Source organism: Paenibacillus agri, from assembly GCF_013359945.1.
Taxonomy (GTDB): Bacteria; Bacillota; Bacilli; order Paenibacillales; family Paenibacillaceae; genus Paenibacillus_AQ; species Paenibacillus_AQ agri.
The window spans coordinates 1-57,671 of record NZ_JABWCS010000196.1 but is presented as its reverse complement, the minus strand read 5'-3'; the positions used below and the strand labels follow the sequence as shown (position 1 = coordinate 57,671).

General features: G+C 47.5%; 57 protein-coding genes, 5 tRNA genes and 1 pseudogene (1 of these 63 running past the window's edge). 14 read left to right on the top strand and 49 right to left on the bottom strand.

All coding sequences use genetic code 11. From position 1 onward, the window contains the following. Positions 1-545, bottom strand: the beginning of a protein-coding gene (locus HPT30_RS06735) for an aminotransferase class I/II-fold pyridoxal phosphate-dependent enzyme (RefSeq protein ID WP_175370660.1). It extends 670 nt beyond the left edge of the window; the window shows 545 of its 1,215 coding nt (coding positions 1-545); its start codon is at positions 543-545; its stop codon lies off the left edge, out of view. 111 nt (positions 546-656) lie between these two features. Further along, on the bottom strand, positions 657-1,505 hold the full coding sequence (locus tag HPT30_RS06730; protein ID WP_175370659.1) for a MetQ/NlpA family ABC transporter substrate-binding protein: 849 nt from the start codon (positions 1,503-1,505) through the stop codon (positions 657-659). A gap of 248 nt (positions 1,506-1,753) precedes the next feature. On the opposite strand from HPT30_RS06730, the gene HPT30_RS06725 reads away from it, so the two are divergent. From HPT30_RS06725 to tnpB, 4 genes are all read left to right on the top strand, one after another. After that, positions 1,754-2,209: an S-ribosylhomocysteine lyase gene (locus HPT30_RS06725; protein WP_175370658.1), complete on the top strand. Its 456-nt coding sequence runs from the start codon at positions 1,754-1,756 to the stop codon at positions 2,207-2,209. Positions 2,210-2,230: 21 nt separating this feature from the next. Next, the gene (locus HPT30_RS06720) at positions 2,231-3,001 is read left to right on the top strand and encodes an SDR family NAD(P)-dependent oxidoreductase (protein WP_175370657.1); all 771 of its coding nucleotides are present in this window, start codon (positions 2,231-2,233) and stop codon (positions 2,999-3,001) included. Positions 3,002-3,727: 726 nt separating this feature from the next. After that, positions 3,728-4,030, top strand: a complete 303-nt coding sequence (tnpA, locus tag HPT30_RS31180) for an IS66 family insertion sequence element accessory protein TnpA (RefSeq protein ID WP_446685656.1) — start codon at positions 3,728-3,730, stop codon at positions 4,028-4,030. Further along, positions 3,969-4,406 carry an IS66 family insertion sequence element accessory protein TnpB gene (tnpB, locus tag HPT30_RS30910; protein WP_175370656.1) on the top strand — a complete coding sequence of 146 codons (438 nt, stop codon included), beginning with the start codon at positions 3,969-3,971 and terminating at the stop codon, positions 4,404-4,406. The genes tnpA and tnpB overlap by 62 nt, the downstream gene beginning before the upstream one ends. Before the next feature lie 91 nt (positions 4,407-4,497). Here tnpB and HPT30_RS06705 read toward each other — a convergent pair whose 3' ends face one another. Together HPT30_RS06705 and HPT30_RS06700 are read right to left on the bottom strand one after the other, a co-directional pair. Then, positions 4,498-5,133, bottom strand: coding sequence for a hypothetical protein (locus HPT30_RS06705; protein ID WP_175370655.1), 636 nt, complete (start codon positions 5,131-5,133; stop codon positions 4,498-4,500). 21 nt (positions 5,134-5,154) lie between these two features. Continuing rightward, positions 5,155-5,403, bottom strand: coding sequence for a matrixin family metalloprotease (locus tag HPT30_RS06700; RefSeq protein ID WP_217622277.1), 249 nt, complete (start codon positions 5,401-5,403; stop codon positions 5,155-5,157). Here HPT30_RS06700 and HPT30_RS30905 point away from each other — a divergent pair. Then, positions 5,366-6,453, top strand: a pseudogene (locus HPT30_RS30905) (MFS transporter); the annotation flags it as partial. The gene HPT30_RS06700 and the pseudogene HPT30_RS30905 overlap by 38 nt on opposite strands. A 948-nt stretch (positions 6,454-7,401) precedes the next feature. Here the strand turns inward: HPT30_RS30905 and HPT30_RS06690 are convergent. The 5 genes from HPT30_RS06690 to cysT all read right to left on the bottom strand — a co-directional run bounded on the left by HPT30_RS06690 (position 7,402) and on the right by cysT (position 12,859). Next, positions 7,402-8,184 (bottom strand): MBL fold metallo-hydrolase, encoded by a 783-nt coding sequence (locus HPT30_RS06690; RefSeq protein ID WP_175370653.1) that lies wholly within the window; start codon positions 8,182-8,184, stop codon positions 7,402-7,404. A gap of 359 nt (positions 8,185-8,543) precedes the next feature. Next, a complete protein-coding gene (locus HPT30_RS06685) occupies positions 8,544-9,620 on the bottom strand; it encodes a sulfate ABC transporter substrate-binding protein (RefSeq protein WP_175370652.1) in 1,077 nt (358 codons plus the stop codon). Positions 9,621-10,180: 560 nt separating this feature from the next. Beyond that, positions 10,181-11,245 carry a sulfate/molybdate ABC transporter ATP-binding protein gene (locus HPT30_RS06680; RefSeq protein ID WP_175370651.1) on the bottom strand — a complete coding sequence of 355 codons (1,065 nt, stop codon included), beginning with the start codon at positions 11,243-11,245 and terminating at the stop codon, positions 10,181-10,183. 1 nt (position 11,246) lies between these two features. Next, positions 11,247-12,044, bottom strand: coding sequence for a sulfate ABC transporter permease subunit (locus tag HPT30_RS06675; protein WP_175370650.1), 798 nt, complete (start codon positions 12,042-12,044; stop codon positions 11,247-11,249). After that, entirely contained in the window at positions 12,041-12,859 is an 819-nt protein-coding gene (cysT, locus tag HPT30_RS06670) for a sulfate ABC transporter permease subunit CysT (protein ID WP_175370649.1), read from the bottom strand. Before cysT ends, HPT30_RS06675 begins: the two co-directional genes overlap by 4 nt. Before the next feature lie 241 nt (positions 12,860-13,100). Between cysT and HPT30_RS06665 the strand changes: the two genes are divergently transcribed. After that, positions 13,101-13,502, top strand: a complete 402-nt coding sequence (locus tag HPT30_RS06665) for a secondary thiamine-phosphate synthase enzyme YjbQ (RefSeq protein ID WP_175370648.1) — start codon at positions 13,101-13,103, stop codon at positions 13,500-13,502. Positions 13,503-13,642: 140 nt separating this feature from the next. Here the strand turns inward: HPT30_RS06665 and HPT30_RS06660 are convergent, their stop codons facing one another. The 3 genes from HPT30_RS06660 to HPT30_RS06650 form a co-directional block, all read right to left on the bottom strand. Continuing rightward, positions 13,643-14,224: a TetR/AcrR family transcriptional regulator gene (locus HPT30_RS06660; RefSeq protein ID WP_066373094.1), complete on the bottom strand. Its 582-nt coding sequence runs from the start codon at positions 14,222-14,224 to the stop codon at positions 13,643-13,645. 3 nt (positions 14,225-14,227) lie between these two features. Beyond that, positions 14,228-14,860, bottom strand: coding sequence for a YigZ family protein (locus HPT30_RS06655; RefSeq protein WP_175370647.1), 633 nt, complete (start codon positions 14,858-14,860; stop codon positions 14,228-14,230). 127 nt (positions 14,861-14,987) lie between these two features. Next, the gene (locus HPT30_RS06650) at positions 14,988-16,343 is read right to left on the bottom strand and encodes a glucose-6-phosphate isomerase (RefSeq protein ID WP_066373089.1); all 1,356 of its coding nucleotides are present in this window, start codon (positions 16,341-16,343) and stop codon (positions 14,988-14,990) included. 271 nt (positions 16,344-16,614) lie between these two features. On the opposite strand from HPT30_RS06650, the gene HPT30_RS06645 reads away from it, so the two are divergent. Then, positions 16,615-17,517, top strand: coding sequence for an NAD(P)-dependent oxidoreductase (locus HPT30_RS06645; protein WP_175370646.1), 903 nt, complete (start codon positions 16,615-16,617; stop codon positions 17,515-17,517). Positions 17,518-17,659: 142 nt separating this feature from the next. On the opposite strand, the gene ppnP is transcribed toward HPT30_RS06645, so the two are convergent. Then, positions 17,660-17,977 (bottom strand): pyrimidine/purine nucleoside phosphorylase, encoded by a 318-nt coding sequence (gene ppnP / locus HPT30_RS06640; RefSeq protein WP_175370645.1) that lies wholly within the window; start codon positions 17,975-17,977, stop codon positions 17,660-17,662. A 31-nt stretch (positions 17,978-18,008) separates the two neighbouring features. Beyond that, positions 18,009-20,051 carry a transketolase gene (gene tkt / locus HPT30_RS06635; protein WP_175370644.1) on the bottom strand — a complete coding sequence of 681 codons (2,043 nt, stop codon included), beginning with the start codon at positions 20,049-20,051 and terminating at the stop codon, positions 18,009-18,011. 223 nt (positions 20,052-20,274) lie between these two features. On the opposite strand from tkt, the gene HPT30_RS06630 reads away from it, so the two are divergent. Next, complete coding sequence (locus HPT30_RS06630) at positions 20,275-20,904, top strand: hypothetical protein (RefSeq protein ID WP_175370643.1); 630 nt, start codon at positions 20,275-20,277, stop codon at positions 20,902-20,904. Between the two features lie 27 nt (positions 20,905-20,931). Here HPT30_RS06630 and HPT30_RS06625 read toward each other — a convergent pair whose 3' ends face one another. From HPT30_RS06625 to HPT30_RS06560, 14 genes are all read right to left on the bottom strand, one after another. Next, positions 20,932-24,846, bottom strand: a complete 3,915-nt coding sequence (locus HPT30_RS06625; protein WP_175370642.1) for an RHS repeat domain-containing protein — start codon at positions 24,844-24,846, stop codon at positions 20,932-20,934. Positions 24,847-24,858: 12 nt separating this feature from the next. Continuing rightward, positions 24,859-27,123: a PKD domain-containing protein gene (locus HPT30_RS06620; RefSeq protein ID WP_175370641.1), complete on the bottom strand. Its 2,265-nt coding sequence runs from the start codon at positions 27,121-27,123 to the stop codon at positions 24,859-24,861. A 12-nt stretch (positions 27,124-27,135) separates the two neighbouring features. After that, complete coding sequence (locus HPT30_RS06615) at positions 27,136-27,744, bottom strand: hypothetical protein (protein ID WP_175370640.1); 609 nt, start codon at positions 27,742-27,744, stop codon at positions 27,136-27,138. A gap of 207 nt (positions 27,745-27,951) precedes the next feature. Beyond that, entirely contained in the window at positions 27,952-28,449 is a 498-nt protein-coding gene (locus HPT30_RS06610) for a hypothetical protein (protein WP_175370639.1), read from the bottom strand. Positions 28,450-28,467: 18 nt separating this feature from the next. After that, a complete protein-coding gene (locus tag HPT30_RS06605; RefSeq protein ID WP_175370638.1) occupies positions 28,468-28,848 on the bottom strand; it encodes a hypothetical protein in 381 nt (126 codons plus the stop codon). Positions 28,849-28,862: 14 nt separating this feature from the next. Continuing rightward, entirely contained in the window at positions 28,863-29,006 is a 144-nt protein-coding gene (locus tag HPT30_RS06600) for a hypothetical protein (protein ID WP_175370637.1), read from the bottom strand. A 6-nt stretch (positions 29,007-29,012) separates the two neighbouring features. Next, positions 29,013-29,222: a hypothetical protein gene (locus HPT30_RS06595; RefSeq protein WP_175370636.1), complete on the bottom strand. Its 210-nt coding sequence runs from the start codon at positions 29,220-29,222 to the stop codon at positions 29,013-29,015. 58 nt (positions 29,223-29,280) lie between these two features. Next, a complete protein-coding gene (locus tag HPT30_RS06590; protein WP_175370635.1) occupies positions 29,281-30,150 on the bottom strand; it encodes a hypothetical protein in 870 nt (289 codons plus the stop codon). An 11-nt stretch (positions 30,151-30,161) separates the two neighbouring features. Beyond that, positions 30,162-31,211, bottom strand: coding sequence for a hypothetical protein (locus HPT30_RS06585; protein ID WP_175370634.1), 1,050 nt, complete (start codon positions 31,209-31,211; stop codon positions 30,162-30,164). A 12-nt stretch (positions 31,212-31,223) separates the two neighbouring features. Next, positions 31,224-32,660 (bottom strand): P-loop NTPase family protein, encoded by a 1,437-nt coding sequence (locus tag HPT30_RS06580; RefSeq protein ID WP_175370633.1) that lies wholly within the window; start codon positions 32,658-32,660, stop codon positions 31,224-31,226. After that, positions 32,657-33,721 carry a CpaE/TadZ family protein gene (locus HPT30_RS06575; protein WP_175370632.1) on the bottom strand — a complete coding sequence of 355 codons (1,065 nt, stop codon included), beginning with the start codon at positions 33,719-33,721 and terminating at the stop codon, positions 32,657-32,659. The genes HPT30_RS06580 and HPT30_RS06575 overlap by 4 nt, the downstream gene beginning before the upstream one ends. Before the next feature lie 13 nt (positions 33,722-33,734). Beyond that, positions 33,735-34,499, bottom strand: a complete 765-nt coding sequence (locus HPT30_RS06570; RefSeq protein ID WP_175370631.1) for a CpaB family protein — start codon at positions 34,497-34,499, stop codon at positions 33,735-33,737. A gap of 240 nt (positions 34,500-34,739) precedes the next feature. After that, entirely contained in the window at positions 34,740-35,639 is a 900-nt protein-coding gene (gene purU, locus HPT30_RS06565) for a formyltetrahydrofolate deformylase (protein ID WP_175370630.1), read from the bottom strand. A 49-nt stretch (positions 35,640-35,688) separates the two neighbouring features. Further along, positions 35,689-36,816, bottom strand: a complete 1,128-nt coding sequence (locus HPT30_RS06560; protein WP_175370629.1) for a deoxyribonuclease IV — start codon at positions 36,814-36,816, stop codon at positions 35,689-35,691. Between the two features lie 169 nt (positions 36,817-36,985). Between HPT30_RS06560 and HPT30_RS06555 the strand changes: the two genes are divergently transcribed. Beyond that, positions 36,986-37,450, top strand: a complete 465-nt coding sequence (locus tag HPT30_RS06555) for a DUF2621 domain-containing protein (protein ID WP_175370628.1) — start codon at positions 36,986-36,988, stop codon at positions 37,448-37,450. Positions 37,451-37,502: 52 nt separating this feature from the next. Continuing rightward, entirely contained in the window at positions 37,503-38,405 is a 903-nt protein-coding gene (locus tag HPT30_RS06550) for a TIGR01777 family oxidoreductase (RefSeq protein ID WP_175370627.1), read from the top strand. 35 nt (positions 38,406-38,440) lie between these two features. Here the strand turns inward: HPT30_RS06550 and HPT30_RS06545 are convergent, their stop codons facing one another. From HPT30_RS06545 to HPT30_RS06500, 10 genes are all read right to left on the bottom strand, one after another. Further along, positions 38,441-40,090: a DUF6382 domain-containing protein gene (locus HPT30_RS06545; RefSeq protein WP_175370626.1), complete on the bottom strand. Its 1,650-nt coding sequence runs from the start codon at positions 40,088-40,090 to the stop codon at positions 38,441-38,443. 19 nt (positions 40,091-40,109) lie between these two features. Then, positions 40,110-40,619: an A24 family peptidase gene (locus tag HPT30_RS06540; RefSeq protein ID WP_175370625.1), complete on the bottom strand. Its 510-nt coding sequence runs from the start codon at positions 40,617-40,619 to the stop codon at positions 40,110-40,112. Positions 40,620-40,622: 3 nt separating this feature from the next. Continuing rightward, the gene (locus tag HPT30_RS06535) at positions 40,623-41,627 is read right to left on the bottom strand and encodes a TadE/TadG family type IV pilus assembly protein (RefSeq protein WP_246316960.1); all 1,005 of its coding nucleotides are present in this window, start codon (positions 41,625-41,627) and stop codon (positions 40,623-40,625) included. A gap of 18 nt (positions 41,628-41,645) precedes the next feature. Continuing rightward, positions 41,646-43,901 (bottom strand): hypothetical protein, encoded by a 2,256-nt coding sequence (locus HPT30_RS06530; RefSeq protein ID WP_175370624.1) that lies wholly within the window; start codon positions 43,899-43,901, stop codon positions 41,646-41,648. A gap of 98 nt (positions 43,902-43,999) precedes the next feature. After that, the gene (locus tag HPT30_RS06525; RefSeq protein WP_175370623.1) at positions 44,000-44,668 is read right to left on the bottom strand and encodes a TadE/TadG family type IV pilus assembly protein; all 669 of its coding nucleotides are present in this window, start codon (positions 44,666-44,668) and stop codon (positions 44,000-44,002) included. After that, on the bottom strand, positions 44,668-44,853 hold the full coding sequence (locus HPT30_RS06520; protein WP_066373036.1) for a Flp1 family type IVb pilin: 186 nt from the start codon (positions 44,851-44,853) through the stop codon (positions 44,668-44,670). Before HPT30_RS06520 ends, HPT30_RS06525 begins: the two co-directional genes overlap by 1 nt. 13 nt (positions 44,854-44,866) lie before the next feature. Continuing rightward, the gene (locus tag HPT30_RS06515) at positions 44,867-45,739 is read right to left on the bottom strand and encodes a type II secretion system F family protein (protein WP_175370622.1); all 873 of its coding nucleotides are present in this window, start codon (positions 45,737-45,739) and stop codon (positions 44,867-44,869) included. A gap of 13 nt (positions 45,740-45,752) precedes the next feature. Further along, positions 45,753-46,583, bottom strand: coding sequence for a type II secretion system F family protein (locus HPT30_RS06510; RefSeq protein WP_175370621.1), 831 nt, complete (start codon positions 46,581-46,583; stop codon positions 45,753-45,755). Further along, the gene (locus HPT30_RS06505; protein WP_175370620.1) at positions 46,580-47,836 is read right to left on the bottom strand and encodes a TadA family conjugal transfer-associated ATPase; all 1,257 of its coding nucleotides are present in this window, start codon (positions 47,834-47,836) and stop codon (positions 46,580-46,582) included. The genes HPT30_RS06510 and HPT30_RS06505 overlap by 4 nt, the downstream gene beginning before the upstream one ends. Continuing rightward, the gene (locus HPT30_RS06500; RefSeq protein ID WP_175370619.1) at positions 47,829-49,004 is read right to left on the bottom strand and encodes a CpaE/TadZ family protein; all 1,176 of its coding nucleotides are present in this window, start codon (positions 49,002-49,004) and stop codon (positions 47,829-47,831) included. The genes HPT30_RS06505 and HPT30_RS06500 overlap by 8 nt, the downstream gene beginning before the upstream one ends. 925 nt (positions 49,005-49,929) lie before the next feature. Between HPT30_RS06500 and HPT30_RS06495 the strand changes: the two genes are divergently transcribed. Further along, positions 49,930-50,538, top strand: coding sequence for a hypothetical protein (locus HPT30_RS06495; protein ID WP_175370618.1), 609 nt, complete (start codon positions 49,930-49,932; stop codon positions 50,536-50,538). 346 nt (positions 50,539-50,884) lie between these two features. Here the strand turns inward: HPT30_RS06495 and HPT30_RS06490 are convergent, their stop codons facing one another. The 4 genes from HPT30_RS06490 to HPT30_RS06475 all read right to left on the bottom strand — a co-directional run bounded on the left by HPT30_RS06490 (position 50,885) and on the right by HPT30_RS06475 (position 53,444). After that, positions 50,885-51,808: a copper amine oxidase N-terminal domain-containing protein gene (locus HPT30_RS06490; protein WP_175370617.1), complete on the bottom strand. Its 924-nt coding sequence runs from the start codon at positions 51,806-51,808 to the stop codon at positions 50,885-50,887. A gap of 113 nt (positions 51,809-51,921) precedes the next feature. Further along, positions 51,922-52,296: a thiol-disulfide oxidoreductase DCC family protein gene (locus tag HPT30_RS06485; RefSeq protein ID WP_246316963.1), complete on the bottom strand. Its 375-nt coding sequence runs from the start codon at positions 52,294-52,296 to the stop codon at positions 51,922-51,924. A gap of 182 nt (positions 52,297-52,478) precedes the next feature. Next, positions 52,479-52,760: a hypothetical protein gene (locus HPT30_RS06480; protein WP_175370615.1), complete on the bottom strand. Its 282-nt coding sequence runs from the start codon at positions 52,758-52,760 to the stop codon at positions 52,479-52,481. 264 nt (positions 52,761-53,024) lie between these two features. Next, the gene (locus tag HPT30_RS06475) at positions 53,025-53,444 is read right to left on the bottom strand and encodes an organic hydroperoxide resistance protein (RefSeq protein ID WP_175370614.1); all 420 of its coding nucleotides are present in this window, start codon (positions 53,442-53,444) and stop codon (positions 53,025-53,027) included. A 182-nt stretch (positions 53,445-53,626) separates the two neighbouring features. Here HPT30_RS06475 and HPT30_RS06470 point away from each other — a divergent pair, with 182 nt between their 5' ends. Further along, positions 53,627-54,106: a glutathione peroxidase gene (locus HPT30_RS06470; protein ID WP_175370613.1), complete on the top strand. Its 480-nt coding sequence runs from the start codon at positions 53,627-53,629 to the stop codon at positions 54,104-54,106. Positions 54,107-54,210: 104 nt separating this feature from the next. Here the strand turns inward: HPT30_RS06470 and HPT30_RS06465 are convergent, their stop codons facing one another. From HPT30_RS06465 to HPT30_RS06455, 3 genes are all read right to left on the bottom strand, one after another. Then, positions 54,211-54,570 (bottom strand): DUF1304 domain-containing protein, encoded by a 360-nt coding sequence (locus HPT30_RS06465; protein ID WP_312876308.1) that lies wholly within the window; start codon positions 54,568-54,570, stop codon positions 54,211-54,213. Positions 54,571-54,656: 86 nt separating this feature from the next. Next, positions 54,657-54,739, bottom strand: a tRNA-Leu gene (locus tag HPT30_RS06460). Between the two features lie 83 nt (positions 54,740-54,822). Further along, positions 54,823-55,185, bottom strand: coding sequence for a helix-turn-helix domain-containing protein (locus HPT30_RS06455; protein WP_175370612.1), 363 nt, complete (start codon positions 55,183-55,185; stop codon positions 54,823-54,825). Positions 55,186-55,330: 145 nt separating this feature from the next. Here HPT30_RS06455 and HPT30_RS06450 point away from each other — a divergent pair, with 145 nt between their 5' ends. Together HPT30_RS06450 and HPT30_RS06445 are read left to right on the top strand one after the other, a co-directional pair. Continuing rightward, positions 55,331-55,528 (top strand): XRE family transcriptional regulator, encoded by a 198-nt coding sequence (locus HPT30_RS06450; RefSeq protein WP_175370611.1) that lies wholly within the window; start codon positions 55,331-55,333, stop codon positions 55,526-55,528. Positions 55,529-55,565: 37 nt separating this feature from the next. Continuing rightward, entirely contained in the window at positions 55,566-56,198 is a 633-nt protein-coding gene (locus HPT30_RS06445) for a hypothetical protein (RefSeq protein ID WP_175370610.1), read from the top strand. A gap of 58 nt (positions 56,199-56,256) precedes the next feature. On the opposite strand, the gene HPT30_RS06440 is transcribed toward HPT30_RS06445, so the two are convergent. The 4 genes from HPT30_RS06440 to HPT30_RS06425 all read right to left on the bottom strand — a co-directional run bounded on the left by HPT30_RS06440 (position 56,257) and on the right by HPT30_RS06425 (position 57,075). Continuing rightward, positions 56,257-56,339: transfer RNA gene (locus HPT30_RS06440), tRNA-Leu, on the bottom strand. Positions 56,340-56,343: 4 nt separating this feature from the next. Then, positions 56,344-56,418 (bottom strand) — tRNA-Glu (locus tag HPT30_RS06435). A gap of 482 nt (positions 56,419-56,900) precedes the next feature. Continuing rightward, positions 56,901-56,992: transfer RNA gene (locus HPT30_RS06430), tRNA-Ser, on the bottom strand. 7 nt (positions 56,993-56,999) lie between these two features. Continuing rightward, positions 57,000-57,075: transfer RNA gene (locus HPT30_RS06425), tRNA-Asn, on the bottom strand. Positions 57,076-57,671 lie beyond the last annotated feature (596 nt).

The following is a 57,671-nucleotide window of genomic DNA, read 5'->3' as shown; positions in this document are numbered from 1 at the left end:
GCACCTGTCGGATTGTTAGGATAGTTCAGCATCAACAGCTTCACCTTCCGGGCAATCTCCTCAGAAACACTCTCATAGCGGGGAAGAAAACCATCCTCTTCATAGACGGGTATCGTCTGAACTTGTGCTCTTGCCAGAATTGCCGCAGCGAAATAAGGCGGGTATGCGGGATCCGTTGTCAGCAGCAGATCGCCGGGGTTCAGGAGGCTTTGCGGAATGCCTACTACACCAATCGCCGAACCGTTGAACACAGCGACCTCCGTCTCCGGGTCAAGCTCTACATTGTATTCCCGCTTATAAAAAGCCGCTACGGCCTCCCGTGCGCTTCCTTTGCCGTAAAAAGGCGGATATCCCTGATTCAGCGGCTCTTCGACCGCTTCTTTCAGGACTTCGATAATATGCTGCGGGGTCGGCTGGTCCGGCGTTCCACTTGCCAGATCAATAACGTCAATCCCCTTGCTGCGGTATAATGCAATCTTGTCGTTGAGCGCACTGAAATAATTATTAGGTAATTCGCTGACTACATTAGAAGGTCTAAAGTCCATTGTTTTACACCTCTTTAGCAAAGTTCGGTTTAGGTAATCGTCATTCTGTCTGCCCAACAAACAGGAGGGTCTGCCACTTCTCCGTAAAGGAATGGCAGACCGGATCAGTTATTATTTAAAGTAACTAGGCAGCTTGTAACCCTCATAGACCGGGTTCGACTTGATGTATTTCTGGAACTCGTCCGAATGGTATCCTTCAACAATATCCTTAACGAACTGTGCGTCCTTGTTCTTGCTGTCAATGGCTACAATGTTGGTGAATGGATCCGTCATGTTCTCCAGTTGCAGCGCCGTTGTCAGCTTAATATTGTTGGATACAGCGAAATTCCCCTGAATGGCAGCATAATCGACGTCCTCCAGCGCCCGCGGCCCTTGTGCCGGCTCGGTAGCTATGAACTTCAGGTTGTGCGGGTTAGACGTGATGTCCGAAAGTGAAGTTTGCAGCGGATCGATATTATCCTTTAGTGTGATCCAGCCAATATCCTTCAGGACATTGAGTGCACGAAGCATATTAACCGGCTCATTCGGCAAATTGACCTGATTGCCATCGCTCACCTCGTCCAGACTTTTATGCTTCTTGGAATAGAGTCCCATAGGTGGCGTTGGCACCTGTACAGCGCCTATCAGATCAATCTTTTCTCTCACATTGATAGATTGCAGATACAGAGAATGCTGGAATACATTCGCGTCAATCTCACCATTAGCCACAGCCACGTTCGGCTGAATACCATCGGTAAATTCTTTATATGTTATTTGATACCCTTTCTTCTCCAGATAGGGTGCTACTCCATTTTTGAACTGATCACTGTAAGGCCCTGGATTGAAGCTAATTCGCAGCGTTTTCTTGTCCTGGCTAGAAGCATCCCCTGAACCGGCAGCTTCCTTGTTGTTACCGCATCCTGCAATAAAAAGTGCGGCAGCGACGATGATTAGTGCAGAATGAATCCATTTTTTCTTCATTATGATGTTTCTCCCCTTTGACATGATGCTCTTTCCCAACGCAAGACTAGCTCGAATAATACCAAGTAATTGCATCAGATTTAAGTTGTTTCATATGTTACAATGCATTAATATTCGTGTCAACACATTTACAAACATAATCCGTATAATGTACTATGAATAATCGTCTTTTGAATACCTAACTATTTACATCCCTTTCGGGTTGTGATAGTTTGGAATGAAAAGTCCCGAAAGGAAGAGATATAACTATGGCAGAAGTAGAAAGTTTCCAACTAGATCACACCAAGGTGAAAGCACCTTATGTAAGAATTGCAGGTACTGAAACTAATGAGAAGGGCAGCACCATTCAAAAGTATGATTTGCGCTTCCTTCAGCCGAACGAGGATGCCCTGCCAACGGCAGCAGTACACACACTGGAGCACTTGCTCGCAACTTACCTCCGCGATGAGCTGGAAGGCATTATCGATATTTCCCCAATGGGTTGCAGAACCGGCTTCTATCTTATTATCTGGAACGAGCACAACCCTGCCGATGTGGCAGCAGCACTTACCAAAGTCTTGAACAAGGTTCTCGAAACCGAGCATGTTCCTGCTGTCTCCGCTCTGGAATGCGGAAATTACAAGGATCACTCCTTGTTCAGCGCTAAAGAATACGCCCGTATCGTACTGGATGCCGGCATCAGCGACGATCCATTCAGAGCCTAAGACAGAAGGGAACTGTGCAGCATGCTGAGCATTGATTTTACCGGCAAAACACTGATCGTTACCGGCGGCCTAACCGGGATCGGCAAGGGCATTGTGGATCTGTTCCTGGAGGCCGGGGCCAATGTCGTCATTGGAGACATCGCCTGCAAGGCAGATTACGAGCAGATCCATGAGCGGCTGGTTCATCTCCGTATTGATGTCACAGTGGCTGAGGATGCCACCAGGCTCATTGAAGGAGCCGTTCAGGCCTTCGGCCGGATCGACTTTCTGGTGAACAACAGCGGCACGTCTACCATGGACTATGCCGTGGACATCAAGGAAGCCGACTGGGATAAGGTTATGGATATCAATGCCAAAGGCGTGTATCTGGTCTCCCAGGCGGGAGCCAGACAGATGCTGCACCAGGGCGGCGGCGGTCGAATTATCAATATCGCTTCACAGGCGGGGAAAAACGGTTATCGCTGCATGGGGAACTACGTGGCCTCCAAGCACGCGGTGCTGGGATTCACCAAGGTGATGGCGATCGAACTCGCCAGTGAGCAAATTCTGGTGAACGCCGTCTGCCCAGGAATTGTGGAGACGGATATGAAGCGCCGTGAACGAATCGAGGGCGCACAGCTCCGGGGGATGACGCCAGAAGATATTCTGGCGGAAGACCGCTCGCAGGTTCCGCTGGGCCGGACCGCGGAGCCGGAGGATGTAGCGAACGTGGTCCTGTTCCTCGCCAGTCCGTTCTCTTCGTACATGACTGGGCAAGCCATCAACGTAACCGGCGGCATGACCATGCATTAGCAGACAAGTTAGGCTAGAAGCTAACCGCGGTTAGCTTCTAGCGGTTAGCGGTTAGCGGTTAGCGGTTAGCGGTTAGCGGTTAGCGGTTAGCGGTTAGACAATAAAGGAGCACAGTAGCTGGGGGTTCAACCCCATGACTGTGCTCCTTTTTAATTCTATGAATTAGCTGTATAGAACGCATTTAAAAACAAACATAGCCAAGAAAAAGAGAGCTTGTATAAGAATAAAGAGAACTTATATAAGAAGGGTCGAAGTGTAATTAACGGCATTTTTGTACCTTAAATCCTTTGCAGCAAAGGGTTATTGGAGATTAAGTGCAATATTGTACCTTAAATCTTCCAGAATCACCCGTTCAGCTTGCTTTTTCGAAAAATAAGATACAAAAATGCCTCTAATTCCCTCATTAGCCTATATTAAAGAAAAATAAGGTGCAAAAATGCTCTTAGTTGGAGAGGTGGCCCCTCTTTACCACTATTAAGACGACTGGTGAAAGGGGAATTTACCGCTTCTAGTGATTGAAGTCTGTCGACACTCTATGTTCCGGTTCTAGCTTGCCTATGGAAAGCTTTCAGGCGTAAGCGTCAAACCGAATACACGTGTTCATAGCTAAGCCAATGGACCATAATGAATCCATCACACATATAAAAGGATGGACTTCAAATGGATAAGTATTTGCAGGAGCTATAGACGGGGTGTATTAGAGCCTATCAATCTAGCGATCAAACGATGAAAGCTTGGTGCACAGAGCATAACCTGACCTTGCATCAATTAAAATATTGGCTATACAAAGCCCAAAAGCAAGAGCAGACCGTTTCAGCCACCACCTTCCGCCCCGTTGCTGTCGCTAGTCTTTCTGGTACAAGCACAATGGAATGCCTTCAGGTCCAAGTCGGTGTTGTCCAGATCAACTTTCGGCTTGGTTTCGAACCGGGACTGCTTCGCGATGTGGTCCCCGCCCTGATACGTTATGCTGAGTTTCCCCTCTGCTTCACCCGTGTATCTTGCTTGCGGTGCAACAGATATCCGTAAATCCATAGACGGATTGGTTGCAATCGTACAGGAACAGTTCGAACTCAATCCGTTTTCCTCCGCGTTGTTTGTGTTTTGCAACCGCAGACGGGATAAGTTCAAAATCCTGCACTGGGACCATGCTGGCTTCTGCAGGATTTTGCAATTGAATAGGCATGAATACATAAACGAAATGGTCACTCTACCGCCACGAAGCACCCAGGAGAGGACCAAACTGCGATATCTTCTGCCCGCGGGCTGCGGCACGGGAAGTTTCAAGTTAGTTTACGCTCTTATTGTAGCGAAAAGGCAGATCCAAACGTATGTCAGCAAGGAAGCAGTTTGTTTGGTCAACCTTATACCTTTAGGGACAATTAAAATAGGGGCAACCCCATAAGCCTGTAACAGCTTTTAGGATAGCCCCATAACGTGTCGGGTATAAAAGAAACCGCCTTTCTGGAGGGCGGCTTCTTCATTCAATTTTTAACTCAGTTTAAATATGCTTCCCGGGCGTCCTCAAAAATAGCTTCTAATTGTTCCCGGGTATCATCGTCTCCTTTAAACTGTATATCATCAGCAGTGCTCTTAGATTGAATACCTTCACCCGCAGTAGGTACTTTACCGTAAACAACGCCACGGATAATGTATACACCAGGATCAGTGAGGCTCTCTCTCAAAAACAGCAAGTATTCTTCATTTTCATTCATCAACTGATATCCTAATGTGCTGTAAACTCTTGATGAGTCGGTCGCTGCATTTTCTTGGACGATGATGGTCTCCCCGCTAGACAACGTGTGGTCGGTATTATTTTTAAATACATCGCTCAGTACAAATTTGGATAATGTGCGATTGTCAATAACCAATCCGTCCACATCTTCTTTTTTCAGAACTACTTCCTCAACCCCGACCTTCGTTCCCTTAACAACAATATCTGTTTGTGCATCCATTTCAGAAAACGTTCCGTAGCTAATGGCGCTACCTTTTGTAATTGCGTAAGGAATTGTTTTCGTCCCTGCCGTATCTTGTACTCCTTGTTTGGCGAATGTGGGGGTCAATGCAAGTGCTGTTGCAACCAATGCAACCGAGAGGCCAGTAATTAAAAACTTAGGTTTCACCTTCATCACAATGTTTCCCCTCCGTAAAGTTTATTGATAAATCGCTTTGATGCCATCCCAATCATCTTGAATAGGATAGGTACCATAAATCCAGCCAGTCGCACGCATAATGGCATTGGTTGTATTAGAGTGCTCAAGACCTAACGAATGCCCTGCTTCATGAGTCCCTGTCTCTTTCGCACGGTTAGCATCTAAGTTTTTAGCCACCGGTTGATTCCAGCGAATAACTGAATTTGTGTAGTTACTTCCTGAAGTGGCCGATAGCTTGCAGGTGTCCATCCCCTTAGCGGGGCTACTCATTACCGGATATGCACTGGGTGTGGCTATAGGAGCTCCCATCATCACAGTCGCAACTCATCGAATGAAGCGAAAGCAGTTACTTCTCTTTCTTATGATTCTGTTCATAGCAGGTAATGCATTGGCTGCTCTTGCACCAAACTATGGAGTATTAATGGTAGCTCGTATCGTGGCTGCATTAACTCACGGGTCCTTCTTTGGTGTTGGATCTGTTATTGCAGCTGGACTTGTTCCTAAGGAAACACGGGCTGGAGCTATTGCCATCATGTTTACGGGTCTGACACTTGCAAATATTCTTGGCGTCCCTATCGGTACATTTATTGGTCAAGCCTATGGATGGAGATCCTCTTTTTGGACGATCACTATAATAGAATTGATTGCTTTGATATTGGGATTGCCATACTCGTTCCAAAAGTAGAGGCATCTTCATCAAGTCTAAAGCAGGAACTTGGTGTACTGCGTCGACCAGCAGTTTATGTTGCTCTTTTAATGACGACGTTTGGTTTTGGAGGAGTCTTTACAGCGTTCACTTATATTTCGCCGATTTTAACTGATATTACTAAGTTCCCGTTAAATTCCGTTTCTTACATCCTTGTTTTGTTCGGAGCCGGCAGCACGCTTGGAAATATTATTGGGGGCAAACTGGCTGACCGTAAATTAATGCCATCTCTTCTTGGGATACTCGTTGTGTTGGCCATAGTTTTAGCAGTATTTTCAATTACGGATCAGTATAAAGTACCCGCTTTGATTAATGTTTTTGTATTGGGAATGGCCGCTCTTGGAACTATACCGGGATTGCAGCTCCATATGCTGAATACGGCCAAAGAAGCTCCAACACTAGCGTCGACTTTAAATGTTGCGGCTTTTAACCTGGTTAATGCGCTTGGTGCGTATATCGGAGGCTTGGTTATAGATTTTCAATTTGGTGGAGGCCTAACAGCCGTTCCTTGGGTTGTTTCGATCGTAACCGTCGTGGGAATTTTATTTACTCTCTGGTGTGCTCAACAACAAAAGAAGAGTATTAGGCCTTAATTTTAGGGTAAGCTTTGCTTACCGCCCACGAGAAATCGTGGGCTTTTTGTGCGGAACTATAATTATTTTTGCCATGCCTGGTTGTTATTTGAGCTCATTACAACAACCACAGCGTCTAATATATCCCTCAATAGACGCAGCGAGATCTCTGTCTGGTTCAGCCTCGGAGATGCGTTTTTTCATCCCTGGTGATTGGCTGATGTTCTATACAGTAAATAACAGTACAGTACAATTCAAGACAAAATCGCGGATCAGATAATATCTGGAACATGGCTTGACTGATTTCCACGGACTAATCCGAGTAAAGAAGCCAGCGACCTGGATTGCTGGCTTCTTTTATTTCATAACGACTTCGGTTGCTTCAGTCAAATGATCATTGGCAAACCGCCAAGAAATTTCTGCTCGTTTTCCTTTCCGGTATCTCACGTATATCTCTTTGAGCAGCTGCCGTCTCAGCTAATCTGTATTCATCATACAGTCGCTCCCATCTGACTGCTAAGTGGGGGATATTTGACGCTCACTTCAGGCGAACGCTTTGGGCCTACAGTTCTAAACTTCCCCGTTCGCTCATTTTCGCTTTTGTTCATTTCTTTTGTTCGGCTTATATAGTAGATACGCTGGTAGCGCTGGACTGCTGGTACTGCTAAATGATAAATGATGCTATATGTGTTTCTGATCACTTGATTTTCCACACTCTGATTGCTCAACTACCCCTACTTATCATGCTTACTATACTTCTCTACTGACATACTCGCTCTCCACTTGCACTTCTTGCACTTATTGTATTTCCTGCTATATTCGCTGCACATACTATACCTGCTCTACTCCCATACCTGTCATGCTTTCTATACCTGCTCTACGCCCATACTTGCTCACTCTCATACTTGCTCTATTTCTATACCTGCTCCTCCACGCCTGCTCTACTCCCATACCTATCTCCTCTTATACTTACTCTGCCGCGTTTGCCAGCGAAACCCTCATCCCCGTCCGCGCCAGCGTGACATGCTCCGGTAGAATATAATCCTTCCGCAAGTCAACATCATGGGACATGTGGGTGTAAATCGCCCTGTGGGGCTTTACTTCCTTCAGCAGTTCCGCGGCCTCCGTCATATCATAGACAGAACGAGTGGACAACTCGGCTGCTTCATAATAGAAGCTTGTCCCCAGTACCAGCAGATCGGCGTTATGCATACGCCGGGTCTCTTCCTCCCCGAGCGAGATAGAGTCTGGACAGTAAACCCACGCATACCCCTCCTTCTCCAGTCGGTAAGCATAGGAATAGCCATTTTTGCCATGGCACACTCTCCACGTCTCTATCGCCCAGCCGTCCAATGTGATCCCTTCATCACAAGGAATCATATCCAGTTGATTCTCCAGCCATGGATACTGACGCTGAATCACCGGAATAACCTCTGCCGGCGCATAGAGCTGACCTCTATACCCCATCCAGCGGCAAGCGTCCGCCCATTCGGGAAGTCCACCGATATGGTCAAAATGAGCATGTGTCACCAGCAAGCGGCGCATATGGCGAATTCCCTGTTCTTCCATCTGCCCCCGCCAATCCGGACCGCAATCAATCACCAGCCCGTCGCTGCCGTTGTCAATCAGTACGGAGGAACGAAGCCGAGCGTTTAGTCCGCCATTTCTCGACTCTGAACAAGTCTCACAATCGCAGTAAACCCGTGGAACTCCCATTGCATCGCCCGTGCCCAAAAATACCAATGTATCCATCAGTTCTCTCTCCTTCTGTCCTATCACGAAGTCTTGTATGCCCATTATAAAACAGGTTGGAGCATCATTGCACGAAGCCAAGGACCCACTTAGTACACCCTATATAGGTCAGCCCCTATAATAAGAAAAGCAGAAAAAGGGACAATCCGCACATTCTAGCTAACCTGATAATACAAAAAGTCGCCCACAAGGCGCTTTGCCTTACGAACGACCACACTTCCCGTCTATTTTCTGTTCCTTCTATTTAACATGAGCTCAAGTTGCGAACGTACGGCTCGGTCGTCACTACGGTGAAGGCTTGGACTTAGGTTGCTCTTGTTATCTGATTTTCCTTTAATCTGCTAACCCAATAGCCTAGCTTAAATCCCAGCCAGCACCTGATACCAGACTCCACGCTTGGAGTACAGCGTGCTGCGCACCTCGTTCCAGCCGCCCAGGTACTGGATGTCGAATAGGCCGGCCGGGATGGGAAAATGGCTTTCGTTGTCAGCATATACCTGTTTATTGACCGGACGGAAGCCATGCTTCGCAAAGATTTCCTGTGCCTGCGGAGTCAGCAGGTAAGCAACAAGTGCATCCGCGGCCTCGCGGGTACCGTGCTTCTCTGCGTATTTGTCCACAACCGCCAGCGGGTTCTCAATGAGAATGGTATCCTGTGGAATAATCACCTCATATTTGACCCCTTTGGCGATTCGCGCGAGCAGCTCGTTCTCATAGGTGACGATCACATCGCCGACACCATATTCGAAGGCGGCCATCGATGCCCGGCCGCTTTTGTCCAGCGACTCCACATTGGCATGTACTCGCTCCAGAAAAGCCTTAGCAGCCACGGGGTCCTTAACCCCTTCCTGCTCCTCAGACAGCTTCAGGCCCGCCCCATAGATGGCGTTGATATCCCACTGGGCGCCGCCGGATGTCTTGGGATTGGGGTAGAGCACCTTAATCCCCGGCTTCGCCAGATCCGCAAAACTGTGAATGCCCTTCGGGTTGCCTTCCCGTGTGCCCAGGGCTACCACCGAACGGGTCACCATCCCGTCCTCGCCGCCCTTGCTTTTCCAGTTCGGCTGTACCAGTCCAGCCTTAACCAACTTGTCGATGTCCCCCTCCATCGCCAGCAGCGTCACATCTGCTTCGAATCCTCCGGCGATGGCACGGGCCTGAGTTCCGGATGCCTCATAGGATTGCTGGAATTCGAGAGTCTGCCCCGTATCCGCTTTCCATTTGGCGGCGAAGATCGGCAATATTTCTTCCATGGCATCCTTGACCACGCTGTAGGCACCGACTACCAGCGTAAGGTCGCCCTTGCGTGAGGGCGCGTCAGCCGCATTACTATCCTTCCCTCCGCTCCCGCAGCCGGTTGCCGTTAGTACAAGCACAACCAGCATTAGAGCGGCGAGCCATCCGTGCAGTTGTCTGCTCCTTTTGAGAGGCTTCATTGCGGCCCACATCCCTTTGAAATAGATAGATGATTGTGTTTCTTCGGCTCAAGTCCGCTTGCTAATCACGTGAGTGAGCAAACATAATCATGGGAATTAACGGGATTCCCTGCCGTTATTCCACTCGCATCGTTACTATTACGAGATTAACTGGAATTTCTCCCGTTATCCCACATGCATCGTTACTATGGTGCGATTAACTGGAATTTCTCCTGTTATCCCACCCGCATCGCCACTATTACGAGCTTAGCTGGAATTTCTCCCGTTATTTTCACCCGCAATGCCATTATTCCGAGATTAACGGGAATTCCTCCTGTTATTTCGACGCTTTTCCTCGAAATCGATGAAAAAGCTTAACTTAACAGGAGTTTTTCCATTTATTCCAACATTCCTCCTCTTACCGGATGATTAACGGGAGTTTTTCCAGTTATTTAAGAAATACCTCTCACTCCACACGCCTCATCTTCGTACAACCTTTTATAACAGCACCTTTATCATTCTTTAAAAGAAAATAGCCTAGCTTGAATTGAATTGGATTGAATTGAATTAGATAAAATAAATTAAATAAATACCGGCATCGGGTCATCCTTCAGGTTGTTCTCCTGAATCCAGCTATCATCCTCATTGAACAGGTAAGCGCGGTGCACCAGCACGGATATTTCCTGCCCTATCTGCAAGGTCTCCTTCTCCAGAGAACGATAAGTCACGAGCTTGTGGCCGTTCACCTCGATCTCTATCAGCCATTCGCTGCCGCGGAAATGCAGATGCTTCACGATGCCCTGCTCCGTAGCGGAGGCGACCCTAAATTCATTCAGGCTGCCCACCTCGATGTACTCCGGACGGATTAGCGCTTTGGTCGGCTTACCTCCGCCAGCATTGTTAAAACCTTTCAGCTCGGAAGCATCATCGATCAGTGTTGATTCGCCGATGAATGTCGCAACGAACGGTGTCTTCGGCTCTTTATAAATATCCCACGGGGTCCCCTTCTGCTCCAGACGCCCCTGGTTAATGATCATGATCTCGTCCGCTACTTCAATCGCTTCATCCTGATCATGAGTAACGAAGATGGAGGTGATACCTACACGTTCTATCAGCTCGCGCAGCCATGAGCGCAGCTCCTGGCGGATCTTCGCGTCAATCGCCGCAAACGGCTCATCCAATAGCAGCAGCTGTGGCTCCGGCGCAAGCGCCCGGGCGAATGCCACACGCTGACGCTGACCACCAGACAACTGGTGCGGGTAGCGTTTTTCAAAACCCTTCAGGCCCGTCAACTCGACAAGCTCGGTCACCCGGTCGCGGATAGCTGTCTTGCTTGCTTTTTTCACCTTCAGGCCAAAGGCAATATTCTCAAATACGGTCATATGCTTGAACAGGGCATAGTTCTGGAAGACGAAGCCGATGCCGCGTTCCTGAGGAGGGAGGTTGTTGACCGTCTGACCATGAAAAATAATCTCTCCGCTATCCGGTGACTCCAGCCCTGCCAGCATGCGCAGGATCGAGGTTTTACCGCCGCCGCTTGGGCCGAGCAGGCCGATCAGATGTCCCTTGGTAATCCCGAATTCCACATCCTTGACGGCATGAAAATCTCCAAAATGCTTATTTAATCCCCGGACTTCGACATGCATATCAATGCACTCCCTTTCTTCTCTTGGTCCATTCCATCAACAGCAGCAGACCTACGGAAAAAGCCGCCAGCACGAGCGCTACCCCGCCAGCAGCGGTTACATTAAAATTCTCGACATCCTGATACACGAGCGTAGTGGCCGTTTGCGTTTTATTCATGATATTGCCCGAGACGACCAGCACCGCCCCGAATTCGCCCAGCGAGCGGGCGACCGTCAAGATGACACCGTACACCACCGCCCAGCGGATCGAAGGCCAGGTCACCCGCCAGAAGGTCGTCCAGCCATAAGCACCAAGCGTCGAAGCCGCTTCCTCCTGCTGAGAGCCGATCTCCTGCAGTACAGGCATAATCTCGCGCACCATCAAGGGGAATGTCACGAAGAGTGTGGCAATCACCATCCCGGGAAAAGCATACACAATCTTCAGCCCGATCCCTTCAAACAGCGCGCCCAGCGCACTGTCCGGTCCGAGAAGCAGCACAATCATCAAGCCGCCAATCACCGGCGAGACCGCATACGGCAGATCGACAATACTGTTCAGCAAGCCTTTCAGCCGCCGTCCGATCCAGCGTGCCCGGACCAGATAAAGAGCCAGCATAATTCCGAACAGTGTGTTCAGCAGTGTTACCACGACCACGACAAAACCGGTCATCATCAGCGCATGCAGCGCTTCTGGCCGGACCAAGGCGTTCCACAAACCAACAGGACCCTGACTGAAGGCTCCCGCGGTCATTTTGCCCAGTGGCGCAGCAATGAGTAGAAAGAACACCAGATACGTTAACCCAATCCAGAGTTTTCTCATGATGATCTTCTCCCCCGCATCTGCACCATATTGATCAGCCATAGGATGAGGAAGGATAAGGTTAGAAGGATGATGGATACGGCTGAGGCGCCTACGGGATTGTCACTCTCCACTTCACCGTAGATAAAAACAGAGGAAACCAGTGTACGGCCTGGGATATTGCCAGCTACGAGCACAACCGCCCCAAACTCCGCCAGCGCCCTTGAGAAAGCCAGCATGCCGCCGCCAATTATTCCGGGAGCCATAGACGGCAGAATCACCTGACGAAAGACCCTAACGCCCTTGGCACCCATGGTATATGCAGCTTCTTCTTCGGAAGGATCCAGTTCCTCCAGTAACGGCTGCACCGCACGGATTACAAAAGGAAACGTAACGAACACCATCGCAATAACGATAGCCGGCTGGTGAAAGACAATCTCGAAGCCCAGCTTCTCTGCGATTCCGCCGATCAGACTACCGGGTCCGAGCAGCAGTAGAATCATTAATCCCCCTACCGCCGTAGGCAGGGCAAACGGTAAATCCACCAGACTGTTCAACAAGACCTTGCCAGGAAAATTGTAGCGGATCAGGACCCAGGCAATCATCGTCCCCACCAGTACATTAATAAGTGCAGCGATAACAGCCAACTTTAAAGTCAGCAGTACCGATTTCCAGGCAATCGGGTCACTGAGGCTTTCGGCGAAATTACCAAAACCCAGCGAGAAGGAGCTATAATACACCCCAAGAATCGGCAGTACAATTAACACTACAAAATACAGCAGGATCGTGGTGCGGAACCCCCAGGTCCATCCTTTGTGTCTAAGCAGCGAATTCAACGATTAGTCCCCCCACCTCCGGCTTACCGGTCGGTATACTTGCCTTTACACACAGCATTATTCCTATTAATATACTCGGTTTAATATTAACACTACTTTACCAAAAGCGACTAACTACCGTCAATTACTTTCCAGGCGTTTTAGGGTAAAATATGTAATGAAAACCATTTCCCCTTGAAAAAGGGCTGCTTCTAGCGTTTCATGCTGTTCAGGTTTGTTGATTCAGAGAGGAGAATGTAGCATGCTGAATACGATCCAGCTATCTACGAGCAAGCGTGACGAACTGCGGGATATTTCCCGTGAGGTGGTATCTTACGTTAAAAAAAGCGGTGTTCAGAATGGAATTCTTGTTGTCTATTGCCCACATACCACAGCGGGAATTGCCATTAACGAGAATGCTGATCCCGACGTAAAACATGATGTGCTAATGCGACTGGATGAGATCTATCCATGGAAGCATCCGAAATATCGCCATGCTGAGGGTAATACAGCTTCCCATCTGAAATCCATTACCGCAGGGCCTTCACAGAGCATCATCATCCATAATGGCGAGCTATTATTAGGACGTTGGCAAGGGATTTATTTTTGCGAATTTGACGGGCCCAGACACAGAGAGTATTATCTGAAAATCGTTGAGGGATAAAACAAGAGGGCCGCTAACGGCTGCTACCGTGAAGCGGCCCTCTTTAAAAAAGATAGCTCCTACAATACTTTCATCAAGCAGAGAAGTGATGTTATACCAATGCAATGCTTTAAAGCGAAAACTTAAAAAAAAAGCAAGCTCTACAGATTGCGGCATAATACCTTGATATGGGAGACTGCTTCTGCTTTGACGTCCTCAAAAGATACTTTATCTTGAATATAGTAAGAAATAAATCCGTGTGCGGATAAAAATAAGGTCAATGGCATACTCTGCCAGTCCCCATGTACAAATCCTTCTTCTTTCATATGACGGCGTACAATACTTGCGAATAAGTCATAACATCGTCCCTGTTCTGCTCTGCAATAGGCCAGCAACTCTTCATCACGGATCATGAACATGATCTCGTATTGATAAGGATGATCCAGTCCAAACCGGATAAACTCCATAATTAGCTGCTCCACCCGTGTCATACCTTCTTCCGGGGGATTATTCATGGCCTGGCTCAGCAGTGCAGCCACATAATTGAAATCCTCGACAACAATGGCGTAGAACAACTCCGCCTTTTCCTTGAAGTGATAATAGAGGGAGCCATGGCTATAACCCAAATGCTGCCCTATGCTGCGCATGGAAATCGCCCGGTATCCTTTGGTGATAAACAAATGCCTGGCTGCCTCCAATATCCTTTCCCTCGACAACTCTTGCTCTACTGCTCTTCTTGCCATCGTCTATTCCCCTTCGTTGTAGTAAAGCCGCCGCCCTTCCGTTACCAAGGCTTGGCCTTGGGTTAGATCTGTTATCCATGCCATAAATGCATCGCCCTCATCATTGCGTGGCAGACAGGTCAGTGTCACTTTGTCGGTGAATAAAGTCTCGCCGGTCTGAATACCTCTGCCCCGGAGCTCGTTCTCAACCTTACCCAGCCAGGTGTAATCCAGTTCCACGAATACCTCCCGCCTCAGTACACGAGTGATGACCTCTCCAGCTTCAAGCGCGATTGCTGCGCCATCTGCGTAAGCCCGGATCAGCCCTCCTGCTCCCAGCATGATGCCTCCGAAATAACGGGTGACAACAATTGCGACATTTTTAACCCCTTGGCTGCGGATTACCTCCAAAATCGGTTTACCTGCTGTTCCGCTAGGCTCCCCGTCGTCAGACTGCCTCTGGATCTCGTCCCTCTCACCAATCATAAAAGCAGAGCAGTTATGTGTGGCGTTCCAATGTTGCTTCTTGATGTCTTCGATAAATTGCACCGCTTCTTCTTCATTCTTCACCGGCATAACATGGCCGATAAAGCGTGACTTACGGATAACGATCTCCTGTGACCCAGGAGCGCGTACCGTCCGGTATTGTTCCAACATGATTGCCCAGTCCTTATACGCAAATAATAGCTTAATATATATGAGGAGCAGTCCCGCGGTAATGATACCTATGGACTGCTCCAGTGTGAGTTACGCTAGTATGAGGGTTGCTACGGTGTAGCCGATGTTACTCGGTAAGTCTGGCTTCCAGCTCAGCCTTTTCCTTCTCGTAACCCGGTTTGCCCAGCAGCGCGAACATGTTCTTCTTGTAAGCTTCAACGCCCGGTTGGTCAAAAGGATTGACGCCCAGCAGGTATCCGCTGATCCCGCAGGCTTTTTCAAAGAAATAAACCAGGTATCCGAAAGTATACGGCGTTTGGTCCGGAATGGTGACGATCAGGTTCGGCACTTGTCCGTCTGTGTGCGCCAGCATCGTTCCTTGGAATGCCTTCTTGTTGACAAAATCCATCGTTTTGCCAGTCAGGAAGTTCAGACCATCCAGATCATCCGGATCGTTCTCGATCGTTACGTGATGAGCCACTTGCTCCACTTGGATGACCGTTTCGAAGATGTTACGGTTACCCTCCTGAATGAATTGACCCATGGAGTGAAGATCTGTTGAGAAATCAACGGAAGAAGGATAAATCCCCTTAAAGTCCTTACCTTCGCTCTCGCCGTACAGCTGTTTCCACCATTCGGAGACAAAGTGCAGGGAAGGCTCGTAGTTGACGAGGATTTCCGTTGTTTTGCCTTTACGGTACAAAGCGTTACGTACAGCAGCGTATTGATAACTTTGGTTCGTTGCCACATCCGGGTTGTTGAACTCATCCGCGGCAGCCGCTGCGCCTTGCATCATTTCTTCGATATTAATGCCTGCAACAGCAATTGGCAATAGACCTACAGGTGTTAGAACGGAATAACGTCCGCCTACATCGTCTGGAATGATGAACGACTCATAGCCTTCTTCATTAGCCAGCTTCTTGAGTGCGCCCTTCTCCTTGTCTGTAGTAGCGTAGATGCGCTTGCGAGCTTCTTCCTTACCGTATTTCTTCTCCAGCTCTGCGCGGAAAATGCGGAAAGCGATAGCCGGTTCAGTAGTCGTACCGGATTTGGAGATTACGTTCACGGAGAAGTCTTTGCCTTCTACGAGATCAAGCAGGTGCGTAATGTATGTGGAGCTGATGTTGTTACCGGCAAAATAAACTTCCGGTGTCTTGCGTTTATCCTTGGAAAGGTTATTGTAGAAGGAATGGGAAAGCGCCTCGATTGCTGCGCGTGCGCCCAGGTAAGAACCGCCGATGCCGATTACGATAAGTACTTCGGAATCACTTTGGATCTTCTTGGCAGCTTGCTGAATACGGGCAAATTCTTCCTTATCGTATGCTGTTGGCAGATCGATCCAGCCCAGGTAGTCGGAACCTACTCCGCTCTTGTTATGTAGCTGCTCGTGAGCTAGTTTTACTGGAGCTGCGAAGTTGTCAATTTCATTCTGTCCGATAAAAGTAAGTGCTTTGCTGTAGTCAAAATTAATCTTTTTAGACATGTGTAATGGTAACCTCCTGTTTGTCTCTTTAAATTTGACACCGTTTGTTACAACTTTATAATAGGATACTTTAATTTTCCTAGGCTGGCAAGGTCTTAGGACACAACCCGGGCTTTAGAACGATGTTTTTGAATAAAACCGAAAACGCTACCTCAGGGTGAAGTGTACCGCTACCTGTGGAACCTGTACAAAGTGCGTGCTAAAATGGAGAAAAGCACTCCACAAATCCTGTCGAATTCAACAGAAATCCAATAGCGAAGGTGTGAAAGTAATGACAACTATCGGCTTTATCGGACTCGGAACGATGGGGGCGCCTATGGCCTCCAACCTGCTTCGCGGTGGATTTCAGGTCACCGTTTATAACCGTACAGCTTCCAAGTGCACTCCACTTGTAGAAGAAGGCGCTCAGGCGGCAGCAACACCGCGTGCAGCAGCAGAAGGCAAGGATGTTATTATTACCATGATCAGCAACGATGATTCCATCCGTGAAGTATATTACGGAGAAGAGGGCATTCTGGGAACGCTGAAGCCCGGAACAGTCGTGATTGATTCCAGTACAATCTCCCCTGGACTGGTGCAAGAGATTGCAGCAGCCGTGGAAGCGCGCGGTAGCCAATTCCTCGACGCACCGGTAACTGGCAGCAAGCCTGCAGCCGTAGATGGCACGCTAGTATTCATGGTCGGCGGCAGCGCCGAGGTCATTGAGGCGAACCGTGCCCTCTTCGATACTATGGGCAAAAAGCTGCTGCATATGGGCGGCAACGGCCGCGGCGCCGTCGCCAAGCTGGCCCACAACACTATGGTGGGTATCCATAACGTTGCGCTTGCCGAAGGCTTCTCCATCGCCGTGAAATCAGGCGTTCCAGCGGACAAGTTCTTGGAACTGGTGCAACTCGGTTCAGCAGGCAGCAAGCAAGCGGAGCTCAAAGGCCGCAAAATCATCGAGGATGACTTCAGCAACCAGTTCTCACTAGCCCTGATGCTCAAGGACCTGAAGCTCGCCTCTTCGCTCAGCGATGCCACAGGCGTTCCTACGCCGATGCTGGGTCTCGCCAAAAGCCTGTTCCAAGCCGGTTATACCCAGGGCTTCGGCGAGGAGGATCTTTCTGCCGTAGTAAAAACCTACGAGTCCTGGATTGGTCAAAAAATCGGCGAAGAAAAGCCGGAGCAATAATATAGTGTAGTTGCAGCCGAAGGATTCACTGCTGCATTGAACAAAAGACTGCTTTTTCTCGGACCCGCTGGTCCAGAAAAGCAGTCTTTTGTTGTAACCGATTAGAAAAGGAGCCCCGCACAAGCGGAGCTCCTTTTACAAATTACAACTCTGGGTAAGAACAGATATAATCCGTTACGCCGAATACTTCCAGCGCAAATTTGGAGTTACCAGGAACGTGGAAAGTCTCCGCTCCTTTAATCTCCTGCCATACCTCTGCACCGGGAAGCAACACCTTCAAGTCGCCGGACAGAATCTCCATAATCTCAGGACCGTCTGTACCGAACTCGTATACACCCGGAAGCATGATGCCAAGGGTTACCTTGGTTCCATTTTCCAAATGAACCGTACGGCTGGTGACTTGCCCTCCATAATACACATTGGCTGCCTTGACAATCGTCGCATTCTTAAACTCGCTCATGTCCTGTTCTCCCCCTATAAGTTGCAATAGCTTACAGCAAAGCTTTTACGCGGCTAACTACATTCTCCACGGTGAAACCATACTCTTTGATTACAGTATCGCCAGGCGCTGAAGCACCGAAGGTTGTGATACCCAGGATGTCGCCTTGATCTCCAGTGTAACGTTCCCAACCGAAGGTTTGTGCCATTTCAATCGCCAGACGGGCTTTAACGCCCGGCAGGATCACGGAATCGCGATATGCTTTGTCTTGTTTTTCGAACAGATCCCAGCTTGGCAAGCTGATGACACGAACATCAATGCCTTCTTCAGCCAAAGCAGCTTGTGCTTTCACTGCCAGTTGAACTTCGGAACCCGTCGCAATGATTTGTGCTTGCGGGGTGCCATTCTTCGCATCGGAAACTACGTATCCACCGCGTTTGATGTTCTCGCGCACGCCTTCCACAGTACCAGCCAGGATCGGCAGGTTTTGACGAGTAAGCACCAGTGCTACCGGGTTGTCCTTGTTCTCGAGCGCATACGCCCAAGCTGCCGAAGTTTCGTTGGCATCTGCCGGACGAATCACAGTAAGACCTGGAATGATACGCAGGGAAGCCAATTGTTCGATCGGCTCGTGAGTAGGACCATCTTCACCAACAGCGATACTGTCGTGAGTCAGAACATAAGTTACAGGCAGCTTCATGATGGAAGCCAGACGAACTGCCGGACGCAAGTAGTCAGTGAATACGAAGAACGTACCGCCGAATACTTTCAGACCGCTGTGCAGTGCAATCCCGTTCATCGCTGCTGCCATACCGAATTCACGAACGCCGAAATAGATATTGCGGCCTTCATAAGATTCAGATGTAAAGACCGGCAGGTCTTTCAGGTGAGTCATTGTGGAGCTCTCAAGGTCTGCAGAACCACCAACCAGTTGTGGTACGCTTGGAGCCAGACCGTTCAGTGCACTACCGGAAGCCACGCGTGTGGACACGGCTTTATCTTCTGTTGTGTAGAACGGAAGATTAGCATCCCAGCCTTCTGGAAGCTCACCATTCAGAGCGGTTTCGAACTGGGCAGCCAATTCAGGATAAGCTTTTTTATAAGCTGCGAACTGCTCGTCCCATGCTTTGTTAGCGGCAATCCCCTTATCTTTCACTTCTGCAAAACGCGCACGAACTTCATCCGGCACATAGAAATCTTCTTCGTATACCCATTTGTAGAATTCCTTGGTCAGCTTCGCTTCTTCTGCACCCAGCGGAGAACCGTGTGTACCACCATGGCCGCCTTTACCTTGCTTGTTCGGGCTACCGTAACCGATAACGGTTTTTACTTCGATCAGTGTTGGTTTGTTCAATTCAGCTTGTGCTTCAGCAATCGCTTTTTCCAGAGCAGGAAGATCGTTACCATCCTCTACACGCAGCACTTGCCAGCCATAAGCTTCAAAACGCTGAGCTACGTTCTCAGAGAACGCCAAGTTCAGCTTCCCGTCAAGGGAGATATCATTGGAATCGTACAGTACTACCAGCTTGCCCAGCTTCAAATGTCCAGCGAGGGAAGCGGATTCGGAAGAAATGCCTTCCATCAAGTCGCCGTCACCACAGATTGCATAGGTAAAGTGGTCGATGATTTTATGTTGATCTTTATTATAAGTAGCACCCAGTTGGGCTTCAGCCAGTGCCATCCCTACAGCCATCCCGATCCCTTGTCCGAGCGGGCCTGTTGTAGCGTCAACGCCAGCGGTGTGGCCGAACTCAGGGTGTCCTGGAGTCAAGCTGCCCCATTGGCGGAATTGCTTCAATTCTTCCATAGGCAGATCATAACCACTGAGGTGCAAGAGGCTGTACAGCAGCATAGAGCCATGTCCTGCGGACAATACAAAACGGTCACGGTTCACCCAAGTTGGATGTTCCGGGTTATGGTTCATTGTTTTTGCAAACAATTGATAGCCCATCGGTGCGGAACCCATCGGCATACCTGGATGTCCGGAATTTGCTTTTTCAATTGCATCAATGGACAGGGTACGGATCGTTGTGATCGCCAGATTGTCGATAGTGGAGTTCTCTTCCTTCTGGATAGCTTGTGTGGAATCACTCATTTTAAATTGTCCTCCTCTGAAATCTCAAGAATGTCATTTTGACTCTTATTGTATCACTAGTGTAGAAGCATTACCATTTCTTTTTGTGCGCACTGGTCTCAGGTCCAGTATTTGTTTAAGACTAAAGTTTGTTTTACAACGCCGGATTATACAGTAAGATGGAATTACTCAAACAGAATTTTACCGAAATATCCATTACTACCAGCAGAAAGGGATCTGGGACATGACTCAAAGCAAACATATCTATATTGTGCTGACCGGAACGGGTACCGCTTTTAGCGGCTTTATCCGCTTGTTCACAAGGGCCAATCTGAATCACGCCTCCATTGCCTTTGATCCTGAATTGAGAGAAGTCTACAGCTTCGGCAGGAAAAAAATGTACAACCCGTTTGTCGCCGGGCTTATTCGAGAGAACTTTGTGGACCCTTTTTACAACAGTGCAAACTGTGCTATTTATCAATTAAAGGTATCCCATGAGGAATACGACACCATGTATAAACACGTTCAGGGCATGATGAAACACCAGGACCGGTACAAATATCATTTACTGGGCCTGGTTGGAGTATTATTTAATATTAAATTTGATAGGGAAAACGCCTATTTCTGCTCGCATTTCGTCGCGTCTGTCTTCGAAGAGACCCAAAGGCTTCCTGTGAATAAACCGTCCTGCTTTGTTACGCCAGAGGACTTTGCCCTCTCGTTGTATCATCATAAGATTTATAGTGGCAAGCTGTGCTATTACCTGCGCAAGATCAATTATAATGCGGCTCGCTCAGACACGTTCATTATGACTTCTGGGTCCGCCAGAATGATGAAGGATATAAAGGAACAGGCAGAGGAAGCCGTTATCTAATCGACCTTCCTCCGCCGTCTATGCTTACTATTTTATACGATGAAACCGGAAATACTCTGACCAATCATCCAGGATTTGAACCGTTACCTTATCGACTTTGACCTGATATTCGTTCGTAGCCGTGAAGGTGAACGTAAGGGGGCCGTCAGGCAACTTTTCAAAAGAGGAATCATACAGTTCCCCCCTCCATACCAGCTTATCCTCATTGTCCGGACGCAGCTGCGTGCTGTACCCGCCCGGCATAGTCACCTCCACCGTATCCGGCAACCCTGTAGTGTCCGCCAGGAAAACAAATTTCTCTCCCGCCCAAAACACGCTATAACCCCGCGGCTGCTCTCTGTCACCACTCTTCTTCAGATTATAATTCTGTCGATTCAAATTCCACTCTTCCGTATGCTTCACTCCGCCCTTAACGCTCAACAAATTCACCATGAGATATTTCCGAGCGGAAACATTACTCCAGTCAAATCCGTCAAACACCTCGACCTCTACGGCATACTTTTCATTCTCGATCAGAGCCCCGGCCGGAATCTGCCACTGCTTCGCAGATGAGACTTGGTCCCCGGACTGTACTTTTATCGCTCCAGTGGCCAGATTGACAATTCTCACACGGAAACGTTGCTGCAGATCTCCATCCTCATCCTGATAGTCCCACTTAATAATTGGAGTCAATGTACTGGCAATGGTCGGCTTATTCGGGTTGTCACTCGTTGGATACGTAATGTTGACCTTCGGCAACCGGTTCACTACGGTGATGTTTTGGGACAACTCTCTAAACAGCCCCAGTGAATCGGTAACAATCTGACGATACGTAAATGTACCATTAGATGTGAACTGTTTGGTGAGGTCCTTCTGTGAGCTGGCCAATGCTTCTGCTCCGCTGGAAGTTTTAAGGTAGTATTTATAGGATAGAACGTCTCCCTTCGGCTCGTCCGGATCAGAAGCTGTACTCTTGATGCTTAGCACATCTGTACGATAAATTGGTACCTTCGTAGCATCCTTGCCGGTATCCGTAGTCAGTGTAAACCCAGGTTTCGGCGGGTTATCGATGATGAACGACTTTTCATTAGAAACCTCAGACCACGAATTTTTGGAATAGGCTCGTCCTAAAACTGTGAAATATTCAAAGCGTTCGAATGTATTATTGGGAACTTGGTACTGCCTAAGTAGCCCAGTAGTATCCGGATTTTCAACACTTTTAGCTAGCAGTCCTTGCTTGGTGAAAAACTCTAGCCGGTACTTCTCTTGCGGATCATTTTCTGGATCGGAGTATGTCCATTGAATCAATGGATCCCCTTGTTTCTCGCTATCAAGAATGGTCGGATTGGCGACTGTTCCGACTGGAGATGTTATCGTCATGGATGGCGCCAGATTTTTGTAGACCGTGACCTTGAGTGAATCCACATTGGATTTGGCTCCTATTTGATCCACTGCCCAGTGCTCCAAGGTGTAGATTCCCGGTTCTGGAAAATTCACTTGGATATTTGGGGTGCGGTATAGCTTAGTTGTTCCGTCGCTGTCCGTTACCTTCCAGAAATATTGTAAGCTGGCTACATCCGATGAATCTTCATCAGTAGCAGCTGATGTAAACTGTTTAGAATCGTATTGATAAGCTGTCGATGGACCAACGATTGCCGCAGTAGGTACATGATTCAGAACAGTAAACCTTCTCGTTGCATTAGAACTAAGTGACCCATCTGAAGCCGTCAGACGCATTTCCCAACCATCTGAAATAGCTTGCTGCTGGGTAATGCCATTTTGAGCGATCAAATCCCGGATTGTCATGTTCTGGTTTCGATGATTACCCGCCCAATAATATGGACTGCTATTATTTCTTGCATACCAGAGATAGGTTAGACTATCTCCATCTTCATCCGGATCTGGTGTCATATTTTCCATCGTAATCAACGTATCTCTGTACACTTCTGTCGGCATATTAAAGGCTGCTACCGGTGGATGATTAATGACTTTCACAGTCTGACTGTATGGTTCTGACCAAAGGCCACGGTTATCATGCACCTTAAGAGTGATCTGATACGTCCCCACCCCAAATTGCGCAATATTCGGAGGGGTAGCTGCTCCTCCCCAATAAGGCCATACCTCTTGCCAACCATTTTTAATCACAGACCATTGATAAATATCCAATGGGTCATTATCAGGATCAAAAGACCTGTCTGTAATCGTCGTTGCCTTGCGATAAGAGACGATATTCGGATCAACCGTAAAGAGTGCTACCGGTGGTAAATTCGTAGGAGCTCCAACCGTCCGCTGGCACCAATCGCTCCAAACCCCTAATCCGTCCTCACCATCCACGTCCCTCACACGTAAGCGAATATCATATTGATCAGTAGATGGAAGATTCGAAGGCGGTGGACCATCAATCCAAACCCCCGATTCTGTTTTCTTATATTGCCACTGCCGGTCTACCAGACCTTTATTGACTGCACGGATGTGATCCAAGTCATAACTGCTATCTGTGATTTGTAGTGTGCCGCCCACCAATTTGGCCGAGAATAAAGCAATCGGCTTACGATGTACATGGAAGGTCATGGAGGATAAGTTATCACGGCTCCACTTCCGATAGACATCAAATCGGTCATCGTTTAACGGGTTATCGCGGCCCTGAAATGTCACCGTATATACCCCACTTAAAGGAAATGAGAGATAGGGAGTAGTTCGCCAAAGTCCGCTGTCTCCAATGATCCCCATAGAGTTGTCATAAAAGTTAGGATCATGATCGTATCTGTAACGCTCCGTGTACTTAGGATCGCCTTCAGAGTCAAAAAATTTCGTTCTGGTCTCGATTGTTGTATCTATTAAAATAAAGGATTTATTGCGCAGTTGCTGTTTAACGTTAATGGTTAAATTTGCAGTTTGTTTCAATCCTGAAGGATCTGACGCTGTGATCAGAACAGTGTATGTCCCGGGGGGAATGCCGTCCTGGATCGCATCGATTGGAATATAAAATGGTTTCGATGTTTTTGCTTGTGGTACTACCGTTTTTTTGTAAAACACATTCGGTATCTCTGCTGTTACCGTCACATCATCGTTATCAGGGTCACTGACATACCCTTCAATATTTATACCGCTCAAATTCGGGGCGTTAACCAACGTGATTCCGTTAGGTGTCCCTACCGATAATGTAGGGGGATGATTGGGTATGAGGCGTGCTACCTCCGTCATATAGGGAGTCCAGCCTCCCGGCCCATACCTAGTTGTTAAAGGCTCACCTAAATCTGTCCTGCGCCAAGCTGAGCGTACATTCATTCTCATTCTTACATATTCAGGGTCGCCAGCCTTGTAGCCAGTAAAGTAATTCCATCCTTCCAGGTATTCATTTGGGAGATAATTATTTTTTTCATTTGGATAATTATTATTTTTTTGACGATCTCTTAATTCAGACATATTGAAAGAAAAATTATAATTAATAATATCTGGATTGTTGAATTTCCACCATGTCCCGTAATCGGCAGACCAGGAATTAACATTGCCTGCCCATTCACCTATAGAGGGTCCAAAACACTGATAATCATTATTTCCATAAGCAATCTCAGATTGCAGGCCTCCCTCCGAATAAACCGATAAACAGGATTCCACCGTTATGGTTTGCGCCCATAAATTTGAACTCCCGCTAGGCATTTGCCAATTATAAATTCCGATCCCCACATCGGGGTTTCCGGGAGCAATGTCATACGATAGCTTTTTAGTAATCTTGTTGTAAGTAATATTCGTTAACTTGGTCGTAGGGAAATTTATATTGATCCAACCGTCATGTTGTCCAATACCCGGATTAAAAGTTATGTCTTTATAGCGTATGATCTCATCACTTTCTGCGGCAGAGACCGTTGCTGTCAATTCCTTTACCCCAAGGATCTGTTCGGAGAACGAGGTGATCAGAAGAACAAACACTAGGGTCATGATTATTTTTTTTGAAAATTTCATTTGTTCCTCCTTCTATAGATCCCAATCAACTTCGGGCGCCCGGTTATTTACTTCGACAATCCGCTCAATCACATTCTGAGTATTATCAGAGTTGTTTCGTTGCCTGTCATTATCCGTAACAAAATCTTCAATCGTTGCCTGTCCAAACTCTTCAATAACTGTGAGCCGGATCTCGTATCTCCCAACCTGATACAATTCCAAATTTAGACGGGATTTGTTCTCATCATTGAACGTTACCCATCCTTCATCTGTAAAACTTCCGTTGTTATTAGAATCATATCGATACTGCCAGATCCGACGGCCGATATTATCCTTGTCTGGAGAAAAGGACATATCATCGATGGAAACGACTGCTTTATTCCAGTTGCTCGGATCTCTGTACACCTTCCCAGGGATATTAAAATACGCAAAGGGGAGCTCATCGGGAGCGATATCGAAGGTGATCTCGCTATCAGCGCCATATCCTGCTGTGTTTTCTACATGGATGGTAGCCCGATATTTACCCGGCTTCTTAAAGAGCACATCCTTACTCTCCAGCTCAGCCAAGCTGCCCACGTATTTGATATCAGCATTGGTTCCCCCGCTAATTGCGCTGAGGGTTACCCGGGTCTTTTCCTTAATAATCGGGAACCTAGTTGGACTTTGACTGCTATTGATTAAGGTGGTTTTCCGGTTTTGTTTGAGCGATCCGTTTATTTGAAGACTAGCATCTGGAGTAGGCTCAATAACAGTCACTTCGGTGCTGGTACTGCCGATAAGGCCATCATTATCGACCACTGTAAGAGCAATCGGGAAGGTCTGACCAACCTGTTCTCTGGTGTACCATATGTATCCCCTCGAAGTATTACCAATTTCCCCCTGAGCTCCATGTGTTCCCCAAGCATAGTCAGTAATATAACCGTCCGGGTCGCTTGAAGCCCCGCCATTGACCAACATATCATTCCCTGCTTTGACAAACTTCGGTGCGCTGATTCGGGCAATTGGTGGCTTTCCTTCTGGTTTTGTTGGTGTACTCGGTACAGTTGGATAGGTTACAACAGGATCATGAACAATGTACGCCCGTGCCGTCACTTCCATATTCTGCTCCAAGGAGGTTATCGACCCGCTCTTTGTAGGTACTGGTTTTTTGAAGCGTACAACAACAGTCAGGGAGTAGTCCTGTCTGAAAAGATCGTTTTTTATCTTAACTGCCGGGATCTCGAAATCGAAACTCTTCGATGTTGCAAGAACCTTGTTATAGTCTTTCTTCATATCAGCGGAGGTCTTTCCTTTTTCCTTCGCATAGAAGACCCATTCCTCAATGTTAGAGGCGTCTGTATATCCTAGCAGATCTCCTTTGACATTAATTTTCACTTCAACTTTATTGCCTTCCAATTTGCTTGGGTTCGGGCTTGGTTTTTCTAGTGTAGCTGTCCCGTTTAATGTGGGTTCAGTAGGTAGGGAGTAGTCGAAGGTGATGTTTCCACCATAACTGTAAGTGGTAACATTGGCTTTAGCTTCATAATAATAGCTGACATTAGCAAAGTATTTTCTTCCTTCAGCCTTACCACTCAGCCCTTCTTTATCTTCAGGCTCATAAGGAACGCTATTCGGAATATAGTAATTGATAATAACTCTGCCGTTCTTAAATTTCGGCTCATCTTTCACGTAATCAGAATAGGAAGTGAGAACAGGTCTAATGGAAGAATTGATTATATCTTGTGAGTCAATTACTTCTGATACAGAACCGTTATACCATTTGAGATACGAACTATCTTGTAAAGGTCCCGCTGTTACTACCGTCAAGGGAGGATCATGAGATGGGTATCCGTCCTCAGCGGGTTTATCTTTGTGTTTCATAGCATTATTATTTTCATCGTATTCATTAATTTGCCAGCGTCTTCCGTCGGAATATAACCAGATTGAGTTGTAGATTTTAGTGTTATACTTCCGATCATAAGATGCATTAAAACCCTGCACATCATCGATAACCTTCTTATTAGCTGTTCCTTTCAAAGTCAGCTTTATCTTTCCATTTTCAATGGAAAGATTGCCAACCTTCTCGTTATTTCCGGTATACTTTAGAGTGTTTTGCAAAACAGTAGCACTTGCCACTCCACTAGGCAGATCTAATAAAAAGCTTTTTGCACTATTACTCGCCCCTGTTAACCCCGTTGTGATCGGAATAGCAAGGGAACCAGATTTGGTTCCCGCATCCGCAGCTTGGACATATTCATGATTTGGAAAGCCTGCCAGTAACAATGTAAAAATCAATACAAGATACGTGGTTTTCCTCATAATCTTCTACCTCTATTGATTTTCCATAATGTATTTTTCACTGAATTGACCATCATGGGCCAGCCCAATAGCGAAATAGTTAAAACTACCCTTATACATATAAGCCTGATAAGTTGACAATTGTTCTCCTGGTTTTAGAACAATTCTATTAAGGGCCAACTTATCATTGGTTTTGCCAATGCGCGACCAATTCGATACAGGATCAACAATGTCTTTACCGAATCTCAAATCCCAATATTCACCGTTAATATTATCTATTGTCTTCTTGCTATTGTTTTTGACGGTAATTTTGGTCCAAATAAAATATTTAGGGTTAGCAATCAAACCAGACTGATCACCGTATTTGTAAGTTTTACGCAAGTTAATTGCTTCTGTAGAGTTGAAATCATAAATCATAATTTTCTCCAGCGTGTAACTCAACCCCCCGGCAGTAACCGTCACCGGCAGTTCCACATCTTTCTTCAGCCCATACTTCGACAAGTTATCAGTCATGATCGGCTGGGCTTTTGTAGTAGGAGCTGCTGCTGCATCTACTTTCGAAACGTCCACTGCACCCTGCCCCAAAATTCCACCTACCAACATCGTTGCTGCTAGAGTTACCTTCATCATTGTGTTCTTCATTCAAAACATCTCCTTTAGGATATTTATTTGATGCGGCCACCTAAGGCCACGGATCAGGTTTACCCACTCCAACTATGCTCCAGTGATTCATCTCACCGGGTCGTTTTTACGCCATTCTTGAACAGGTTATCCGCCACAACGGGGGTATGTATTGCGACAACAGAGCCCAGGACATACACTCCTCTGGGGCTCCAATTGTCGCTCAAATTACTTATTGTACTTGTACTCCTGAACTGCCGGTACGGTAATGGCTTCTTGCGTTTTTGTTCTAGCAATCAATACCGGATGCTTAGTTTCTATGACCGCTATAACGGAAGGACCTTGTATATATTTGGTGATGCCGTATTTGCGGTCCTCGTAGAGTAATGGGAATCTTGCTCCTCTGGATTCATCTACGATATCGAACTTTACGATTTTGACCTTGTCTCGAAATCTACTTCCCACTTTGGGAGAAAGATCATTACCTAGACCAAGATTATGGCGAAGCGAATCCTCAAAGGTTGCATAAGCTTGGGCGGGGTCGATAATCAGTCGGCCTTGTGCGCGGGCAGCCTCATCCATTTCTTGTGCAGCGTCATGAACGGCGACGTTACCGGCATCCTTCAGCATGCTTCGCAGCGTGTCCCATTCCTGATTCTGAATTTGAAAGAACCAGGAATAAATAAAGATCAGTAGTACAAAAGCCAGTTTGATAATATAGTCCATCTGTTAACCCATCCCTATCTAATCCAAATACTCACTCATGATGGATCCATGCCCGTAATAACGTGTCGGCTGCGACATCCCGGAGAATTTGTAAGGAAACAAATTCAGTCGCGGTGCTGTTACATAGACGTCAATCCGCTGCTTACGCGCTTGTACGCTTTCCGTACTGCTGGTGATTGAGATCGAAGCTTCGGGAAAGCCGACCGCCTTCAGATTGGATATCACCTCGCTTCTCATTGCAGAGGTAACCATTCCCTCAGTAGCCGCCTTTTGAGTCAGAAATGAGGTGTTCGCCTTCACCTGCAAATCGAGCAAATAATCAAGATAAGTGAATATCGGCTGCAAAATAATAAAGAGGACGAGCCACATGAACAATGCCCTGAGGACAGTCGCCTTCACGGATTCTGCCCCCTTTAGTATTGCTCTACTTGCTTTGTGTAAGTAATGATGTCATCCTGACTGTCGCCAATGATGCCAGTAGCTGCGGTAATAAATATCCCAGCGATGACAAAGCCAATGGCTAGAAAAAGCGCAACAGAAATAGAGTCCTTTTTCATATCTGGTTACACTTGGCTGTCTGTCAACAAATGAGTTGCAGCACTTTGAATCTGTCCTGACGGTTGTACATTCATTACTTTAGGAATGTCTGGTTTACTGTCACGCGCATTGTTAACAACATCACGGACGACAGGAACCAGGATGGCGATAACGATAGCAACGCACAAAAATCCGATAGCGATAAACATACCTGTAGAAATAGCATCTTTTTTCATTGTTAATATCTCCCTTTTAATTGTATATTTTTATCCGATTCTTGAATATGACAATTTTTCACTGGAACATCCCTACACCACCAAAATTCCCTTTTATTAGCATGATGTACTGCATCGCAAGACAAACAATCATCAAAAACGTGGCGATCGACGGAATAACGTTCACAATCGTAGAAATATCCCCGATAAAGGACCATTTTCGCAAATACTGATCACTGGAGATTTTCGAGATAATTTTCCCCTGTTCCCGTAAATAGTTGGCGGCTTCCACATCGTCGTCCATGCTCTCGGTAGCCAGTAAAATGGAGCGAATATCGTTAATAAAGCTGTGGTTCGCCGGAAACCTTCCGCAAAACCATTCTATAGCCGGTTCCACCCCTTCATCGACCGCGCGCTCTGACAACTCTTGCAGATCCTGACGGATATACTGAAAATGATCGGCAGAACCTCCGCAAAAAGCAGACAGCTGGACATACCCATGCTTGCGTAGCCTATTATTCTCATAGAGACGAATGAAGGAGATTAGCTCGCCATCCTTTTGCACCATCGTTCTCTGGTGATACCATGACAGCAGCCAGCCGAATGGAAGATAACGTACAGGGCTGGTAACCACAAGAATGAGGCCTGCAATCAGTGGATCATAGAGTGAGAATGGAGAGGCTCGAATGAAATCCCCGATTACCTGAAGTAGCAGATAGATAAGCGCAGCAGAGTAACGAAACAGGGTGATTTTCCGGGCTGATACAGGTAACCCGCTATGGTCCAGCAGCTGCTGTAGACGGTCGTTTTGCACACGCTCACCAATCTTATTCCACTTTAGGCCAAGTCTTAGAAGATAGCGTTCCTGTTTACTGCTACTGCTCACAAAAACTAACAACGCAACGTACGCAACTCCCAAAGTGGCAAGCAATAAAAATAATCTATCCATAGTTCATCACCTTAATGGTAGTCCAGTTTAGGTCTGGCAAGAACCGTGCTGATGACAAAGGAAACAAAGAGTCCCGTAATAATAATCATCAGAAAGGTCAGGCCGATCGGAGTCTCGAACTGTAGTCGCAGGTACACATCAGGCTTCAGCATGTAGATAAAGGTTCCCACAGAAGAAAACAGCACCACCAGATTACCGTACAGCCCCAGGCTGATTGCGTCCCGACTATTTGCTTTTACCGAGATAATGGTCTCCCGCTGCTGCTCCATCGAACGGTTCAGCATCATGAGCGAGTTTTTCAGATAACGTGTGCCTTCCTTCTCCGAATACAGCAAATCTGACACAAACTCAACGGCGAAGGTTGTTCCAATCGCGGAAGAGAAGCGTGCAGCCTCCTCATTCAACTCTCTTTCATTACTGTAATTGGAAAAGGCGGCGCCAAGCAGCTTGAGCGGGGTCTTCAGCACATTTTCTTCTGTGAGAAAATCAGCTGTTTTGTTCAAAATCGAATCTACTGATAGATGTGTGAATTTAGTCGATATTTTCACCACGTCCAGCAGATCATAACTCCCGCGTACCTTGCGCTGTGCATGGACATACCTTAGCCGAAAGTAAGGAATCAGCGCAGAAATAATGGCTGCAAATAACGGAAACCGCCAGGCCCCTTGAATGGGCAACCCGTGCTTAAATGTGACCCCCTCCATAAAAGGGTTAGCGAAGCTCAATCGACCGGGAAGCTCGCTTAGTGTCAATAGACCGGATAAGAAAACAGCCGTAAAGACAATGCCAGAACCAAATATAAAACGCATCACACTAATCCCGGGCTCGTACTTACGCTGGGCAAAATAAAGCAGATGATCCAGATGGCGATAGATCCACAAGCTCTTTCGGAACCTGCTGACCTTTTGCCCGAACATGCTGGCTTTACGGTGCAGCTTCTGATCCAATTTCTGCCCAAACTGCCGCAAATGCTGCTCCACGAGCGGTTTAATCATCAGCCATAATGCCCATACCACGAGAACATGCAGGGCAAACCGTAATAAATACTGCAAAAGATTCATAGATTCACCGCCTTACTTGTTAAGAACAATCTTCGATTTCAAGCTTTCCTTCAGGGGTTGCGCCATCGGTTTGAGACGAGCCCGATGTCCAAGCTCTTTGAGCAGTATTTTAGCGGCGGTGGCGTTTTTCTTGACCATCTTGGTCATCAGCGCTTCTGTCAGCTTATCGTTGTATGTCCACTCTCTCCGCTCCTCGTCCCAGCGCATCAGATCATTGGCAAAAACCGAATTACAGGCCTCATCGTAAAATACCTCCGAGATACGGGACAAACGCTTCTTCCCATTCGGAACGCTCTCTAGAATAAAGACCAGTTCACAGGCCTTCAGGGCAGAAATCAAGTGTCCCTCCAGACTTCCGCCAATGCGAGTCGATACAGCAAAAGCCCCCTGATACGGAATATCTTCTGAATCAACTGTGTGAAACGTACCGGTGATGCCGTCATAGCCCTTTTCGCCGCTCCAAAGGTAGAACTCCCATTCGTTGTAACGCATTTCAGTCATGTAGACGATATTCGGGTCATGCCGCAGCGATTCCACGCCTACCTCCATCAATTCCTCATTGGCCGCCTGGATTGGAATAATCCGATGACCCTTGATCTGATACGGCAGAGTCGATTCCGGATGCTTCTCAATCATGACTACTCCCATACAAGAGGATGAACCGAGCAATTGCTCACCGACAATGGTATTAGCAAACGTTGTTTTACCCGAACCGACAGCGCCTGCGATGATTGTGTTGCGGAATGTCCCTGCCAGCGCCCGAATCAACTCCACAGCCTCTGCCGGGATACATTCCGTGCCCGCCTGATCATCCAGATCAAGGAACTCCACAACCTGCCGTCTGAGCGAAATTGTCGTAAATCCCTCCCAGACCCGCGGGGACACCCAAATTGCCAACCGGATGAAACGTCCGGGCCAGAGTGGATCGTCCATTTTAAACTCCACCGAAGGGTGATCCTTGTTCAGCTTTTTGTTAGGATCGCTCTTCAGCAAAGATCGCTTCAGCTGTTCCACCCGGTCCAGAGAAGGCATCTCGTACGGATAAGGTACGAACTGTCCCTTGTGGTTATAAAAGATCTGTTTTCCAATCATCTGCAGTCCTGTAGACTCGCTGTATGCCCGGTCGGTAAACCAGCGGTAGGCTGGGCCAAAGCCCTTCCATTCGTGAAAAAGTGCCTCCGCAGCAGTCCGGTATGCCTCTGGCACCTGGCCTGTAAACGGTGTCTTGCGCAAATACTTCTCAATTTCATTCATAAAATAGCTGACTGCCTGAGGATCGCCAATCAGCGCCTTGGCATTGAGCTGGAAATAGTAATCATCCTCCCGCTCTAATCCCGCATTCATATCATTTTTCATTTTTTGCAGGAAAGCGTAGAAATCTTCTTTCCCGGGTTTACTGCTGCGCATCACACTTCTTTTCAGAGAAAATGGCTCCTGAACACTAATCATGAGAACAGTCCCTTCTTGCGTGTCTCGGGTGCCAATCCAAGGGCCACCAATAAGAAGCGCACCTTGTCATCGATCTGCTGAAGCTCTCTTTTGCCAAGTGGAAGATTATCCTGAAACGGCTGAACATATGGGAGTTCCAACATAATCTCGCTGCCGATCCGGTGCGCCAGGTTCTTCGGTGTCGTAATCTCTTCCAGATTGCTTCTGTTAATGATCAGTTGAAAATCCTGTGGTCCCAGATCCATATGCCCAGCCAACTCCAGCAAAGGTTCCAGCCTGTATTCGTGCTTGGGATGAGTGACAATCAGCCGCAGCGTACTTTGATGCATCCCCACATACCAGGCGGCACTTTCCGGAATAGAGCCAAAATCAGCAATCACGATATCGGCATTCTCCGCTGCCCGGGCCAAAAGATACTCGATTTCCTCTTCCTGATAATCCTGAGCACTCAAGTAATCGTAATTCCCCGGCAGATAGACATAACCATCCTGCTTGATCAATTGCTCGAAATCCTCGGCGTGCAGCATCTTGCCGGTAATTCTTGGACGCAGCCTGTCCAGGCTGATTGTTGTTTTCCGCTCAAACCCTGGATCATACAAATCAAGACCTAGTAAAATCACGCGTAAGCCTGCAGTAGCAAGTCTCCAGGCAAACAGCTTAGCCGCACTTGTGCAGCCGATTCCGGGCCCAGACCCGAAAAAACCAACTAAATTACCGCGCTTCTCCCCGTCCTCTTCCAGAAGAAAACGAATTTTCTCAATGATCGCTGAGGAGGTTGAACGAGGGGGAATAAAATGAACCCCCAGGCTCTCGCATAACATATGCACCGGCTGATAGCCGTGAACCCCCTTCTGCATATACACATAAAGAATCGTCGTTCCCGGGTACCTGTGGCGCAGCTCACGCAAAGTCTGTACCGGCACCTGCTCGCTGGTTGCGAGAAGCATGTGCCCCTCCGTATGGGGCGGATCAGGCAGCACATTTTGTGTCACGACGGTAAAGCCTGAATTTTTAATATCATTGACAGTCAGTTGATCCATTCCAAAGCTAAAAATCTTCAAGTACGTTCTCCCCCTACTCTACCCGGACAATCCACAGCTTCTTGCCCTGCTCCAAATATTGGCCTAAGCGCCTGCCATCACTTTTCTTCAGTTTCAGTTCAGGTGACGCGACTTTCCCCGTCGATGTGAACCGATTATTCGTGTTGCCATGCTCTGAATCGAGCACATCATTGTTGTCCTCCGAGCGCACATAGTTCACTGTGGCTCCGGCTAGGAACAACGATGCTCCAGAATCAGGTAACTCCGTAGTCTCCCTACCGTCACTTGAGTTTCCTGGCGCGTTGTCTATACCATTGGCAGCGTTGCGATCTCTGACTGCACTAGTATTGCGAGAATCACCCTCGACCAGATAGATATCTACCTTGTCCCGGCTGCGCAACGAACCATTGATGGCATAAATCCCCTCCTTCGGAATAGGGAATATTCCTTCATCAGCCGTAGGTTCCAGCTCGCTGACATCAATCAAGTAATCCGTGAGAATACTTCCATTGGTTAAATTGACATTTGTGATTTTATGTTCAACTTTCCGGATATCTGTAATGACACCGGCGGGAATGTCCTTAGTCTGAACCGCATCCAGATACAGATCATTAGCGGTCAACTCATAATTTTTTGGTAAAAAATTTCCGTCTGCCACCTTTACCTTCACTACCGTCTGTGCCAGCACGTAAGGCTTGAAATATAGATCATAGCCAAGTAGACCGCCGAATCCTGTAATCAGAATAAGAAATGCGAAGAAATAATTTCGTTTTAGCAAATGCCTCCGCTGTAAAGACAAGCCTTCTGCCTCCTTCAAAATACTAATTTTGACCACGACAAAATGCACTTTGGCATGGATATCCAAAATGCTGGTAAAATGCTTTTTTACCTGTAGGGAATTTAGAAAGTTATAAGATTATCTAAGAGGAATTTCACTAGAGGATTCTGCGGAATGAGCATTCCGGCTGATGAAGAATCCGGTGAACGCCGGGGTTGCAAGAGTTGCACCCTCGCCGCGTCCACCGAAAAGTTAATTGTACTAGTTAAACACGACAGTCTTGTTGTTGTGCACAAGAATACGGTCTTCAATATGCCATTTAACGGCACGGGCCAGAACTACACGTTCGATCGTACGGCCAATTCGCTTCAGTTCATTCACATCGTCGCTGTGACTGACGCGCTGAACGTCCTGCTCAATAATCGGGCCTCCATCAAGCTCTTCAGTTACATAGTGAGCTGTAGCTCCGATAATTTTCACCCCGCGCTGATAAGCCTGTGCGTAAGGCTTGCCACCGACGAAGGCGGGCAGGAACGAATGGTGGATATTGATGATCTTGTGACGGAAATGCTCGATAAATGAAGGCGAAATGATCTGCATATAACGGGCCAGGATGATAACATCAATGTCGCCTCCGATGACTTCAAGCTGACGCTGCTCCGCTGCTGCCTTGGTCTCGGCAGTAACCGGAATATGATGGAATGGAATGCCGAAGGATTCCACATAAGACTGCATATCCGTGTGATTGCTGACCACGAGGGCAATTTCAGCATCCAGATCACCAGCCTGCCACTGCCAGAGCAACTCAACCAAACAGTGATCTTCTTTGGAAACAAAGATAGCCAGCCGTTTCTTGTGACTCACCTGGAAGATTTGCCAGTCCATTTTGAACTTTTCAGCTACTGTACTGAACTGTGTACGAAGTTCTTCCAGCCGCTCCCCTAGCTTCGGAAGATCAAATTCTACTCTCATGAAGAACATGCCGCCATCCGGGTCCATTGTATATTGATCGGACTGAACAATGTTGGCGCCGTGCTGGTGTAGAAAATGTGATACTGCCGCCACAATCCCAGGACCATCCGGACAGGAAATAAGCATCCGCGCACGGTTCGGATATTGATGACTGCTTGAAGAATGATCTCTTTTTACATGTAATTCCATGTTCTGTGTTCCACCCTCTCGTCTACTTGCGCATGTCTAAAGTTGTTGCTTAAGCGTTAACCAGAATTTGTTTGCCGGCAAGCCACGCGATCAAGCGTTGATTGATTCCTTCCTCACTGAGCGCAGGGAACAATCCGGCAGTCGTCACATGATCATACAAACGTTCCAGCGGTTCACGCGGGTCAGCCTTCTTGGCCTTGGCATCGTTCTTAAGCAGATTCCAGATATCGAGCACATACTGACGGGAGTCAATCTCCAGCTTGGCAAAGAAGCTATGCAGCTCCTCAACCTCTTGCAGGAACTCCGGTCCGAAACGCTCTGATACGTTGCCACGCAGCAGGGCAATCTCCACCTCATACATCGGCCGTTGTGTCTTGGCATCTTTGCCGATCCATGGTGTCTCCAGGATAAACGGAAGACCGGACAGCGCTTCATGATGTACCACCTTGTTGATGGTGTCGAAGCCAATAAAGCCCGAACCAATCGGTGTGTGACGGTCTTTGCGCGCGCCGCTAGGATTCTTACTGTCGTTGATATGAATAACGCCTAGGCGGTTCAAACCAACGATCTGATCGAACTGCTGCAGCACCCCATCCAGATCGCTAACGATATCATAACCGGCATCATGAATGTGGCACGTATCGAGACAGACAGTCAACCGTTCGTTGTGAACGACCTTGTCAATGATCGACGCAATCTCCTCGAAGCTGCGCCCGATCTCTGTACCCTTACCGGCCATGGTCTCCAGCGCAATATGAACTTCCGTCTCATTGGTACCGCTAAGCACCTCATTAAGACCGTCTGCAATCCGCTGAATACCATATTCCGGGTCCTTGTCTGTATAAGCACCCGGATGCAGTACAATATTCTTGACGTCGAATGCATGTGTACGGCGAATTTCCTCCTGTAAAAAATCTACAGCCAACTGATACGTATTGTCCTTATACGAGGCCAAATTGATAATGTATGGAGCATGGACAACAATCTCCTCTACCCCATTGGCCTTCATAGCCAATTTTCCTTCCTCAGGGTACATCGCTTCAATCGGCTTGCGGCGCGTATTCTGCGGCGCTCCAGTATATATCATGAACGAGCTAGAACCGTACTCGTTGGCTTCCTTAGCAGCAGTCAGGAGACCCTTGTCCGAGCTGGACACATGTGAACCTATTTTCAGCATGCCTTTTTCCCTCTTTCCATCACGAATTAAACTATATTCTACCGTGAACGGGGGAATAAATCTAGGCAATACCCGCTGGCATTCCGACTTCGCAAAACTTGGTAAATACGCTATACTTTAGACCATAGACAAATTTGTGATAATAATCATTGTTAAAGGTGGTTAGGACATGTTTATCAAATCAGGGCTTGGAACGTTATCGGTAGCACCGAGCAATTGGTTTATGAACTCCATCGCTTTCTGGACCTTTCTTCTACTTGGCTCCATGTGTATCGGCGGCTACTTTATGTTTCGCAAATTTTTGAAAGTGCTTCCCAAAGCCGACGGGAAGTCCAAACTTGATTGGCAGAACTATTGGGTAGAACGCAGCCGGCCACTATGGGGCAACGAATCTAAGGCCTTTCTGGATCAACTCGTTCAGCCGGTGCCCGGACCCTTTCGGGATATCGCCAAACACTCCATTGCTGCCGAGATCGGCAAGATAGCTGTGGAGAGCAATGCCTCTGAAGTTACACGTGATCATTGCATCAAGGGATATATCGTTGCTACCCCCCGGCGGGATAACCGTTTTCTCGTCAATTTTCTTGAAAAGAACGGAATCGATTACTCTCCCTATAAACATTTGTTCAAGTAGCCATCTACAGAATTCCCGTGCTATCCCGGACGGCCAAATGGAGGAATGCAGTATGAAGTACGTAATATGCGGCGGCACAGGCTTTATCGGAAGCAAGCTTAAGGATTACTGGCTTCAGGACGGTCATGAAGTATTGATCGTAGGCCGTAAGCTGCCTGAAGTGAAGTCATCTCACGCTAAGCTAAGTTATCATACCTGGGACGATCTTGCAGCCAACCCCCTCCCTGCTGAGAACAGCGACGCTCTCATCAATCTTGCCGGCTCCTCGCTGAGTCAGCGCTGGACCCCTAAAGGAAAGCAATCCATTATGCAGTCCCGTCTGGTCACCGTAGCTGCGGCAGCCGAGCTGCTAAAAGTGCTGAAGCATCGGCCATCTGTAATCGTTCAAGCCTCAGCCGTAGCCATCTACGGTACGTCCTTGAAGGATACTTTCGATGAGTCTTCTCCCGCCCATGTGATGGATTTCCCTTCAGAAGTCGTAAAGGCTTGGGAGGATGCTGCAGATGCAGCCTACCCTAATATCAGAACGGTCAAGCTCCGCACAGGAGTTGTACTCGGTAACGGAAGTGGTGCTTTTCCTATGATGAAACTCCCTTACCTTCTAGGCGTTGGCGGCAAAATCGGAAGCGGCAAACAGTGGCTGTCCTGGATTCATCATGATGACATCATCAAGTTAATCGACTTCTGTGTCCATACACCGGATATTTCCGGTCCAGTCAACGCTACAGCCCCACATCCGGTCACCAATGATCAATTCGGCCGAACCATTGGCAAGGTGTATAGACGGCCACACTGGTTGCCACTCCCGGCATTCCTCTTGAAGACAGCGGTAGGCGAACTTTCGGAAATTCTGCTGGAAGGCCAGCGGGTGCTCCCTTCTAAAGCGCTAGCGCACGGATTCAGCTTCATTCATCCTACACTTGAATCTGCATTGCAAGACCTCAAAACCCGATAGAAGCACCGCAAATCAAGCAATCTTGAATTCAGGGACTAAGCTGTGTGAAAGATATAATTGCCTTTGACAATAGTAAATACAGTTCCTTCCATCAGCGGATACTCTTTATATGGAATCATAGCTTCCCCCTGTAGCAATGTTCCGTTCCTGGAGTCAAGATCCTTAATGACATATCCGGTTGGACTTTTGAGTATTTCAGCATGAACTCGCGAGGTGCCCTCGGACTTTTCTACATACTGGGCTACCTCTTCCGAACGTCCAATAATAAAGCTTGCTCGATCCAATTCGATCCGTTCTGTCGGACCGCTATTATTGTGATCACATCGTTCCAAATACGGGGCAGCACGTCTGTGCTTATCCATCGCCGCATTCTTCTCAGGTGCATTGTCCGGTGATAGCAGAACGGTGGCCGAGGACGGTAACGAGCCTGAAGCAGGGAACTCATTAGCAGAACCCTTCTGGTTGAGCCCTGATTGGCTGTTGTCCATCACTTGCCTGATTCTCAACGGTTCTACCTTTGACACCGGTGGCGATAAACCAGCGTTCATAGATTCCTTTGCAAAGTTCCTTCCAGAAATCCTTCCAAAATCCCTGTCTGGTTCCTTGAAGCTCATCCCCCGTACAATCTCTTCTGCGTCCGGCTCATCCTCGTCTTCTTTCTTACCTAATTTGAGCTTTCCAGTCCACACCAGCCAGCATATAATCGCAAGAAACAACGTTAAGATTCCGCAAACTGCCAACCATAGTGTTGTAGGATCACTCATATAAAGAAATTTCCATAACAATGCATCACCTAGTAAACATCCAAGCACGATATATGTTCTGTATGGTGAGGAGGCCTGCTGTGTTTCCTCTTCTTCCGTAAACCCTGAGCTTGTAGCTTCCTGGCTCCGCTGAAAAGCGGTATAACCACCCGTCCATGGAGCCGAAATAGGTTCTGCCGTCGCCCTCATGGAATCTTGCAGGCCTGCTTTCTTATCAGGCCCCCGTATTGATGATGGTGACCTTAACGGCTCGTCAGATAGCCTGGAAGGCTCAGGGTCCTCAAGTCTCCGAAAAGACAGGATATTGCTCTCCCTATCGATTGTCGGATACGCCTTAACCACCTCCCCCTCAGTCAGAAGCTCAGCCAGCAGTTTTTTTAGACGGGCAGGTGAGAAGTCCTCTTCTCCGCAGCATTGCAATAATCGCTGTACACCATCGCCCTCAAGCTCCTTCACTGAAGCCATCAGCGTCATAATTAGGGATCTACAGCCTTGACCGGTTGAGATTACCTTCTCTGGACTTAGCAAAGGAACGTAGGTCAGATAGACTTTTCCGGACTGCAGCGAGCCTTCGACAAAAATATAATCCTCATGCAGCGCATACTGTTCAGCATTCAGCATATAAAGCCTGCCCTCTTCTATTGCTTGGGCCACCTGAAGCAGTAGGCCGAACAAGGTCGCCATACTCAGTTTCTCGCCTTTCAGTAGATGACTGAGCATTTTTTTGCGGGATAATCCATATTCCAGAGTAACTTTGAGGTCGATCTCCTTGAGCTGTAGCCGCAGGTGATGCGGGATATCAGAATTCATAAGCATCCGGACCTGTACCATATTGAGTCGTTCTGCACGCAGCCCTTCGGAAACACCCAGCATCATGCTGATGCCATCCTTTTGCATGAAATCACGGGTCAAACCAAACAACAATGATCACCTCCCAGCCTCAATAATATAAATAAGTACATACAACAGCGGGTAACACGGCCAGCATAAAAGGAAATTTCAGCAGATACCCGCCGCCTGACTTTGCTATACCCAGATTGCGCAGCACTACAACCCCCGCCACTGTTCCAAAAACTTTTCGCAACCGCATCCACGCTTCATCGCGCCGCAAGGCGATAATCCAGCCGATGACTGCTCCGAACAAGATCGAATACATAATCACCTGCGCTGTGAAAATAAAACCAGTCCAGGCCCCGATGCCGGCAAACAGCTTAACGTCCCCGGCTCCAACAGCCCCCATAAGATGCAGAAGCAACATTACTGCAAATCCCGCAGCAGCTCCGATGACTGAAAATAAAAGACCGTGCCAGCCATTCATGAGCGACTGAGCCAACAGGCCTCCAAGCCATGCAGACACTGTGATCCGGTTGGGTATCCGCATCGACCGTATATCTGTAACGAGTGCAGCCACCAGAAACGGCAGGCAGCCCCAAAAAGCCCAATCGGTCATTCCCTAGCCCCCTTTTTTACCATCCACAACTGTAAAATTAACCTCTATGGACTGCCCGTCATCTGTCTGAATAACAAGTGTCCAGGTACCTGGCGTTGTGTTAACTCCAATTTTCCATTCCCACTCGATATATCCGTCCTTATCAGCTTGCTTCCAACCCAAGTACTTTGCTTTGCTCAAGCCGCTCTTATAAATGACCGTCAAGTTTGCAGAAGCACCCGGTGGGATTTTCGCTCGAACCTTACCCTGCTTGTTCACAACACCGGGATCAGGCTTCTCCAGGATGATAATTAAATGCTCTTCTTTATCGCCCTCTCCCCCATCTCCATTACGTCCCTCGCCGGTATCACCGATCCACAGCCGCTCTACGGCACTGGCCTCCAGCACAATGTTTTGATTCAGAAAAGGAATCTTCATCGGCAGGTCATAACTTACCTCCACCCCAAAATAAGGCCGGGTCCCCTTCTTTAGATCGGGAATAATAACATTGGACACATGAATTCGTTCATACTCTAACATGTCACTGGCGAGATATGGCTTTATTAAAGGCTTTATGGCCAGGTCCAGTACACTCTGTGAGGCTTCCGACTGGAGCTTCTGCAATGGCCCTTCTCCCTTTTCTGCCGCGGCCAGGGCCCATTCATTCAGCGGAGGCGGCAGACCGTTCGCATAATCCTCACCCCATTCCATGAGCGAGAGACGAGGAATTCCCCAGGGTGAGCCTGTATCTTCTGGTTTGCCTCCCGAATTGCCTCCTTCAGGGTTTGTTTCACTTTCGCTGCCTTCGTCCCACTTTTGAGCAGCCAGAGCTGCGGGATAGATATGGGTGGATATGACCTTTACGGTGTCAGAGGCGGTGCTTTGTAAGGCGGTAGAGTATAGGCTCATCTGAATGATGAAGATCAGGAACAGAACGAATGACAAAAAAATAGGGAGAACCATTGCCGCTTCAACTACCATGCTACCCTCGTTCCTATCACTACTTCTCCTTTTGAGCCATCGTCTCATTCACTTCACTCCCTTCGCCTAGTAAGCTGAATCAGCCTGTATCTTCCTGTAATAGACCTTTCCTTCCACATCCCCCGCAAGCACTCCGCTGTAATTCAACAGCCGAACCATCCCCGGTAAAAACCACAGCCGCAGGCCAAACCGAATATTGGCGGAAGCATAAGTATTTCTCTCAGCAGGATTGATGCCTGTATTGAGCCGAATTACAGCCAGCATACGTGATAACTGTGATTCGCCGCTGCCATGCATCATCAGGAACAGCCGCAGGTAATCACGATAAGTTAATTGAGCCGGTATAAACTCTGATAATGGAATCGAACCGTCCTTGCACAGCCTCAGCATGTCTTGAACTGCCTGCTCAATACCGTACAATAGCGCGGCCGCAAGAACGGCCAGTGGATTGCCAATACCCGCCTTTTTGACAAACCCCTCCATCGTGCGAATGGCCAGCCGCATGGCAAATATCTCACCATAAGCGGCAGCAATGTTACCTGCAGGATTATGGAATCCGTACAGAATATACTCCAGTTCCTGGGCATGCGGGTCCATCTGTGCAGCAAGACGATCAACATCCGAGCCTCCCATACCGCTAGCCATAGAGGACAAAGCCGAGACATCAAAATGCGGAAAATAAAGTGCCGTATACTCAGTCTGAAAAAGCCTGTCTCTTGTACCTGTAAGGGCATTAGTCATAACATCGTATACCCCGTCCATATTCGTCATTGCAGAGCTTCCAGCAGTGTATGGATCGGATGAGGTTTGCCCCTCTTTTCCGGCTTCGTCCAGTCCTTTGTTCAGAGAAAGAATCTCTTCATAGTACTTCTGCAACGTTTCATACCGCTGCATTGCCTCTCCTGCCCGATCACTCAGCTCTCGGATTTTATCTATTATCTTCATAGCATCACCCAGCTTGACCTTGGCCTCTTTCTCCCACTGCTTCCGCTGTTTATCCGAACTCCGGTGTTCTTCAAGCGCAGCAAGCTCAGCCTCAATAAGGCTACCGCTAGCTCCATAGCTACCCAGATAGTCCCCAACAGATCCCGCAGCCGCTAAAACCGCCTCAATCATTCTTGAACCATTACTATATAATCCGGAAAATTCAGCAAGGACACCTGGTAATGCAGCAGTTAATGGTTCCAGACTTTCAAAGCCTCTCTTTTGAGCAGCAAGATGCTCCTCTATACCTGTAAAATCAGCTTGATCAAGAATCAGAGAATCCTCTTGCTCACGAAGCTTGTCCAGCGGATCGGAGTCTATTTCATCACTGCTGCTACCTGGAATATCCCAATCCCTGGCCCGGTCACGCTTACCGGAACCATTGCTTCTGGACTGCTCCAGCACCACCTTCATTTCATCATTCAGCTCCCTTGCCCGTAGCAAAGCACTTTGGGCCTGGTCAATGAAGACATTGTGCTGTTCACGGAAAGCATTCATGACTTGCGGAATTCGCTGAATAACTTGAGCCGATTCCTGCGAATACCGTGATAAAGGATATGTATATCTCGCAGGCTCCCGGCTGTCACGGTTCATATCCCACGTATACTTGTAAACAAAATCATCATATTGGGCTGCTATATCTGCTGCCGTAGATACCTCACCAAGCGTACTTTGCTGGAGGCTGTCTCCCGGCGGATTCATGATAAGCTGAAGCATCGCTCGGCCACTTTCTGCAGCCTGCTTCCGTCGTTCCATCATCAGATCCAGTGCTTCCTCGCGCTCATCGTATAGCGGCTGCAATGCACGGAGTACCTTGGTCACCTGCGAGGCCTCCGCCATCGCCCCGGATAAGGGCTTGAACTTGCCGCCCAATTCCAGGGCAAAATCGATCGGCGCCTTGTATTTCATTTCTTCAATAATCTGACGACGGAAAATATCATACTCCCCTAACGGCCTACTCCATGCCACAGTAGAGCTCTCAACACCCATCTGAATAAGATTAAAGGCGTCAGACCGACCGCTTTCATGCAGATTATCATTGAGTACGCTGGATAACAGCATGTTTCCATCCGTTCCGCCTGAAGCGAACAAGCCATATTTCTCCCTCAGCTCTACATCGTAAGCCGATAGCACGGAACGTATTCCGGCTCGGGCAAGACGTTCCCCCTGGGTAGTGGCCGCAGCGATTCGCGCATAATCTATCAGAACCGCATTGAACAGGAAGACAAAGGCCAACACCATAATCAAAAAGATGGATACCGAACCGTCTATTCGAAAAAACCACCCTCCTTTCCTGCGCCTCAAACCTCGATTAGAGCCGTTATACGCTCTCTTCATCCATGTCTTCCTTTCTTCATACCTGCTATTCTCCGGTCCAGATTCAGCCCCGTTCCCAGCCCATTCTCGTCACAGAACCTCAATATAATTGCTCAGCCTCACTTTTTGCCAAGCTTCATCATCATTGCAGAGGCATCCTGCTTGTTCATAGGCTGCTCAGTCTTCCCACCGCCTTGACGGCCTTTGAACTTGGCGCCGTAATAACGCATCAGATCTACAGTTCGAATAAACTCAGCCGGTTCAGATACGACAGATGTGGCCTGTATACTGGGACTGGCACCGTCCGATAACACATCGTCCAATACAGGCAAGTGGAGCAGACGCTTTAGATTCAGGCTCACTTTACGCCTAGTAAAGCCATATTTATAACCCATCTCCCCTGGCATATTGGCTGGGATCATGCGAGAAGCATTAGTCAACTTAAGGGCAGGCAGCGGGGCTGCATTTTCGCTTCCCCCCGGAAGCTCAATCTGTGTTCCGCCACTTCCCCCCTCACTACCAAATAATGATGACAGCAAACTGTCCTCCCCGATGCGCCAGTACAAAGAGTCATATTCACCGGCAGCAACCGCTCCAGTTTTCTCTTTATGGCTATTGTCCCAATTAAACGCCGCTCGTTCCGTAGAAGCCGAGGCCACCTGCAGCAGCATTGTCTTCTGATAGCTGTACAGGCCGAAAAACAGAAGCAGCATTGTAATGAACATAATAATGGGCAGCAGGAGGGAAGCCTCTATGGTGAAGCTGCCGCGTTCATCCCTGAGTAACATTAATCGAATACTTCCTGACTCTTCTTGCCGGCTGTACTGATCAGCGACTTCACAACCTCAACGATTTCTTTTCTAAACACCAGTACCACAGCAATCAATACCGCAATAATCAGAATCATCTCCAAGGTGCCAAGTCCTCCCTCGTCCTTCCAGAAGCTTTTCATTTTCCCCATAATTAACGACATCTTTTTTCCTCCTCTACATTTTGAGCATCATGATCGCCGGTGTTCCTACCAGCACAATAACGATTAAAAAGATCACTACCATTGGAAAGACCAATTTCGAGGAAGCCTGCTCCCCGCGTGTACGGCTGACCGCCTTCCGTTTATCCCACAGCATTCGTGACAGGTCACGGAGCGCCAGTACAAAATCGCTCCCACCCCTCCGATAGTTAAGTAATACGGTCGTGGTGAATAGCGACACTTCCTGCACAGCACAGCGTTTGCTAAAGTTCTCAAGCGACTGCTGAAAGGAATAGCCGCTCTCCCATTCCCCCGTCATCGCTACTAATTCTTTATATAACGGGTGTTTCGTATTCCCTTTGCGGCTCTCCACACAACGCTGGATGGCCCTTTGCACGGTCTCACCGGCGCCGACCAGAAGCACGATGCTGTTCAACAACTCAGGCAACTCCAGCAAAATATTCTGCTCCCGCAACCGCACCTTTTTATGCAAATCACTCGCTAGAGCAACCGGCAATACAAGTGCCAACAAAGAGCCCAGTATAATCCCCGTCTGTTCTCCAGTTAAAAGCGTCAGTGCGCTCCCACCTGCTGCCAGCAGCCAGCTATAGCTGAGCATTTCTCCCGCAAAGAGCAGCGTTCGCTCTGCGCTGTATCTGGTACCCTCAATCCGTTGAAGAGAACGCTGAATTTTGAACATCACTAATGGAAAACGACTACCAATGCCAAGCCTATCAATCAATAGCATCATTGGTTCGCCAAGCCGTCTCAGCCTCAGTCCCTCCATGGGTAACGTGCGCAATCCGGCATATCGGTTGCCACTTTGCACACGAAAGACACACCAGAACACTATCAATAGAAGCAAGACAACACCAGATACCCATCTCATCCTCATCCATCCTTCAAAGCGGGATATTCATTATCTTGGAAGTCCACAAATAGCAAAGGAACAATCCTCCCAGTGCCAATGTAGATATAACCATCCCTAGCCCGGTGTACATAGGCTCCATATAGTCACCAGCCGTCAGACTCATGAACATAATCATGGCCAGCGGAGAGATCAGTAGAGCCTTAGCCTCGAATTTCTTCTGGGCAATACTGACGGCAATATCCTGCTGGATATCCAGCTTCTCGCCAATGACTGTCGAGGTACGGCGGACCACCTCCACCAAGTCACCACCTGTCCGCTTGCATACCGTGAACACATCTGCGAAGCGTTCAACATCCTCCAAGCCTGCCCGTGCACTAAAATCATGCAGCGCTTCTTCCACCGGCTGACCATTCTCCATACGCGCGCAGATAATGTTCAGCTCGGCAATCATATCTCCGCCCCCTTCGGGATCAAGCATGTGCAGATCTTGCACCGCTTCCCGGAAGGCATTCTCTACGGAGCGGCCTGCCGAGAGGGAAGAGGATAATGAAAAGAGTGTCTGCTTGAACTGTAGCGTGAGTCCCATCCGGCGACGGTTATGCAAATAATCCCGCAGCAGCCGCGGAGCATAGCCCCCGCCCGGTACCAGCACCAGCGCTATCAGCCAATGATGATAAAAGAGATAGCCGACTCCATACAGGAGCAAGCTCCCGATTAGGATTGCCGTGTTCTTTTGCCAAGAAGATAAGATGTAGTCCTTGTAATCCGGCAGAACCGTCCTTCCCTCTACGCCAGATTTCCTGTTTTGTGACTTAGCAAGAGCCTGCTTGAAATTCCCGCTCTGAATCAAATCCTTTCTCACCCCTCCCTGATTCCCTCGGTATACTTCGATAGCGGATGCGTAGAGATACCCGACATTCTTAGCTTGCCGGTATGCAGAAGTGCATTGCCGCAGGCCGTCAGACCTCCCTCAACCCGTCCGTCACGCTCCCCCACCTCCCGGAATTCATAGAGTGGATTGAGCTGTACCTCCCCATTCTTTAATCCATCGACCTCACAGATTTCCATCACCCGGCGGGAACGGTCACGTAACCGGGAGAGATGCACGAAGATATCAATCGCTGAACTGATCTGCTGCCGGACCACCGTAACTGGCAGTTCCGCCGCGCTTAGCACCATAGTCTCCATACGGCTAACCATATCGCGGGCGCTGTTTGAATGCCCCGTGGACAAGCTGCCGTCATGCCCAGTGTTCATCGCTTGCAGCATATCCAAGCATTCCGCGCCCCGCACCTCGCCAACGACAATCCGGTTTGGCCGCATCCGCAGCGAAGAACGGATCAGATCGCGGATCGTAATCTCTCCCTTGCCTTCCGTGTTAGCATTTCGCGTCTCCAGGGAGACTAGATTCGGAACGGTGACAATCTGTAGTTCCGCTGAATCCTCAATCGTAATGACACGCTCCTGCGAGGGAATGAATTGAGATAATGCGTTCAGGAATGTGGTTTTACCCGAACCCGTCCCTCCGCTGATAAAAATATTGTATTTGGCCTCAACCAGAGTCTGCAGCAGCTCCGCCGCCTCTTCACTGAGTGCCTCGCGCCGGACCAGTTCGTTCATGGTCATAGGCTTTTCCGGAAATTTACGGATGGTCATCGCCGGACCTTTCAAGGCAACCGGTGGCAGAACAATATTGACGCGGGAACCATCCTTGAGTCTTGCATCCACAATAGGAGAAGAATCATTGACCACCCGGTTCACGCCGGAGACGATGCTCTGGATGATATCTTCCAGTCTGCTGTTGGATTCAAAAGCTAGCGGTAGACGGCGGATGACTCCCTCTTCTTCAATGAAAATATCATTGTGGCTATTGATCATAATTTCTGTAATCGCCGGATTATCTACCAGGGGCTGAAGTACATCCAGCCCGCGGAAGGAGTCGAACAGTCGCTTCACCAGTTCATGCTTTTCCTGTGCCGTTAAGTAGCGAAGACTCTCCCGCTCCAGAATGGTCTGTTCAATATAGGCTGTAAGCTCTCGATTCCCAACAGATGAAGTAACATCCAGTCCGGCCCGGATGTCACCGCGCAGCGCTCTGAACATTTCCTCATTCATAACCGGCATTCCCAGTAAAAACCTGCGGCAGAGAAGGCTCTATGATCCCCCGGCACAGTTCCATAATTACTTGCTGGAATTGGGGAGAATTGAGATACAGTTCCTCACGGTGCCGCAATGTCCAAGACGGAATATATGGAAGTACCGCATCCATGCTCAGCCCTTCAGGCAAGCCCCCTACTTCTATATCATCTGACCCAAAGTTTATGACAAATCGGCTCTTCTCAAGAATGCCCGGCGGCAGGCCGGAATGAGGTGCACTGCAATGCGACAGCCATCTGGCCGTCTTATGTATGCTCAGATCATCATTGCACATCACCCATAGCAGAATACCGCATCGCTGCAGCACCGCCTTGGCCCGCTCCTCTTCTATGCTCCCGGTATCGATGATGACAATATCATAGCTGCGAGTAGCAGTGAGTAGTTCAAGCAAGTCGAGCGTATCCTGTGAAGTCATCTGGAGCATTTCTTTGAGATTGCCCACGGGTCTAAACGCATCGCTCTGCAGCTCCTCATGCCGAATGACATAACGTCTCAGTTCAGGTGTTCCAGCCTCTTCATCGTTCCGGCCAGCCTGTAGATCATAGAGTAGCCTTTCCAGCCCAGGAACATTACCTTGCGGCGGGCGAAGAATGATACAGCTGCTATCCACACTTTCCAGATTGAGATAAAAGACCGACAACCCCTGTTCGCCCAGTACTTTCGCCATATTCAGGGCAATCGTCGTCTTGCCGCTGCTGCCACTACAGGAGACTACACCGAGCAGCAAAGTTTCTTCTTTGGCCGACAACAACATGTCTGAACGTCTGACATTACATAATTGCAGTATTGATTCCAGTAAGGAAGGTAACGACTGGTACTTGGCAATGACTTCCCCGCCGGCTAAACTCTTATTACTGGTCCCATGATAGCTTCCAGGCCCTCCATCTTCACTTAGAACCGCCCACCGCACAGTGCTTCGTCCGCTGACCAGCCAAGCTTCAATGAAGGCCGCGTCCCCGACAACAGCGTCTGGCACCTCATCGCCCTGTATAAATTCTGCAAAAGCCTCCATCCGGCTGAACGCCGTAATCCGCAGCAGCTCGCTATACCGGCTATGATGAAGATAGTGCAGCAACGGTTCGATGTATTGACTCTCCCGCACGGCCAGCACAATCCTTGCCGCCATGCCATCACTCTCCTTTCTCTAAAAAAAGACAGCAAAAAAGCACCGCCAAAAACCGTGAAATACGGTTAATGAACGGTGCTTCCGTTACTATCCTTTAATTTACAGCTATAGTAGCATATATATAAACAGGCGGCAATCCTTTTTTTTACACAACATACCCCGTTACAGAAATCTCTTTCGAATCTCCAGTGTCGGTAACAGGAAATATATAACATCAATGATCCAATTTACGTTACTGTTACCCTGGCGATCTTTTTTTCATTTCATCAATACCTTATTTTGGTTAATCAACAGGCGTGATAAGACATATCATAATTACACACAACTTCACAATACGCCTTACTTAAGCGATTCTAGTTATTTTGCTATCTATTGTGGTTGAAAAGCATAAAAGGACTCAAATTGGAGGGTAGGGTGGTATTTACGAAGAGATCAAAAGAGAGAGGCACCTTTTAGGTGCATTCTCTCATAAAATCAAATTCGTTCGACTCTGCGGTACAGATACGGTACGAAAACGAGAAATACCTTTTTAAACATAGTCCATTGTCGAAGCATCGCTTGGAGCAGACGCATCTAACCTGCTCAAAAATGAAGACCGTCCACATAGCCATTACATGGATTTTGGGACGGTCTCCTTGTCTTTAAGACGGTAGGGAAACCTCTCGACAGGCAGTCATACATTAAGATACTCTTCAACTTGAAGCGCTCGAACAGATCCATCCGACATATGTTGTCGGTGTGCTTCGAGCAACTCTATTGCGAGCATTCAGCATATTTTTAATAATCTCAGGGGAACACCACCTGTACCCCATTTCAAGATAATAATTTGTCATGGTAATTGGCTCATACGCGCTTGCTTTATGAAACAACCTGCAATAGAGGTCACTAGTAAATTGTACAATAGTTGAATAAGGAGACGATTATTATGAAACTTGAAAGGCTAATTGATTACGACTTCATTACTTATCTGGTAATTGGTGCGATCATTTTGTCCATCATTAGCCTGATCATCTTGGCTACAACCCTTTATAGACGAAAAACAAAGCATTACCGTATAAAAACATTCATTTCCACCGGGCTGTTTCTAATTTCACTATCATTAGTTTTTTATTATTATCGTCCAAATATTATAGAATTTCAAAAGCCCGTTTCTCAAGATTACGATATTTTTGTGTATAAATCACAACCTAATTCCACTGGCGGCATTACAGAGAAAAGGTATGAACTATCTTTTGAAGAGTTTTCACAAATAATTGATAATCTAGATACTGTTCCATTATCGCGGCAAATCATTGACTGGAATAAAAATAAGCGCGGTATGGTACAGTATAATATCTTTGTTATCCCGCTTATACACGAACTAAATGGTATCTATATCAGTGAAATATACCTTTATGCAGACATTGGTAATGTATTCAAATCATATATTGTAGCATCAAAGGATGGGCGAAAGCAGTCCTATCAGATAAAAGACAAAGCAAAAATAGAGAGTCTGATCGCGGAGTTAGAACGTTTCACGGATTTGAGTCATTAAGCAGTGTCATTTTTTCTTAGTGTTGCGAAGAATATGCTGTCGAATCGACAGAGTTAAAGTTACAAACTATAAATGAGCAAATTCGCTTCCAGTAAACATGTAAGATCAAAAAAATAAAGACAAAGTGATCTCCTTGTGGTAAAAATAGTCACCACAACGCATTTTTACTCGCACGGCCAGCACTCTCCTTTCTCTAAAAAAGACAGCAAAAAAGCACCGCAAAAAACCGTGAAAAACCGTTAATGAACGGCGCTTCCGTTAATATCCTTTAATTTTCATCTATAGTAGCATATATACAGGGAGCAATCTTTTTTTCGCACACCATAAATACAGCCTCTGACCGTTCTCAGCGTTTGCTCTCCCCCGGAATGGCTACAACGAACTGCTTGCGTGTATCCGGCCAGTCCGTCAGACGCCCTAATTCAGCGGAGGTTCCATCAATATTAGCTATGCCGTAGATGACCAGACCACCCCAGATACTGGTGTTAAAATACACATATTCCTGAGATAGTACAGGCCGCTTGCCATATTCCTTGTAGATCGGATTTCCAAACACAGATGTAATATCCTTGTTCGTCGCCTCCTGGACATTGTCCAGATTTGCTTCCCAGACCACTTGGCGAATATTATCCTTAATCTCGAAATAAGTCACGAAATGCCCGTACAACAAGTAGTAGCCATCCGACTTTCCTTTAGCAAAATAATAGGTTTCGGAAAAAACTTCACTATCACCAGCACTATTCTCATCTATTAGTTTGGAAGGCTTGCTCGCATCCAATGGGATTTGCATTGCTGCTATCCGTGAAGTCGCCAAGTCGCTGCTGTTATAATTCTTCAAAATCTTCGCGCTGGCCCGCTCTTGAATCCAGACCGTATTGGTAACTGCATCTACAGTGATCCTAGCGCCCAGTGCCTCAGCAATAAATCTCAGCGGGACCGTAACTCTTCCATCCACAATCCTGGCAGCCACCTCCAGCTGCACCGGATTATCGTTGATAGAAGCAGTTCTATCACCAACAGTAAGCTGAATAACCGTAGAATCGCGTTTAATCGTTATTTTCTTCGTTTGAGCCACCCACTGCATGGAGAGATTGGCAAAGCGTTCAAAAGACTTCAACGGAACCATCGTATGCCCGGATTCAGTTACAACTCCCGCCACGCTTGAATTATTTACCACAACCTGAAGCTTGGGGGCCGCAGACACCGTACCCGTAATCCATAAAGAAACCAACATGAAGACCAGCATGTGAATCCCCGCTTTTCGAGCCATTGCTCCATCCCACCCTGTAATTTATAGATAACAGATCAATATAATGAAATGATACAATAAATATACATTTTTCAAAAGCATTAGCAAGCGCATAAACCGCACTCTCTTTGCTCTTACAGAAATCTCTTTCGAATCTCCGGCGTAGGGAGCAGGCACTGCTCATCACGTCCGAACCAGCGGTAGCGGTTGCGTGCCACATAACGATAAAGGAGATCACGCAGAGGTCCCGGCACCAGGGTGAACACGTAAGCCAGCGGCCATGGAAAACGGAGCCCACGAGCAATCCGCAGCGCTGCAGCTGACTCTGTATAATACCTCCCGTTCTCCACGAGCACGACGGTATCCAATTGCTTTGGATCAAGGCCTCCATCACGGAGCAGCTGAGCAGCGACTTCACTTTGCAGGGGAGCGAATACAAATCTCGATTTCGGATCACGAGGAATAATAAAGCGGACCAGTCCCTGGCAGAGATGACATACACCATCCATAAGGACCACCGATTTATCGTGCAGCCTTGCATCAGTCAACTTTGTCGCAGGCCGACCTACAGAATTCTCTTGCTCACCCATAATCCACGCACCTCTCCCCCATTTTTTCCAATAAATTCTGCTAAAAGCAAACAAAAACGCGGAAAAAAAGCTTCCGCGCCATCTAAGTTCCGCTCATTCAATTATTCAGCAATAGCCTTCTCAATCCACTGATTATCGCCAATCATTTGCTCTTCGAAATCAGCGGTGAATGCTTCCATACATTTGCAGATGAAATCTTTGCGACAAATTGGACATGGCGTTTTCAACAGGCGGCTGATGTTCGTCATTTTCCATTCCGGAAACCGATGATAAAACGCGCGGCACTCCGTTCCGTCAGCAAGCTTGATAATGAACTCGTACAATCCTTCCTTATCATTGCTGCTGGCCTTGGTCACATTCGTAATATTCGGTCTGTAAGACATCTTCATCACCCATTATTTAAATTTTTGTTGGTTATTTGCACACGCGACATATTCAGATACTTAGACATATTAAAGAATTTTAAGGGGGATGTCAACCAAAGTACGCACCGCTGGATCTCTTTCACTATCCATAATCCCTATTTAGATAGGATTGCCATAAAAATCGCCCTTCACCCTCCTCTTAGAAAATAGCAAAAAAGACCCGCTGTGCAAGCCGGGCCTTAACTGCGCATAGGTTATATTCATAACGCTTTGCTCTATGTTTTATACCACATTTAGCTCCACTTCAATATTGCCTCTGGTAGCCTTGGAGTACGGACAGAAGTCATGGGCTTTCTTCGCCAGATCCTCCGCCTGAGCCTTATCGATACCGGGGATCTTCACATCCAGACGTACAGCCAGCTTGAAGCCGCCGTCACTATCATCCTTGCCAATCATTACATTGGAGGTCACTTCCACCTCTTGAAGCTTGACGCCTTCCTTGCGGGCGATATTCGCCAACGCACTCTCGTAACAGGCGCCGTAGCCTGCCGCGAATAATTGCTCCGGATTGGTGCCCGAGCCACCGGGACCACCCAATTCTTTTGGCATACTCAAGTTGTGTTTCAGCGCGCCGTCAGAGGATTCGAACGAGCCTTCCCGGCCGCCATGTACTGTTGCTGTTGCTGTATACAATGCTTTCATCACTCATCTTCTCCTTTAACCGCTGTATTTGTTGCAACCTTACACCCTAACTTTAAACCATGGGCATAATTTGAAACCATGTGTCACAAATCGCTTGCCGTCTACATTTGACTCTCAATATAAATAGTGTACAATTAAATTGACATAAATATTTATAGGTTTAAAATTAGGAGGCGCTATCCATGAGCATTTATGATTTTGAAGCCCAAACCCTGCGCGGAGAAGAAGAATCCCTCTCCAAGTACAAAGGCAAGGTACTGCTCGTCGTGAATACAGCCAGCAAGTGCGGATTTACCCCCCAGTTTAAAGGTCTCCAGGAAGTGTATGAAAAATACAAGGATCATGGATTTGAAATACTCGGTTTCCCAAGCAACCAGTTTGCAGGCCAAGAGCCGGGCGAGAGTGATGAAATTGCAGAGTTCTGTGAAATCAATTATGGTGTGACCTTCCCGATGTATGAGAAAGTGGATGTAAAGGGCGATGAAGCGCATCCGTTGTTCAAATATTTGTCCGCAGAAGCACCGGGAGTTCTGGGCTCGAAGAGCATCAAGTGGAATTTCACCAAGTTTCTTGTTGACCAGGATGGCCGCGTCCTGAAACGCTTTGCTCCGAAGACAACACCGGACCAGATCGAAGCAGAAATCAAGCAGTTGCTCAAATAATACTTTTTGCAGATAGCAAAAAAGGATACTCACCCCACTGCAGCTTTACACTGCGATGGAGGAGTATCCTTTTTTTTAGATGAAGCCCGTTCCCTACGTCTGGATTACCATTGGAACAGAACAGCTATGATCCCAAGCAATGCTGGCAATGCCTGCACATACAAAATCGTTTTCTTGGCAGTAAGGCTGCCGACAATCCCGGCAATTAGCACACAGGCCAGGAAGAACAATTGAATATGACGTCCTACTTCATCCCCTGGATACAACAGCCCCCAGATCAAACCGGCGGCCAGAAACCCGTTGTAGAAGCCCTGGTTAAACGCCAGCGATTTCGTAGCCTTAGCATCCTGCTCTGTCAGTCCGAAAGTCTTCATCCCCTTGGGCGTAGCCCACAGGAAGCATTCCAGATATAAAATATAAATATGTATAACCGCAACCAGACCCACCAGAATCGTACTTATGATCACAACTTTCCACCTCCAAATTAATGCTACCTGATATTAACAAAAAAAAGCCTTGCTAAGCAAGGCTTTCTTCATCATACAATATATGCGGTAGAGAGGACTCGAACCTCCACGGGTATACACCCACTACCCCCTCAAGATAGCGTGTCTGCCATTCCACCACTACCGCGCGGTGTGTACAACGTAATGAATTGTTCTGAGGTCAACATTCAATATTATAATCTTTTTATCCTCAAATGTAAAGATGTTCACTCAAGAATTTTCTTCTGCTGCTTTGCGTCTCCGATATTCGGTAAAAGCAAGGTATTCCTTGATGAATATTTTCTCATCCGGCAGCAATTCAATGTGGCAATTCAATTGCCGTATTTGCTCAAAAAAATAATCCTCGCTGCTCTCACGCACCATCTCCGGTGCAGCTTTGCCAAGAATCAGCCAATCCAGGCTTACTTGAAAGTATGCCCCAATCTCGATAAGTTTATGAGTGCCAGGGGTAGACTTGCCACGCTTCCAGTCGCCCATATTTCCAGTGCTGATCCCCAGCTCCTCGCAAAATGACTTCTTCGTGATCCCTTTTTGTTTGATCAAGTACTCAATACGCTCGTATATGGACTGCATTTGCTGACCGCCTTCCACCTTGATAAATAATCACTTATTTAAGTTGTTTTTGTTGAAAATGACGTAAAAAAGTATATAATTAACTATTATTATGTCTTATTCCATTATATCATACAGCTGGAATATCGATAAAGAGGTGAGATAGATGAACAACAAGCATCCCATAACGCCTTATGGTTGGAGAATTAAGCAACGTCTGACGGAACTCAGACTTGACCAGAAGGATTTCTGCCGAATCAACGACATCCCTCCCTACCGCCTATCCAATTTGATCCACGGAACACGCAGGGCCGAGCGGTATCGGCGCCAGATTGAGAAGCTGCTAGACTTGCCGCCGTCCTAGTAACGGACCCATTCGGGATCACAAGGAGCGAAAACCTTTGTCACAACCCCCATCCCCTTTAGTTACACAATCCATTGATACCGTTCCCCACAATGCGCTGGTTATAGACCGGTATGGCACCATTCAGTCACTCAACAGCCGCTGGCACGCCTGCTGCAAGGAATACAGTCTCCCTTCTCAGCTTGCAAAGGTGGGAAGCAATTATTTGGAGCTGCTACCAGAATGGGTCGTGGAGCCTACTCTTTTGCACAACGTCTTAAAATCTACGCTGGGCGGAGAACGCCTTGTAGTCAGTACCGATTCTACTATACTATGTATTCCCAAAGGCAGACGGGTATTCCGGTTTGAGGCGTTCCCCCTTCTGCCAGTTCCTTCTCTCGAGAAACCTATGTGGGTCATCGCTCATCAGGATGCCGGATCAGTTATGGAAGGACGCCACATTCAGCCACTGGCCATACACCGTTCCACAACGAAGCAAGCATTCAAGTTCATCCCCATCTGCGCGTCCTGCAAGTCCATCCGCAACGAACAGGAGGAGTGGCTGACCATTGAGCGTTTTTTGCAGCTGCAGCTCCACGTACAATTCACTCACGATATCTGCCCAGGGTGCGTTCGGCAGCTATATCCGCAATACGCCGGTGCGTTTAAAGGGACCTCAGGACAAGTATAAATTCAAAAAAAGGTAAGAATCTCTCTGCGAAAGCAAAGAAGTTCTTACCTTTTATCTATGCGGTAGAGAGGACTCGAACCTCCACGGGTATACACCCACTACCCCCTCAAGATAGCGTGTCTGCCATTCCACCACTACCGCATATTGGTGACCCGTAGGGGATTCGAACCCCTGTTACCTCCGTGAAAGGGAGGTGTCTTAACCCCTTGACCAACGGGCCATGCTGTTCAGTTATGTTCTTTTCACAACAAAAATGAGTATATCAGACTCTAGCGATTTTGACAAGATATTTTTCAAAAAAAGTATAAGAGACGTTTTGCGACGCCAAAAGAACTTTTTCCTGCTGCCTTTCCTGGCGGAAAAATACAGTCAAGTCTCCTATCCCTTCCTCTGTAAAGACATACAATCAAGCATCTTCTTCCTTTCTCCGCAGAGACATACAATCAAGCATCCCTTTCCTTCCTCCGCAAAGACATACAATCAAGCATCCCTTTCCTTCCTCTGCAAAGACATACAATCAAGCATCCCTTTCCTTCCTCCGCAAAGACATACAATCAAGCATCCCTTTCCTTCCTCCGCAAAGACATACAATCAAGCATCCGATTGTTCATCTCAATCTTCACCTTCAGTACAAAAAAGAAGAGTCCTGAAGGACTCCTCTGTACGTTCATTATGTATGTTCGCTTCGTGAACCACAATATGTGGCGGAGAGAGAGGGATTCGAACCCTCGCACCGCTTACGCAGTCTAACCCCTTAGCAGAGGGTCCCCTTATAGCCACTTGGGTATCTCTCCATGAAAATGGCTCCCCGAACAGGACTCGAACCTGTGACAACTCGATTAACAGTCGAGTGCTCTACCAACTGAGCTATCAGGGAACATTAAAAGGTGTGAACAAGATATAATTTATCATGATTTCAGGGTTCAGTCAAGCGTTGATTTTAATTTTTTGTGATCGGTTTCATGTGGGGCGGGAGTATTGTTTGCTTAGCTGGGCCGCTTCGGGTTCGGGGAGTGTTATGATCAATAAAGCTGCTAGCGACTGGATGTCCTAGAACAAGCCGCTACGAATTCGGAGGGTTCTTGCGATCGCTGTTAAAAACCGATTTTTTAAGTGTAGAAAGAGTTAGAGGTTGAAATCGGTCTTTTAAGGCGAACACTATCGTTTTTCCAGAATCATCCTTCCTTTTCGCTCTACTGCTGCGCAAGGAAAACACTGGTTTTAATATTCTTTTATATAGAACACATTAAAATAACAAATAAAATCCGGAATTCGTTTCCAAAGTGGAATTAACGGCATTTTTGTACCTTAAATATTCTGTAGCTAAGAATAAATGACAATTAAGTGCAATATTGTACCTCTGTCAATAGAGTGGACACAGTAAATAGGGTCAATTCGCTAGTTTTAGATTGCTGTAGTACAGTGACTCGAAACGATCTGGAGACAGATATCCCAGTTTACTGTGAATTCGTT

Bases quoted from the DNA above. Each gene is read 5' to 3' on its own strand.
- HPT30_RS06620 (WP_175370641.1), bottom strand. From the start codon at position 27,123: ATGAGGAAAACCACGTATCTTGTATTGATTTTTACATTGTTACTGGCA.
- HPT30_RS06450 (WP_175370611.1), top strand. From the start codon at position 55,331: ATGAACAACAAGCATCCCATAACGCCTTATGGTTGGAGAATTAAGCAA.
- purU (WP_175370630.1), bottom strand. From the start codon at position 35,639: ATGGAATTACATGTAAAAAGAGATCATTCTTCAAGCAGTCATCAATAT.
- HPT30_RS06610 (WP_175370639.1), bottom strand. From the start codon at position 28,449: ATGGACTATATTATCAAACTGGCTTTTGTACTACTGATCTTTATTTAT.
- HPT30_RS06530 (WP_175370624.1), bottom strand. From the start codon at position 43,901: ATGAAGAGAGCGTATAACGGCTCTAATCGAGGTTTGAGGCGCAGGAAA.
- HPT30_RS06725 (WP_175370658.1), top strand. From the start codon at position 1,754: ATGGCAGAAGTAGAAAGTTTCCAACTAGATCACACCAAGGTGAAAGCA.
- HPT30_RS06680 (WP_175370651.1), bottom strand. From the start codon at position 11,245: ATGCATGTCGAAGTCCGGGGATTAAATAAGCATTTTGGAGATTTTCAT.
- HPT30_RS06630 (WP_175370643.1), top strand. From the start codon at position 20,275: ATGACTCAAAGCAAACATATCTATATTGTGCTGACCGGAACGGGTACC.
- HPT30_RS06690 (WP_175370653.1), bottom strand. From the start codon at position 8,184: ATGGATACATTGGTATTTTTGGGCACGGGCGATGCAATGGGAGTTCCA.
- HPT30_RS06730 (WP_175370659.1), bottom strand. From the start codon at position 1,505: ATGAAGAAAAAATGGATTCATTCTGCACTAATCATCGTCGCTGCCGCA.
- HPT30_RS06615 (WP_175370640.1), bottom strand. From the start codon at position 27,744: ATGAAGAACACAATGATGAAGGTAACTCTAGCAGCAACGATGTTGGTA.
- HPT30_RS06500 (WP_175370619.1), bottom strand. From the start codon at position 49,004: ATGGCGGCAAGGATTGTGCTGGCCGTGCGGGAGAGTCAATACATCGAA.
- HPT30_RS06655 (WP_175370647.1), bottom strand. From the start codon at position 14,860: ATGTTGGAACAATACCGGACGGTACGCGCTCCTGGGTCACAGGAGATC.
- HPT30_RS06470 (WP_175370613.1), top strand. From the start codon at position 53,627: ATGAGCATTTATGATTTTGAAGCCCAAACCCTGCGCGGAGAAGAAGAA.
- HPT30_RS06475 (WP_175370614.1), bottom strand. From the start codon at position 53,444: ATGAAAGCATTGTATACAGCAACAGCAACAGTACATGGCGGCCGGGAA.
- HPT30_RS06485 (WP_246316963.1), bottom strand. From the start codon at position 52,296: ATGGATGGTGTATGTCATCTCTGCCAGGGACTGGTCCGCTTTATTATT.
- HPT30_RS06560 (WP_175370629.1), bottom strand. From the start codon at position 36,816: ATGCTGAAAATAGGTTCACATGTGTCCAGCTCGGACAAGGGTCTCCTG.
- tnpB (WP_175370656.1), top strand. From the start codon at position 3,969: ATGCTGAGTTTCCCCTCTGCTTCACCCGTGTATCTTGCTTGCGGTGCA.
- HPT30_RS06495 (WP_175370618.1), top strand. From the start codon at position 49,930: ATGAAACTTGAAAGGCTAATTGATTACGACTTCATTACTTATCTGGTA.
- HPT30_RS06525 (WP_175370623.1), bottom strand. From the start codon at position 44,668: ATGTTACTCAGGGATGAACGCGGCAGCTTCACCATAGAGGCTTCCCTC.
- HPT30_RS06720 (WP_175370657.1), top strand. From the start codon at position 2,231: ATGCTGAGCATTGATTTTACCGGCAAAACACTGATCGTTACCGGCGGC.
- HPT30_RS06520 (WP_066373036.1), bottom strand. From the start codon at position 44,853: ATGTCGTTAATTATGGGGAAAATGAAAAGCTTCTGGAAGGACGAGGGA.
- HPT30_RS06660 (WP_066373094.1), bottom strand. From the start codon at position 14,224: ATGGCAAGAAGAGCAGTAGAGCAAGAGTTGTCGAGGGAAAGGATATTG.
- HPT30_RS06590 (WP_175370635.1), bottom strand. From the start codon at position 30,150: ATGGATAGATTATTTTTATTGCTTGCCACTTTGGGAGTTGCGTACGTT.
- HPT30_RS06645 (WP_175370646.1), top strand. From the start codon at position 16,615: ATGACAACTATCGGCTTTATCGGACTCGGAACGATGGGGGCGCCTATG.
- HPT30_RS06650 (WP_066373089.1), bottom strand. From the start codon at position 16,343: ATGTCTAAAAAGATTAATTTTGACTACAGCAAAGCACTTACTTTTATC.
- HPT30_RS06505 (WP_175370620.1), bottom strand. From the start codon at position 47,836: ATGAATGAGGAAATGTTCAGAGCGCTGCGCGGTGACATCCGGGCCGGA.
- HPT30_RS06555 (WP_175370628.1), top strand. From the start codon at position 36,986: ATGTTTATCAAATCAGGGCTTGGAACGTTATCGGTAGCACCGAGCAAT.
- HPT30_RS06625 (WP_175370642.1), bottom strand. From the start codon at position 24,846: ATGAAATTTTCAAAAAAAATAATCATGACCCTAGTGTTTGTTCTTCTG.
- HPT30_RS06665 (WP_175370648.1), top strand. From the start codon at position 13,101: ATGCTGAATACGATCCAGCTATCTACGAGCAAGCGTGACGAACTGCGG.
- HPT30_RS06535 (WP_246316960.1), bottom strand. From the start codon at position 41,627: ATGAGACGATGGCTCAAAAGGAGAAGTAGTGATAGGAACGAGGGTAGC.
- HPT30_RS06515 (WP_175370622.1), bottom strand. From the start codon at position 45,739: ATGAGATGGGTATCTGGTGTTGTCTTGCTTCTATTGATAGTGTTCTGG.
- HPT30_RS06600 (WP_175370637.1), bottom strand. From the start codon at position 29,006: ATGAAAAAGGACTCTATTTCTGTTGCGCTTTTTCTAGCCATTGGCTTT.
- HPT30_RS06700 (WP_217622277.1), bottom strand. From the start codon at position 5,403: ATGGACACCTGCAAGCTATCGGCCACTTCAGGAAGTAACTACACAAAT.
- ppnP (WP_175370645.1), bottom strand. From the start codon at position 17,977: ATGAGCGAGTTTAAGAATGCGACGATTGTCAAGGCAGCCAATGTGTAT.
- HPT30_RS06585 (WP_175370634.1), bottom strand. From the start codon at position 31,211: ATGAATCTTTTGCAGTATTTATTACGGTTTGCCCTGCATGTTCTCGTG.
- HPT30_RS06490 (WP_175370617.1), bottom strand. From the start codon at position 51,808: ATGGCTCGAAAAGCGGGGATTCACATGCTGGTCTTCATGTTGGTTTCT.
- tkt (WP_175370644.1), bottom strand. From the start codon at position 20,051: ATGAGTGATTCCACACAAGCTATCCAGAAGGAAGAGAACTCCACTATC.
- HPT30_RS06550 (WP_175370627.1), top strand. From the start codon at position 37,503: ATGAAGTACGTAATATGCGGCGGCACAGGCTTTATCGGAAGCAAGCTT.
- HPT30_RS06580 (WP_175370633.1), bottom strand. From the start codon at position 32,660: ATGATTAGTGTTCAGGAGCCATTTTCTCTGAAAAGAAGTGTGATGCGC.
- HPT30_RS06540 (WP_175370625.1), bottom strand. From the start codon at position 40,619: ATGACCGATTGGGCTTTTTGGGGCTGCCTGCCGTTTCTGGTGGCTGCA.
- HPT30_RS06480 (WP_175370615.1), bottom strand. From the start codon at position 52,760: ATGTCTTACAGACCGAATATTACGAATGTGACCAAGGCCAGCAGCAAT.
- HPT30_RS06595 (WP_175370636.1), bottom strand. From the start codon at position 29,222: ATGAAAAAAGATGCTATTTCTACAGGTATGTTTATCGCTATCGGATTT.
- HPT30_RS06675 (WP_175370650.1), bottom strand. From the start codon at position 12,044: ATGAGAAAACTCTGGATTGGGTTAACGTATCTGGTGTTCTTTCTACTC.
- HPT30_RS06685 (WP_175370652.1), bottom strand. From the start codon at position 9,620: ATGAAGCCTCTCAAAAGGAGCAGACAACTGCACGGATGGCTCGCCGCT.
- tnpA (WP_446685656.1), top strand. From the start codon at position 3,728: ATGAAAGCTTGGTGCACAGAGCATAACCTGACCTTGCATCAATTAAAA.
- HPT30_RS06455 (WP_175370612.1), bottom strand. From the start codon at position 55,185: ATGCAGTCCATATACGAGCGTATTGAGTACTTGATCAAACAAAAAGGG.